Raw genomic sequence first — 57,096 nt, 5'->3', positions numbered from 1 at the left:
TTCCATTCGTCCAGTGCGGCGCGCTTTTTGGAGATCCCCCTTGGCCAGAGGCGATCGACGAGAAACCGGAGGCCGTCAGATGGCTCCGGGTCCTCGTAGATGCGTTTGAGATGAAACTCAGGCATTCACGACAAGCTCTTTCTTGAGGCCGCCGAGTGCCTTGGAGACGGGGCAGTTGTCCTTCGCCCACTCAGCCTTTTCCTTGAATGCGTCAGCATCGAGGCCGGGAACCTTACCGCTGACGGTGAGTTTGGCTCCGGAAATGCCGTCCTTGGGGTTGAAGGAGACCTCAACAGTGGTGTCGAGGAATTCAGGCGTATGGCCGTTTTCGGTCAGCTCGTTGGTCAGTGCCATCGAATAGCAGGTGGCAAAGGCTGCTGCGATGAGTTCTTCGGGGTTCGTGGTGCCCTGGCCTGGATCAGTGCGCTTGCCCCACGCGACGTCCAGTGTGACCACACCGGATGTTTCGAGTGTCGTTTGTCCGGCGCCGTCTGTCAGGCCACCTTCCCAGTGGGTGCTCGCAGTGCTCACAGTTGAATTCGCCATTGTGACTCCTCTCATAGTGGATGTGCACTTCATGTCTACCCTATTTGCCGGCTCGGCGCGCCCTCAATGGAAATATTCAGCGCGCGGCGAGATTATCCGGGGTGAGGCCATGCGCGTGGGAATGCGGTGCTGGCGCCTGGCGGCGCTGTCACATCCAGCCGAATCTGGCCGGGTGCACCTGAACGTGTTGGCTCATCTGTCGCCGCACGACCGAGTGCACCCAGCGCTCGTAGGTCACGCATTGCAAATCGTTGAATTCGTGATAGGTCAGCAATCCAGCGTCACGGGATCCGAGCCGCTCAAACAGTGCCCGCATGGGCGTGTTTTTCGGATCCGTATCCGCGCGCAGATACCCGTTCGGTGACTGCGTCACAGCGAATTCAATCAGCTTGCGAGCCAGTCCCATTCCGCGAGCTTCTTCGGCAACGATCAGTCGGTGCATCACCCATGTTCCCTCGTTCCCTCGCGCGGAGTCTTCCACGTCAGATTGGCCGCATCGTAAAACGGGCCGGGAGTGTCGTCGATACTCAGATAGGCCAGGACGTCTCCTCTGCTGGCAACCCCCCATCCGTAGCCGCTTCGAATATCTGCCTCAATATGCTCGGTCAATGGATAGATGCCAGATTGCCACTGATCAAGTCCATCGCGCTGCATCCGATCAGCTTCGCGGGCAAACAGCGCCATGATCTGCTCGGTGTCGGCACCGATCGCGCGGAATTGGCGCGCGCCTCAATCAAGCGCTCAAGGTAGAAATCAACAGATCAAGGTATAAGACTTTGAACTATCAACGGGCAAAGGTCTTAGTCAACTGGTCAAGGTGCTACGGGAGCGTCGGATCAACTGGTCAAGGTAAGAGCGCCTCCCCGTGCAGTCTCCTCACAGCCAACTGCAAACCGGCGCCGACCCATGAAAGCAAACCGCGCCCGCCCCGTGAAAGCAAACCGGCGTGGACGTCACGCAGACGCACACGCCGGTCAGCAGTTCACAGCCCTGCGGGCGCTCAGAAAGACGACACCTCGTAAAGGGAGCGTCCCTCTTTCACGTGCCCGCGCTGGAGGCCTTACTTGGCAGCTTCTTCAGCTTCCTTGTTGGCCTTCTCATCGGCTTCAAGCTTGGCCTGAGCAGCCTCTTCAGCCGCAGCCTTTTCCTCGTCGGTCGGGGTTTGCGACGCGCCCTGCGCGTCATCAGCGCTTTCCACCTCAACGTCAGGCAGTTCAACATCGGTGTCCAGGTCAGCCCAGTATTCCTCGGCCCACGGATCTTCGATCGGCTGGCTTCGACGCCACAACAGGTATCCCACACCAGCGGCGCTCAGCCCCAGTGCCGTCCAGCCGAGGCACTTGGCAACGCGGTGTGACTTACGCTTTGGGGTCGGCGTGGTCAACGCATATGATCCGGCATCGGCAGCGCGGCGAGCGCGTTCGATCAGGTCACCGTCAGTCTGAGCGGCAGCCGTTGCTTCCGTCCATGCGCGGTTCACGCGAGGCAGGTAGTCATCTTCGGCACGCTTACGTGCTTCTTCAACCACGGGACGAACCTTGTCTGCAGCATCGCGGGCACGGTCAGTCGCTTCGTCAATGTAAGGTTGGGCAGACTTGCGGGCGCTGTCTGCAGTCTTGCGAGCATTATCCAATACCTCCTGAGCGCGCGGGCCGGCCCAGTCCAAGCCCTGTTCCGCCAGGTCAGCGACCTTTTCGGCAGCGGCATGAGCCTGCTCAGCCAGAGTGGACCCCAGCTGAACGGCATCAGATTTAATCTGCTCCGGATCGAGTTGGTGTTTCTTAGCCATTGATGCCTCCGGATCTTGTTTCTTCATTGCGACGAATGACGCAAAGGGTCTTCCCCCCTATTGTGCACCGTCACACGATTCAATGCACTTTAATCACACCATAAAAGGCCGGCAGACAGTGACCATTTACGTAAAATGCGCGCTGGGCGAACGGCTGCCCACACGCGTGCTCACAGGCGGAAAATCTGTCACTATAGATTCATGCAAGCTATTCTTCATACTTCACAAGGCGATATCCGCCTGGACCTGTACCCCGACCACGCACCGTTCACGGTGAAGAACTTCGTGGGACTGGCAACCGGTGAGCGCGTGTGGACGCACCCCGGCACCGGTCAGGAAATGAGCTCACCGCTGTACAACGGCGTGATCTTCCACCGCGTCATCGACGGTTTCATGATCCAGACAGGTGACCCGCTCGGCACCGGCACAGGAGGCCCCGGCTACCAGTTCAACGATGAAATCCATCCGGAACTGAACTTCAATGAGCCGTATGTCCTGGCAATGGCCAACGCCGGAACCCGCATGGGGAAGGGCACCAACGGATCCCAGTTCTTCATCACCGTCGCCCCGACCCAGTGGCTGCAGGGCAAGCACACGATCTTCGGCAAGGTGGCCGACGATGAGTCACGCAGCGTCGTCGACGCGATCGCACAGGTTCCCACCGACGGACGCGACAAGCCGCGCGAAGACGTCGTGATTGAATCCGTGGAGATTCTTGACAAGTAGACGCGGGCTGATGCCTGCATCATCAATGACGAGGGCGACCACCGGTAAGCTGGATACTGCCAGCCCTGACAGTCGGATGGGACGCCCTCGTCCACTGTGGCGGGCGCAGCCCCTCCAACGGTGAGTTCGAACAAAGGATGAGTATGGCCAAGATACCTCAGTACGGTCAGCGTTCAGACCCGAATGCGGCTCCGCCGTGTCCACGCCACCCTGATGTGCAGTCCATCGACTACTGCAAGGTATGTAACCGGCCGATGTGCCCGCAGTGCCGTGTACCGGTGGAAGTGCGCGCCATGTGTGTGGACTGTGCGAAGAAACGAGGCCGACGCGGACGCCGTCAGATGCGCTGGACTCAAAAACCGACCGTGACGATGGTGCTTATTGGCCTGTGCGCAGTGACATTCGTGGCGATGAAGCTCATTCCGCAGGTCTACAGTTCCCTGGCGTTCATGCCGGCGATCGGATGGCTTGAGCCCTGGCGAATTCTGACGACTGCATTCCTGCATGCCAACGTCCTGCACATCCTGTTCAACCTCGTCGCACTGTGGTTCGTCGGCTCGAGCATCGAGCCTGTGCTTGGATGGTGGCGTTTCCTCATCCTGTATATCGCCAGCGCGATCGGTGGCAGTGCCGGTGTCCTGGCCTGGTGCTTCGTCAGCCGACAAACACTGTTGGTGACCACTGTTGGGGCGTCGGGCGCCGTATTCGGCCTGTTCGCCGCGATTTTCGTCCTTCAGAAGATGAGCGGGATCAATACGACATCGATTCTGATCCTGCTGGCAATCAACCTCGGTTACGGCTTCATCGTGCCCAATATTTCCTGGCAGGCGCATGTCGGCGGCATGATCGTGGGCGCGCTGGTGACGTGGGGCTTTGCGCATATCATGAGGCGCCCGCCGCGTCGCAGGAGCGGTGAGGTCGTCGTCAACCGTCAGGCCGAGGCCACGCGCAAGACACGCATCAGCGCACTGGCCGGTGCAGGAATGCTGATCGCCGTGTGCGCCGTGGTGGCTGTGGAATATGCCGCGTTGCTCGCTTTGAACTACTAGTCGGTTTACGGGCGGACGAGGTGAGGTGAGCGCCGCCGCATGGTAAATGATGTCAGCACGCTCGCCGAGCAGCCGAGCTTACCGCCAGCGCAGCGTCATCAGGAAACCGATCAGCATAATGCCGAAACCGATGACCAGGTTCCACCATGAGATACCGGGGATCGGGAAGCGTGCGGACGAGATGTAGTACACCATGACCCACACCAGGCCAACAATGAGCAGTGTAATGAAAGCCGGAGCCCACCACGATGGGCTCATGGGGATGTCTTCAGTCCATGAGTGGACTTCGGTATCCTGCTCAGCTACTTCGCCGCTTTTGCGCTTGCGTTTTTTCGACTCGGCCACAACCTACTCCTGATCGCTCTCCCGGAATGGGGCCGGGACTTGAATAACTGCCGTGGCGCGTTATGCGCCTGGATATCCTCTAGCGTAGTCTCGGAGTGGGGTATCGGCCAAAGCGATCGACACGCGGTAGTCGTTTTCGGTCTATCTCACTGTGGTCTGCCGCCTGCCAACGTGATGCACCCACCGCTCAGATATGGTCCGACCAGTCAGGAGGGATGATGAGCGACAGCGATTCGCCGCAGTCACCTCCGCCGAGCTATGCCCCGCGTGCGCGGATGGATCCACCACGTAAACGTTCAGGGGAGCGTTCGCCCAAGAGACGAACGTGGAAGAAGATGCGCTCAGCACTGGCAATCCTGGTCGTGATGGTGACCTGCGGCGTCGTCTTCGGCGTAGCGGCCTCCAATACGCGGGGCCAGGCATCAAGCAGCGACGTCAACCTGCTGTCCATGGTGCGAGACAGGCAGGAAACCGTTCAGGAGCTGACAGATCAGCGCAACAGCCTGCGCGAATCCATCCATCGCTACGTGGACACCACCTCATCGAGTGACGATCCTGCAACGAATGAGGGAGCTGCCTCGTCAATCCCGATCGGAACGACTACCGCTGTTCAGGGGCCGGGTGTCACCGTCACGCTCACTGACGCGCCTGCAGATCAGATTTTGCCCGAGGGTGCCCAGCCCGACGATCTGGTGATTCACCAGCAGGACATTGAAGATGTGATGAATGCGTTGTGGCGCGGCGGTGCGGAAGCGATGACGGTGCAGGGCAAGCGCGTCACGTCACGCTCGGTCATTCGCTGTATCGGCAACGTCATCTTGGTGGACGGCACCTCGTATTCACCGCCGTATGCGATTTCCGCCATAGGCGATCCTGATCGCCTCAAGCGAGCAATCAATTCAGATGAGAGAATAATCAACTATAAGAGGTATGTCGTGAAGTACGGCCTGGGCTGGCGTCTGGATGAAGAAAAGGACTTGACATTCACCGCACTGCCCGAAGACACTTCACCTCAGTACGCGCGCATTGTGGAGGATCATGGCTAGTTCAGGCACACCGGCTCACGTCCGGAGGATTGAGAGCGCCCCAGCATCATTGCCGACCCGCATCATCGGAGTGATCGGTGAGTTGCTCATCACCGTTGCCATCATCCTGGGCCTCTTCGCGTTCTGGCAGTTGTTCTGGACGAGCTACCAAGTCAGCGGGCCGGCCCAAGAAACGGTTCTGCAATTCGAACAGGAACACCAGGCCCCGCAAAAATCAGGTGAACGGCGCACGGATGAACCACCGGCGATCGATCAGCCTGCTCCTGGTGAGGTGTACGGCGTTGTTCACGTGCCGAAATGGAACTGGGCAAAGATTCCGCTTGCTGAAGGCACCACTCCCGATGTGCTCGCGAAAGCGTATGCCGGGCACTACGTGGAAACGGCTCAGCCGGGCGCCCTCGGCAATTTCTCTGTCGCCGGGCACAGGCGAACCTACGGCAATAACTTCCGTTTCATTGACCGCCTCGAACCTGGTGACCAGGTCGTTGTTGAAACGGCCAACACGTACTACGTGTACACGATGGACAATTTCGAGATCTACTCCGCCGACGATGAAACAAACATCAAGACGATCGCTCCAGTCCCCGGCGACCTCAGTTTTTCTGAAACCCCTACCGAGCGGTGGATGACGATGACGACGTGCCATCCCGAGTGGTCGAACACGGAGCGATACATCGTGCACCTCAAGCTGGATTCGTGGACGCCCAAGGAAACCGGTGTTCCTGCAGCGCTGGCCAGCGAGCCTGCGAAATGACCGCCGTATTTGTCTTGCCCCGCGTGTGAAGAGAGGATTCGACCAACATGTACGCATGGATTTTCCGCCACCTACCTGGCCCGGCCTGGCTCAAGACCATCGAGGCTGTTTTGCTGATCGTTCTTGTCATCGCCGTGCTGTTCCAATGGGTGTTCCCGTGGTTCCAGTCCACTTACATTGACGGGAACGTCACCGTCTGATGACAACACCTGGAAACGATTCGTCAATGGCCCCAACCGAATCTGCTCCGCGCCAGCGTCGAATCCTGTGCGTGGACAACTATGACTCATTCGTCTGGACCATCGTCGGCTACCTGCGTCACCTCGGCGCGCACGTGGACGTCGTGCGTAACGACCAGGTGGATCTTTCCCTCATTGACGAGGGCGCCTACGGGGCCGCTGCCGATGGTGAGCGTACGTATGACGGCGTGCTCGTCTCACCCGGGCCAGGCCGACCCGAGGAGGCAGGAAGCCTGCTTGATGTGATCGATGTGTGTGCCAGATGGCACGTACCGATGCTGGGAGTGTGCCTGGGGCATCAGGGACTGGGTGAGTATTTCGGAGCGGACGTGGTGCGCGCTCCCGAATTGATGCACGGTAAGACCTCACCGATTACGCACGATGGGCGCGGTGTTTTCGCCGGCGCGGAGAATCCTCTCACCGTCACGCGTTATCACTCGCTGGTTGTCGATCCTGCGACGGTGCCGGAGTGCCTGGAGGTCAGTGCGACCACGGACAGTGGCATCATCATGGCGTTGCGCCACAGAGAGCTTCCTCTTGAAGGCATGCAGTTCCATCCTGAATCGGTGATGACGCGCTCGGGCCACCTCATGCTGGCCAACTGGTTGGCAGCCTGCGGTGACGCGGATGCGCCCAAGCGCGCACGTGAGCTGACACCTGTGGTTGCCGAGCGCTCTGAGCTAACCGACTAACGGGCCGACCGCGGGGCCGGGCACCGAGCCGGCGCTTACCGTCGATTACTTAGTTGCCACTTTGAGAGCCTGAGGACGATCCCCTCGAGACGTACACCTTCACCGTGCCACCCTGGGAGACGAGCTGGCCTTCGCCGGGCTCAACGTTGACGACCATTCCCTTGGCGACATCGTTGCTGTCCATCTCGTACACATCCGGAACCAGTTTGAGTTCCTTGAGAGCGTTGACCACAGCTTCCTGGGACTGGCCGGGAAGGCCGGCAGGGATAGCCACATTTCCGGACGCAAGCTGCAGCGTGATTTCTGAATCCTTGGCGACTTTTTCACCGGCAGCGGGTGCGGAGGAGACGACACGATCCTTCGCCTGCTCGGCGGAATCGACGCTCGTGACGGATCCGACCCGCAGTCCGGCTGCTTCGATCGTGGAACGCGCCTGCTCCTGGCTCATTCCGTTGACATCAGGAACGGCAACCTGGTTGCTGCCCGAGGACACGATGAGCGTAACCGTCGATCCCTTCTTGGCCATTTCCTTAGCCTTCGGTGAGGTTTCGACGACGCTGCCTTCAGCAATATCATCGGATGGCTTCTTCTGGTCGGAGACCTTTACTTCGAAACCGGCGTTTTCCAGGATTGTGCGCGCCTGATCCACCGGATTGCCGGTGACATCAGGAACGGGCTGGGAAGCTGGTCCCGAGGAGAGGAACACAGTAACTGACGAGCCTTCTTCGACCTGGGTGGAGGGCGGCGGATCAGACTGAGCGACGCGGCCTTCTTCCACATCTTCCGATTCGACGGGATCACCAATGGCGAAGACCAGCCCCGCACCTTCGACAGCCTGTTTGGCTTCCTCCTGCGTCATGCCGATCAGAGCATCAGGAACGGTGACCTTTTCAGGATCCTTGTTCGACTGCATGAGGGCGACCGCACCGATTCCCAGCGCGCCAATCAGAAGAATCACGAGTGCGACGATCAGACCTGTGCGCTTCTTGCGCGGTTCTGCTTCCTCCTCGGTCGCCACAGACGTGTCAGCGTACTGGGCACGGTTCCTGTTCGTATAGCTCGGCGGTGGCGGGGGAGGCGATGACATCTGCGACAACGGCATCGTGGCGGTCGCACCAGATGAGCTGCCCGCATTGGCCAGTGCGGCCGTCTCCCACACCTGGGTGGCAGGTGCATCCACGTCAGCACCGTGTACGGCCCGGATCAGGTCAGAACGCATCGATGCTGCTGAGGAGTACCGATCCTCACGATCCTTCGCCAGGCACTTCATCACCACTCGGTCAAGCGACTCCGGAATATCCGGTGTAATGGACGAGGGCAGCGGTGGCGTCGAGGAGACATGCTGATAGGCCACGGCAACGGCGGAATCTCCCTTGAACGGCGGCCGGCCTGTGAGCAGTTCAAAGAGGACGATGCCGGTGGAGTACAAGTCGGAACGCGCGTCGACCTGTTCACCGCGGGCCTGCTCAGGGGACAGGTACTGCGCCGTGCCGACTACCGCATTGGTCTGCGTCATGGTCGCCTGAGAATCTGTCAGAGCGCGGGCGATACCAAAATCCATCACCTTGACCTTGCCGTCAGTGGTGAGCATGATGTTGCCCGGCTTGATGTCGCGGTGGACGAGCGACTGCGAGTGGGAATATTCCAGTGCCGACAAGACGCCGGATACGATCTCGACCGCCTCGTCGATCGGAACCGGAGTGCCGTCAGCCAGCAGATCCTTAACGGTGTGTCCTTCGACGTACTCCATCACGATGTAGGGGACGGATACTCCCGAACCATCGGGCGTGGTGACAACCTCTTCGCCAGTGTCATACACGGCGACGATATTGGGGTGGTTCAAAGAGGCTGCCGCCTGCGCTTCACGGCGGAAACGGGTCTGGAAGATCGAATCGCGCGCCAGGTCTGTTCGCAGCATCTTGATCGCGACGATGCGACTCAGGCGCGTGTCGAATCCCAGGCGGACTTCCGCCATGCCGCCTCGCCCGATGAGCGAGCGGATTTCGTAGCGTCCGCCTAGACGGTGGGCCATGGAATCGGCCATGTGTGAGCCTCCTCGATGATGAATTGACTCATCCCTAGGGGTAGAGACAATGATCCAAATCTATTGTAAAGGGTGGCAATGACGATCAGGACGATCGTGACAAAGATCAGTGCGATGATCAACGCCCGTCCCAGGACATCGCGCCGTGTCAGTGGCGGTGACACCTGCGAACGGTTGAAGCGCGTGGGTGTCGGCGAGCTCGCCTCATCGTGCTTGTTGAACCCGTTGCGCGCATTCGCACGGTCCACTGCGTGCCACCGGACGCGTGGGCGACCATCGGTCGACGAGCCAGATGTGTGCGCAGCTGTCGACGCACCGGATGCGCGATTCTTAGTCGAGGCGGCAGGGGAGTGCCCTGTCGACCCGGAGTGACTGCGGGACGCCTCATGCTTGGTGTCGCGTGCCTGCGCAGTGGCACGCGCGCTTTGTCGCCTGAGCGCTTCCTGACGCTCCTGACGTTGCCTACCGGCCTGCAGGCGGCGTTCATGTGCCTCACGTTCGCGCTCCGCTGTCGCCTGAGCTTCCACTTCTTCGCGTTGACGCTGCTCCTGACGCTGGCGTTCCTCGGCGCGCTGTTTGAGGCGAGCCACCAGTTCCCGTCGACGCCGCTCGCGGGGATCCAGTGGTTTGTCGAGGGCATCCTCGTCAATGGTGGTATCGATTGTCAGATCCAGAACGGGAGCGACAGACGTTGTTGCATCAGCGAGAGCAGGGCCACCCCCGGCAGGAGTCGCTGGCATGGCAGGCGTGGCTGGCGTGTCCTGGTGGGACGGCGCGATGACGGGCGGCTGAGCGGTGGTGTCGTCGGTAACCTCAAGGGCAGGAAGCGGGCGGGGAGCTGTCGACAGGTGCAGCGTGTGAGCAGCCTGAACCAGTTCACGAGCCAGAGCCGCACCGGATTGGGGACGAGACTTCGGGTTCTTCTCCAGCAGCTTCATCACGATCCGAGCAAACGGTTCAGGCACGCTGGATGGCAGCGGCGACACAGGATCATTGACGTGCGCAAACGCAATATCGACCTGGGTCTTTCCCGTGAACGGGCGCTTACCCGATGCAGCTTCGTAGGCAATGACACCAAGGGCGTACAGATCCCCAAGGGTTGTCGCCACTTCACCCATTGCCTGCTCGGGAGGCAGGTACTGAGCGGTTCCCATCACCATGCCTGCCGCTGTCAAAGCGGCCTGATCGGCAGTGCGGGAGATCCCAAAGTCGGTGAGTTTGACGACTCCGTCAGGCCTGATCAGGATATTGGCCGGTTTGATATCGCGATGCACCACTCCTGCCGCTGCCGCTGCGTGCAGAGCCATCGCCACCTGAATCATCATCGGAATGATGTCCCGCACCTCCAGGGTGCGCCCGCCGCGCAGGTAGTCCGTCAGGGGGCGGCCCTCGACCAACTCCATCATGATCCAGCCATACCCGCCGGCCTCGCCCGAATCCAGAACAGACGCAATGTTGGGATGCTCGATACGCATCGCGTTACGTGCCTCGATGCGCAGACGGGACAGCGGAAGCTGATGGCCGGACAGTTCCGGCCGCAACACTTTGGCCGCCACGATGTGCCCGGTCTGCTTATCACGTGCCTTCCACACTTCACCCATGCCGCCCTGTGCGATCCGCGTGAGCAGCATGTAGCGCCCGCCCAGCAAGTGTCCGGGCATGTAATGGTTATGCGTTGCTTCACTCATTGCAGGCCAGCCTCCATAACGGCACGTGCGATCGGACCGGCCGTGTCACCACCATGAGGTACAGGCTGTTCATCATCACCTTCCACCAAAACGGCTATCGCGATCTGCGGGTCGTCAGCCGGGGCGAACGCAACGGCCCACGCATTGGCCTTGCCGGACCCGTCACCCGTTTCCGCCGTGCCGGTCTTTGCCGCCACTTGCCAGTTGCTCAGCGCCATCAGGCCGCCCGTGCCGTACGTCTCATTCACCGTTGACACCATCATCGAGGTCAGCTGCGAGGCCACACCAGCGCTGATCGGTTCAGCAAGCCTGGTCGGTGTCATCTGCTGAGTGGACTGCAGATCGGCGTCCACGATCTCACGTATGAGCTGCGGCTTCATCATGACGCCGTGGTTACCCACCGCCGCGGCCACCATCGCCATCTGCATCGGGGTCACCTGGACGTCAAACTGTCCGATCGATGTGAGCGCCCGTTCAGGCGCATTGGCATCTTCCGGGTAACGCGAGGGTGTCACCGTCAGCGGAATGGACAGTTCCGTTCCGAATTGAAAACGCTCGGCCATGTCGGCCAGTGCCGTGTCAGGCAGCTGCTGAGAGGCAATGACAAAGGAGGTGTTGCAGGAGCGGGCAAATGCTTCACGCAAGGCAGGTTTTCCGTTGCCGCAGGTTGTGGATTCGATATTCGACACCGTCGTAGTGGACTCGGGCAGTGGTGTCTCCACCGGCGAATCGACGGGCGTATCGGGTGTCATGCCGTTTTCGAGCAGGGCTGCTGCCGTCAGGATCTTGAACGCTGACCCTGGTGCGTACCGATTTCCCGCGATCGCACGGTTCGTCAGCGGCTGCGCAGGGGCGGCAACCAGGGCGTCATAGGCGTTTTGAACAGTCTGAGCATCGAAAGAGGCCAGTGGATTGGGATCGTAGCTGGGTGATGAATACAAGGCCAGTACCGCTCCAGTTTTTGGGTCGAGGGCGACCACCGCGCCTTTCCTGGAACCGAGTGCTTCAGCTGCCACCTGCTGCATCTGTTCATTCAGTGTCAGAACCACGCCACCGCCCTGACGCTCCGACCCTGTGAACAGGGTGCGGATCCGATGCATCAGGAGGGCGTCCGACCGGCCATCCAGAACGTCTTCGGATGCGCGCTCAATGCCGCTGGCCTGAGAAAACACGGAAGAAAAGTAGCCAGTGACATGTGCGTAGAGCGGGCCTTGCGAGTAGTAGCGTTGGAAGCGTGCAGAGCCCTCCTCCTTTGAGGAAGAAGCAACGGCGTCACCACCGACGATAATGGGGCCACGATCGATTTCTGCGGCGTGCAAGATGGTGCGAGTATTACGCCCATCTGCGTTCAGGGATGGAGCCTGGAAGAACTGGATAGACGTTGCCGCGCATGCCAGGGCGGCAAACATGACAAGCATCAACAGGAACAATCTGCGGATCTGCGTGTTCACTGTGCCTCACCACCCTCAGATGCAGTGGCGGTGGTGCGGTGATCGGCACGTGCGGAGCGTGACTGAGCCAGCGCATTGTCACCGGCGTGGGAAGCGTGTCCACTGATCGCTGAGGAGGGGATCGGGCGGGTGGGGCGCCTCGCAGCATCGGAAATACGCACCAGCAACGCGATCATCACCCACGACGCCACCATCGATGATCCGCCGGCAGCAAGGAAAGGGGCAGTCAGGCCGGTCAACGGAATGACTCGCGTAATACCTCCCAGGACGACGAACACCTGAAGTCCCAGTGAGAAGCTCAAACCAGCAGCCAGTAGCTTGCCGAATCCGTCGCGCACACCGATGGCTGCGCGCAAACCGCGCTCAATCAAAATCAGGTACAGCAGCAAAATGGCCAGCAGCCCGGTCAGTCCGAGCTCTTCAGCCAGTGACGACAAGATGAAGTCGGACTCGGCGTGGACCACGAGGTGCGGGTAGCCACGCCCCCAGCCGGTGCCCATCAGTCCGCCGGAAGCCTGACCGAAGAGGCCCTGGACAACCTGATAGGACCCCACTTGCGCGTTGTACACGTCATTGTCCAGGGCGTTGAGCCATACGTTGAAACGGTTCTGAACGTGTGGGAACGCGCGTACTGCCAAAATAACGGCGGGGGTGAACATGACAACGCCGATCACCAGCCACGAGGGACGGTTGGTCGCCACGTACAGGATCGCCACGAACATGCCGAAGAACATGAGGGATGTGCCCAAGTCACGCTGGAGTACCAGGATCGCGATGCCGATGAGCCACACCACCAGGATCGGACCGAGGTCACGTGCGCGCGGCAGGCGCATTCCCAGGATCTTCGGACCGCCGATGGCCAGTGAGTCCCGCTTGTTGACCAGGTAGCCGGCAAAGAAGATGGCCAGGGTGACTTTGACGAGTTCGCCTGGCTGCAAGCTGAGCGGCCCCATGCGGATCCACACGCGCGCGCCCATTTGTTCACTGCCGATGACAGGGAGCATGGGCAGGAGCAACAAGACCAGGGAGATCACTCCGAACGTGTACGTAAAGCGGCGCAGGAGGCGGTGATTACGCACCACGATCAAGGTGAGTGCTGCGGCAACCAGTGCGACACCCACCATGATGAGCTGCTTCGTGCTGGTCGGCATGAGGTGGCCACCAGATTCAGTGTCGTAACGCCCGAGCATGTCATAGGTCAGATCCAGGCGGTAAATCATCGCCAGTCCCAGCCCGGTCAATGCCACCGAGATCGGCAAGATGACAGGATCGGCGTAGGGTGCCAGCACGTGCATCCCGATTTCAGCGGCTATGGCAACCACCAGCAGGATCACGATATGCATCCCCAGGTTCGGGGGGATAACGCCGGTGCGGTTGATCGTCGTCAGCACGTAGCCGCCGATTCCGATGGCCAGTGCCACCACCATGAGCGCAATTTCCACCAGGCGTCGAGGACGTGTCGGCGCCACCATCACTGTTGCCATTACAGTGCCTCCACGTCGGAGGAATCACTGTGGCGGAGCGACTGTGGCTGCGGCTGGGTGCCCGACTGTGAGGAACGTGATGACTGTGGCCGGTCACCACCCGATTGGGCATCCGTACTGTCTGGTCCCTGGGCACTCACGGGTGCCAGCTGCGCAATATATGCGTCGATTTCCTCGCGTGAGGAACGGGTGACAGGTTCCTGCAGTCGTTCACGATCCACGTTATCGAGGGAAGCCAGCGAAATAGAGGTGACCTCCACGCGGTGCGAAAAGGCCCACGGCCCCAGCGTCTGAGGAATTCCCTGGTAGATGGCGACCGCCCCGTCCTCGCCAATCGCATAGTACTGCTGCTGTGACCAGCGGTATCCCAAAAAGCCTGCCAGGACCACAGCTGCTACGGCCAGCACACCCACGGCAATGGTCCACCACCGCATGCGAGGCCGCTCAGGTTCAGCGGCATCCTCGTCAGGATCTGAAAGTGAATGAGTCGAGGTTGATCGGGCCAGGGCCGCTGCGCGCGCAGCAGCACCGTCACCTCCGCGGGTGGGTGCCTGACGGTCGGTCGCGGCAGCACCCACAATTTCAGGAGCAGTCTGGTTCGTTGTGCCTGCCGGAACAATATCCGCGATCACGCACGTCACATTGTCAGGCCCACCGGCACGCAACGCCAGGTCAATGAGCTTTTCGGCGCACTCGCCCGGATCTTCATACTCGGTCAGCACCGAACCGATCGTGTCTCCCGATACCACTCCGGACAGACCGTCTGAACACAGCAGCCAGCGATCTCCCACAACAGCCTGACGCATGGTTTCGTCAGGAACCACGCTGGCCTGCGAATCCCCTAGAATCTTCAGCACCACGTTGCGCTGAGGATGCTGTTCAGCCTCGTCAGGCGTGATCTGGCCACTGTCAACAAGGTACTGGACAAAAGAATGGTCAATGGTGACCTGCGTGAGGGTCTGGCCACGCATCACGTAGGCACGAGAATCACCAATATGGACCATCGCCAGTTTTGAGCCGGCACGCATGATCGCAATGCAGGTGGTTCCCAGACCCTTCAGCTCCGGGTCAGTTTCCGAGCGTTCACAGAGCTCATCGTGTGCATCCATCAGGCTGTCATGCAGGAGCTTGGCGATCGAATCAGCTGGATATGATTCCGAATCCAGGTGCGCCAGGTGGGCGATCGCGACGGATGAGGCGATATCACCGCCGGCCGGGCCGCCCATACCGTCAGCGAGTACAAGCAAATTGGGGCCCGCGTAGGCAGAGTCCTGATTGTTCTTGCGGACCAGTCCGATATCAGACCGGGCTGCATAGTGAAATTCGATTGCTTCAGGACTCACGACGCTCACCTGACCAATTCAAGCGTGGTTTGTCCGATGCGAATCGTCGTGCCGGGATGGACGACGGTCGGCTGTGTGATGCGCTCGTCGTCCACGAACGTGCCGTTGCGGGAGCCGAGGTCCTCGATGACCCATTCGCCGTCTTGTGGGGAGAGCATGGCGTGCTGCCCCGAGACGTACTCGTCCTCCAGCACCATGATGCAGTTCGGGGAGCGTCCGATGGTGATCTGGGCGGAGCCAAGTGTCAGAGTCATCCCGACCAGCGGGCCGCCTGTAATGAGCAGTGATCTGGGAATCAGTTCATCTGATGCGCGATCCTTGCGAGCTTTCTGCGACTTCTTGCGTCTCTTGTCAGCGGTACGCCGGCCCTTGCCACGAGGGGTGACAACGGTTCCGAAAATGTCTCGACGCAGCGTGGACACTGCGGCGAGCACCATCAGCCACAGCAGAGCCAGGTATCCGACGCGAAAAACAGTAAATGCCAGATCGCTTGTCATCACCGTTCCTCGTCAGCTGGTTCAGGATGGGTCCAAAACAGGATCCGGGTTCTGCCCACCGTCAGTTGGTTGCCATCCACCAGCGTAGCGGCATCGATGCGGTGTCCCTCCACAAAAGTCCCGTTCGTGGAACCCAGGTCTGTTGCGATGACCCCGGTGGGAGTGATGCGCAGTTCGAGGTGATGGCGTGACACGCCTGAATCGGTGATGACAATGTCGCAGTCTGAGCCGCGCCCGATCACGGTGACTGGTTCGGTCAGCAGCCAGCGGTCTCCATCCACATCGATGATCGGATGTTCAGGGGAAGCCTCGAGCACTGTCGCCGGAGCGACTGCGCCGCGCTCATTGGCAGCTTCAACGATGAGTTGCCCGGTCAGTTCAGATTCGTCTTCCTCGAAACTGACTGCGATGGGGCCAAGCAATGCATAGCCGTGCTGAGTGGCGTACTCTGTCGCGTCGCGTTCAAATTCATCGACGAGGACGGGCATGTCGTCACCGATGGATTCCAGATCCGTCACGGAGGTACGCACGACGAACTTATTGGGCGCGATGGTGCGGTCGGAGGAAACTTCCTGGAGGTTATCCTCCATGGCACGCCGGATTGCAGAATTCACGTCAACTGGCTTGAGGCCGGAACGAAAGACACGAGAAAAAACCGAGTTCACACCTTTTTCGACCGCGTTTTCGAAACGATCAAAGATGCTCATGGCGTCCCCTTCCCTTGCGTCACGCGTAACACGCCGATCACGCATGCACTACTGATGCAGTGCAAAGGCCAGTGTAACCGTGTCGGCGGAACACTCCTAAGCGAACATTCCGAAGAGGACAGGACCGACAGGACTTCAGCTGTCTGCGGCACAGAGTCGGTACTCATAGTAACGACAATACCGGCATGGTTGTGTCTAGTGGAACATAAAAGGGTGGATTCTGGCCGATTGGCTCGCTATCATCGGCGCCATGATGGCACTACGTGAATACAACGGCAGTTCCAACCGCCTCGGCCGGCACCGGTGGTGCACCGCCCTGGCGTGCGTCGCTGTGCTCACGGGGCTCACGGCGTGCAATCCTGGTTCTGGGGAAACTGCGCCGTCGGGCACACAGGAATCAGGCCAGTCTGCTGCGTCAAGCGCACCCCAGCCTGGCCCGCCCACCTCACCTGCCGGGATACGGTCCCACGTCGCTGACATGCCTGAGGTGCTTCCCGCTGATGACCCGCAGATCGGTCATGTCATTGACCGTTCGTCCACTGCAGACATCCCTGTGACCTGGCCGGGTATCCAGGGATTCGACGACGTCAACGCGTTCATGGAGCAGCGGGCCCTCGAGATGGCATCCTGGCCGGATTCTCAGGAAGTGCGCTACGACGTGTCCTTCGCTGCGGGGCAGTGGATCGGGTTCGTCCTCGAAGCCATCACCGGCACCGACGACGGCGAGGTCACGCGCTCGTCATCATGGATCGTTGATACCCAGGACCAAACGGTGGCGCCTGCGGCCGCCCTCGTCAATGAGGATGAGCGGGTGCAGCTGTTCCCTGCCGCCAAGCGTGCGTTGCGTGAGGCAGATCGAGACCCGGGAACCTATCAGGACGCGTTGGCCAGGCTCGGCTTGCGTACGAACGAGGCGTGGAATGGGCCAGATGATGTGCGAATCGGCCAGGACGGCTCATTTGCGCTGATCCTGAACGCTGATAGTGGAGTGAACGCTGATCGCGCGGTGCTGGAAGTGTCCCCCGATCAGGCTGCCGAGGTGTCGAGCGACCTGGGTCGCGCTGTAACTGCGGCGGTGACAGGAGGCGCGGAATTTGCTGGGCTTCCCCAGCCCGAACCGCCATTCGTTCCCCTCGAGCCGCTGCCCGCAGATGGATCAGGTGTGATGGGTATGGTTCCGACCGAGAATGTGGATTGCAGTGCGGCGCAGTGTGTGGCGTTGACGTTCGACGATGGTCCCGATGCGAACCTGACGCCAAAACTGCTCGATGTGCTTGCATCGAAAGGCGTGCACGCCACGTTCTTCCAGTTGGGACCCAGTGTGGCGGCGCGCCCGGATATCACCGCTCGCGCTGTGAACGAAGGGCATGTGGTGGGGTCGCATTCCTGGTCGCACCCACAGCTCGACACGTTGCCGGTCGAGGGGATCCGTGATGAGGTAGCGCGCTCGCGGGATGCGATTCAGCAGGCCAGTGGGCTGTTGCCGGCGCTGATGCGTCCTCCGTATGGAGCGACCAATGACAAGGTAACCGGCGTGCTCAGTGAGGCGGGTCAGGCAGCGATCTTCTGGGATGTGGATTCTGAGGACTGGAAGAACCGCGACGTCAAGACCACGACCGATCGGATTATGGCGACTGTGCGCGCCGGGTCGATCGTCCTGATGCACGACGTTCACCCTTCGACCATTGAAGCTGTCCCGGGCATCATTGATCAGTTGCAGCGCCAGGGCTTCACGCTGGTCACAGTGCCAACGCTGCTCGGTGGCGTGCAGGCTGGGCAGTCGTATTATTAGGGGCTGGCGCTGCCGCGGAGGCAGTGTTACTGGCGAGTAGGTGGCCGGCGGTCATGCTTACTCAGCAGGCGGCAATTGGCCAGCCCCGCAGCAACCCGCTGGCGCTGCAGGCATTGCCTAGTGCGTTGAGACGTACGCGATGCTCGTTCCCAGGACATCTGTCACCTGAAGGACACCGCTCGCACCGGCTGGGATCTGGATAGTGACGCTACCAGTGCCTTGCTGTCCCGGTTCAAGGTCCAGAAGGTAGTACGAGTCCTCCAGAGCCACGAGGTTGTCATAGTCGTAGTACGTCTGGCCTGCCTCGTCGATGAAGGCGAATGCCAGGAAGGGCAGGGTCTTTTCAGTGCCCTTGTTGGTGAAAGTGACATTGAGCAGGGAGTAAACCGTGCCGTCATCCGGAGGAGTGTTGAACATATTGCCGTTCACAATTTGTTCGGTGGCGTCGGGATTGAATGAATTGATCGCCACGTCCCACTGGCCAACGGTGAGGGTTTCTCCCAGTGCTGCGGGATTGTCTCTCGAGGTTTGGGGCGAACTGGCCGTTCCGGGGGTGGGCATCTGTCCAGGCTGCTGTCCTGCCTGACCTGGGTCTCCTGATTGCTGGGGCGTGGTCGGAAGAGGCACAGTAGGTGCTGGGGCAATGGGGCTACTTTGCGGATCTTGATCCTGAGTTTCTGTCGCCGAGGATTGTTCCTGTTCGTCGACAGTCTCATCAACGTCAGACAGATTGGCCATGATAAAGGCGACGACCAGAGCAATGAGTGCCGAAAGAACCGTCACTGCCAGCGCGATCAGTGCGCTGACGCGCGGCTGGTTCTTCAAGAAGAGCGCGACGAGGGAGCAAATAAACGCGACGCCGAGGATGACCCACCCTACGATCTGCGTCGCTGGAATGACAGAGAGGATCAGGCCGAGGACTGCAAGGCCAAGCGCAACAAACGCGACGATGTTGATCTTCTTTGTTCCACCGGATTGGTTCGGTAGCTGTGACCATGAGCCACCAGGGCCTTGAGGCCCCTGCGGCCCGTAGGGCCCTTGTGGACTGTTGGGACCCTGCGAGCCATATGGTCCCTGTGGTCCGTACGATCCTTGCGGATTCGTGGGGCCTTGCGAACCGTATGCTCCCTGTGGGGTATAGGGCCCCTGTGGGCCGTTTTGCCATGACGGGGTGGATGACCATTGAGAATTGGACGATGACCACTGCTGATTGTGTGACCACTGGTCGTTGTAGCTTGGCCCGTTTTGCCCCGGTCGCGCCGGCTGTCCCGGTTGGCCCGGCTGCCTTGCCGAGTTGCCTGCCCATTGCTCATGTGCAGGTGGCATCTGCGCTGTCTGCTGGTCGCGGCTCCAACGGCCGTAATCTTCGTTGGAGTTCGAGCCTTGTGACGCGGGACCTTCGGGGCTGAACCGGCCATCGCCGTCCCGGCTCAAGGTATTCGCGCCTTGTCCATTCCACTGTGCCGTCTGATCTGGATTGGACCCGAATTGGCCTGCGTAGTCGAAACCGTAGGGACTACTGCCGTATCGCTGGTGCGAGTTGGCGTCGTTACCTGTCGGTGGGCGTGAATTCGTCATGATTCATCCTTCGTTCTACGACATTCGTGTATGCGCGGTAGATCAGATGCGTGGGTGTGGAACCCAAAGTGGCTCTTTGATTGAGGTCTCAATTCACTTTAAGCGTATCGCCAACAGAGGCATTATGGCGGGCGAAGGTGAAAGTTCCCGATGGGTGCCCGTCGAGTACCTGTCGTTACCGTTCGAACCTGGGGTGGTGGGTGGATTCGTCATGGACTGTCCTCGATCAAGTGGGTGAGACTCTAGGTGCGGATCAACAACGAAACGGGCGCCCATTAAGCTTCGGCACCCTCTTTATGAACCTATCCCTTTTGGTGACATGACGCAGAAAAACGTTGCTCGCATATGCCGACGCATCGGCGTCCAACACGAACGTCCCTCGAACCTCGTCGCACTGTCAACGCTGAACTCTGAATCGATATCTCCCCGCGAGCATGGCTCTGCCGCGGTACGTGAGTATGCGCGGCGTGTCGCGCTTTGCTCTTCTCCCTGCGTCTCCGCGACCCCTTTTCTCGTGCGCTCATGCGACAAATCAGCCGCCGATGCAACACAACACCCTAGATCTTCGTGCCTGCGTTGCACATTCCCCTAAATCTTCACGGTCTTGATGCACATTCCCCTAGATTTAACGCGAAAATTGCACATACCCCTAGCTAAAGTCGGCACCCCAAAAGGACAAAACCTATTTCCGCAGGTCAGCCGTCAGTAGCTTCCGGCGGTCTCGAGCCTCACGCGTTAAATCTAGGGGATTGTGCATTTTTACAAGACTTTTTAGGGGTATGTGCACGTGGAAGGTTTAAATCTAGGGGTATGTGCTCGTGTTGGTGCGCGCGGCAGGACAGCAGTGGCATCCCCGCCCGAAGGATCTGCGGTCATGACACACCCAAAAAGGCTGGGCCGGACACTAAACACCCCGCGACACGCCCACCCCATACACATATTTCGGGCATTAACCCCAAAAAGGCGGTGAGATGCAGAAAGGCCAGCAAGATGTGGAAACGCCGGCAGTGTACTGAAACGCGGCGATATACAGAAAGATCGGGACACCGCCAACAAACTGTCAACGATGTCCCGACACATCACAACGGTGCGCGAGGGGGGAGTTGAACCCCCACTCCATCAACTGGAACACGGACCTGAACCGTGCGCGTCTGCCTATTCCGCCACTCGCGCGTTGCTATAGAAGATTACGAGGCCGAGGGCGTCTTCGTCAAACCGAATCCACTCCAAGAGGTGTTGAGACCAGTCACATTCACTGCCACGGGACACCGGAGCGGAAGATGACGGAGATAACGGTTGCGGCAAGAACCAGGACCAGCCCGATGATGTCTGGCCAGCGAAAACGAACCCGATCGCGCTCAACTGGCGGGATTCCGCCGCGCATTGTCATTGCCCTGCCGGTGTCATCGGCACGTCTCGAGGACGCGGATAACGTTGCGGTTGTCATATCCACGATCAATTTGAGCTGACCGCGAAATGTCATCATTGGCCCATCATCTGTCCAGCGCAGGCGCACAGCGTCGAACACTGCCTGCATCTGGTCGCGCACGGTCGACAGGCCTCGAAGCGCAAAACTTGCCGCCATCACCCATTCGTCGACAGGAGCTCGAAACCACGTGAGGGGGTGGAGCAGTATCCGAAGTGCCGGAGCGATTCGTTCAATGGGTGTGGTCCACACGAGCAGCAGTGATCCGAGGACCACTTCGACCATGACGAGGAAGGCGCGGACGAAAATCAATGCACCGCCGCCGATCGCGGCCCCGATCATGCCGCCAATGAAGCCGGCCCACATCCAAGACGGCAGGCGCGGCCGTGCCGAAATGGGCACGCGTCCGACAACAGCCGCAACCAGGAGACACACGCCGACCGCCGCGACAGTTGGCCACGTGGGAAGCAGGACCAGCAGTGTCGTCAGAATTGCCAGGCAGATGATCTTCGTGCCGACCCACATACGCGTCAGGGGAGATTCCCACGGCAGCGGGCGGGGCAGTGCCAACGTAGGTGATGGGCGAGGGTGCCTGCGCGAAGCGGCAGATCCGTGAACACCTGTGTTGGGTGGTGTATTGCGTGCGAATGTACTCATGACAGTTTCCCTTCGACGAGGGAAAGGTGCCGGGAGCACACCTGATCCAAACCTTCAAAATCGTGCGAAATCACAATAATTCCCATGCCGCGATCCTGCCGGCGTTTCAGCGCGCTGATGACCAGTTCACGCGATGTGGCATCCAGGCCCGCCAGAGGCTCGTCAAGCACAATGAAATTCAGGTCCGCTGCGAATAATCCAGCCAACGCGACGCGCCGCATCTGTCCGCCGGAGAGTTCATCAATACCGCGCCTTTGCAACTCACAGTCCAGTCCCACTTCCGCCATCGCGCGGCTGACCACGTCGTCGACCCGCTCTGTGTCGTCAGGGTCGATGTTGGCGGCCGCGGCAATGTCCAGACGCACGGACGGGCGTTGGAGCTGAAGTCGGGCGAATTGCATCGACATGCCGATGGATCCGATTTGCTGGCTGGCGGGCTTGTCGCCCAGGCGGCAATCTCCCCAGGTGGGAGGCATCAGGCCTGTCATGATGCGTGCCAGTGTCGATTTGCCCGACCCGTTCTCCCCTGCGATCAGGACACTCTCACCTGGCGCAACGTCCAGATTAATGTCAAAGAGGACCTGCTTGTGCCACGGGGTCCTCACGTCGTAGGCGTGCGACACGTCGTGCAGTGTCAGCGCCGGGGCGAAGTGATCCCCCCACCGTTTGAGGTGGGACACGATGTCGTCAGCCTCATCGTCGGTGGAGACCACAGGCATGACTGGTGCGGTGCGAACCGCGGATGGGTCACCCTCGTCAATGGGGGAGTCGTGCACGCTGCTGGCTGGCGGGCGGGTGGGAGAGGCTGTGGAATCAGTAGCATCGCCGGTGGGGACGGCCACGACATCGGCAGCGCCGCTGGTGAGGTGGCAGGTCAGGGAGCCAGGTGCGCCGATGGTCGTGCTGTCGGTGAGCGGACTGGTCGGGTCGGTGGGAGCACCATCGAAAGTGACGTGACCGTTGTCGAGTGTGATCAGCCGGTCGGCCCGTGCCGCTTCAGTGAGGTCGTGGGTGATGTGAACGACGGTCGTGCCGGTGCGGGGCAGGTCAGCGAGGATGGCGATCAGTTCGGTGCGCCCCTGCTGGTCGATCATGGCGGTTGACTCGTCCGAGATCAGCAGGACAGGCTGGCGTGCCAAGGCTCCGGCCAGTGCGAGTCGTTGCAGTTGGCCGCCCGACAGGTGACGTACCGGCATCGCGGACAGGCCAGGCAGACCGACCTGATCCAGAAGAACGTCGAGGGGGAGCGCGGCGCGCTCGTCGGAACTCATACCCCACAGGATGTCTTCTTCGACCGTTTCGCCCAGCAATGACAATTCGGTGCGTTGAGCCAGCAGTGCGACCCCGCTTTGTCGACCCAGTCCAATCCGGCCGGGCCGCTTCACGGATCCGGCGCTGTGGCGCGCACCGGCAAGAATGGATGCCAGGGTCGACTTTCCAGATCCGTTCGGCCCGGCGATGACGACGAACTGGCCGCGGTCGATGGTGAGGCTCACGCCGTCAAGCGCGTCGCGCGTGGCGCCCGGATAGTGCATGTGGACGTCAGTGAGCGTGGTGGGCAACGGCTGGATCGGGGCGGCGGCATCCTCGTCGACGCGCAGTGGATCTAATGCATTGCCCTGCGGAATACGGGCGAGGACGTGACCCATCAGCCAGTGCGCAACGGTCAATGTGAGTGCGAATGCGAAAAGTACGGATACCGGCAGCCACGCCCACCAGTAGGCCACCATCCAGTCGGTGAAGGTCAGGAGCAGGTCGGACATCGGGCGGGTGAGACTCCATCCGGACAGCAGCCGCGCGTAGCCTTTGACTGAGACTCGCACAGATTCAAGCGTGAGTTCCCGCAGGTCAGTGAGCAGCCATAGCGTCAGGTCAGTGAGTGCTCCGAGGATGGCTCCGACAATAATGCCGATCAGGAATGCGAATCGGGTGCGGATGCGCTTGCGGTGGAGTGCTCCGACGATCCACCCTGCCAGTGCCGCCTGGATTGCGGTCAGTGCGGTGTTGACACCGCCGAGGATGGCTCCGATCAGGCAGGTGGTCAGCACGGTGGTCAGTGATGCACGAGGGCGGAGCCTGACCGCAATCATGGCGATCGGGATTGTAGCGATGAGCTGCAGGAAGTTGTTGAAGAACGGCAGGATGGTGGCGCCGACACATGCCACGATTGCCAGTCCGGCAAGCACTCCGCATGAAGCAAGTTCAACTGGTGTGAGCGCGCCGGTCGGGCGTGCGGTGCCTGCCGTGGTTCGCGTGTGAGAACGGTGTGATGACAATTGTGTATCCACTGACAGGAACGGCAGGATGACAGGAGGCAGTCTGAAATCAGAGGGTGACGGCTGTGCCGGTTGCTGTGCAGATCAGAGTGCCTTGCATGCAGGTGTAGTGCATCTCAACACTGATCACGGCGTCAGCTCCGAGGAGTTCGGCACGCTCGCACATTTGGTTGACAGCATTTTCAAAAGCGGTCTGCAGGTTTTCCTCGCCTCTCTTGCGTCCGCCGTTGAGCGCTTTCAGCATTCCGCTCGCGGGGAAAGATGAAACAGTTTCACCTGATACAAGGCCGATGTAACGCGTGATCGGCTGACCTTCGATGGACGGTGTCGTCACTGCGAGCATGTTGTCTCCCATCTATTGACGCAACGATTCGGCAGGCTGGCAATGCGACTGCCATGGGCGCCCGCTGCGCCCGAGCCGACCAGTCGGGCGGCCTGAATCCACTTGTATCATTCCACGTGCGCGCCGCGCGCGCACTTACAGTGCGTGCGCCGTCTTGTTTACCGCCAGGCAGCGTCTGGGTCTGTCAGGGGTTGTCAGAAATCCCAGTCTTCGTCCTCGGTGTCGACGATCTCACCGATGACGTAGGAAGAGCCGGAACCGGAGAAGAAGTCGTGGTTTTCGTCGGCATTCGGTGACAGTGCTGCCAGGATCGCCGGATTCACATCGGTTTCATCATGCGGGAACAGTGCCTCATACCCCAGGTTCATCAGAGCCTTGTTCGCGTTGTAACGCAGGAACTTCTTGACGTCCTCGGTCAACCCTAACGGGTCATACAGCGACTCGGTGTACTGCTCTTCGTTTTCATACAACTCGAACAACAGTGAGAACGTGTAATCCTTCAGTTCCTGACGGCGCTTCTCATCGGCCTCGTTGACAGCCAGCTGATACTTGTAGCCGATGTAGTAGCCGTGCACGGCTTCGTCACGAATGATCAGGCGAATCAGGTCGGCGGTGTTGGTGAGCTTGGCGTGCGCCGACCAGTACATCGGGGCGTAAAAGCCGGAGTAGAACAGGAAGGATTCCAGCATCGTGGACGCCACTTTGCGTTTTTCTGGATCGTCACCGTCGTAGTACGACTTCACGATGTGCGCCTTGCGCTGCAGTGGTTCGTTCTCACGCGACCAGCGGAACGATTCATTGATCTCCTGCGTGGACAGCAGTGTGGAGAAAATCGACGAGTATGACTTGGCGTGAACTGACTCCATGAACGCGATGTTTGTGTAGACCGCTTCTTCGTGAGGGGTGCGCGCATCGGGGATCAGGGAGACGGCACCGACGGTGCCCTGCAGCGTGTCCAGCAGGGTCAGGCCTGTGAACACGCGGTTCGTCATGGTCTGCTCATCCTCGTTGAGCGTCTTCCACGACTGAATGTCGTTGGACAACGGGATTTTCTCAGGCAGCCAGAAGTTACGAGTCAGACGATCCCATACCTCTTCGTCTTTTTCATCGATGATCTTGTTCCAGTTAATGGCTTCGATCGTCTCATTCTCTGATGCATGAATGGGATCCACAGTTGTTCCTCCTCAATCCTGGTGATGTCGCACATGCACGCCACTAGCCCAGCCTACTGGTCTGAGCGTCGAAAAGACACGCCCGCCAGATGTGATGTGGCCGTGTCTAGTGCACCTCGCACCCGCATTCGCATTGCCTGTCACTGTCGTCGTCGTGGTCAGCGCCCGCAATCCTCGCAATCATGTGGGCAGTGGGCGTCCTGTCTTGAGCTCAGCAAACCGGACACGTGCGCCGTTTCCATTCCAGCAACGAGGGCTGCCATCAGCGCGGCCAGATCCGTGTGCGCACATCTCTTGCCCGCAGCTCTGCGATTCTCGCCGCGCCGAAAGATAGTTTTCTCGATCCACACTGTTGCAGCCGTCGTCACAGCAGTAATGCCGACCGCGGCTCCAATAAGTGCAGGATTTTCCTGCAGAGTTTCTTGAAGGGTGTCCAATGCCTGGTGGTGGCCACTGCGGTGATCGCCGTGGCGATGATGTTCTGTGCTGCAGCCGCACTGGTCGTGATCGCAATGCTGTCCGTCGTGGTGTCGATTGCCCGTACAGCCGCACGATCCGTCGCTCTGGCAGTCGCACTCCTTGTGTGGTTCAGGCTCCAACGTCCGATTCGGGTCGAGTGGGCCAGCCTGATCCTTGTCGATCAGCGGAACGGTACGCTCACCAGCGGCTGCGGCACCTTCATCCGATCCGCAGCCACATTTGCCCTTTCTTTTGCCACACGCGCAGCCGTCCTGACCTTTACCGCAGCCACATCCATCGTTTTCACCGCAATTGCAGCTCTTGCCCTCGCATGAAGCATCTTCGTTGCAGCAGGCGCACGCGCCCCCCTCGTCACAATTGCCGACGAACGCGCGGTGATCCTCACAGCTGAACATTGACGCCAATGCGGCTGTAATTCCGCCCAGGAGCCCGGCCTTCAACACGCCGCGAACAGGTCGTGAGCGCACGAAGTCCGGCATGGCATACCACGCGAGCGTGCCACCCGACATCAACGCGACATAACCGAGTTTGCGCGGATCACTCAGCGCCTGCTCAATGCGGTCAAACGCAGAGCTCCCGCCAACATCCGTGCTGGTTGAACAGTTGTGATCGCGGCAATCGCAAGTCATCAGAAGCCTCCCATGTATCCAGTGCTGTCAATCCTACGTGGCGGCATGTGCATTTGCAGCCGAGCCGGACGAACGCTCCCGCCACGCAGTGCTCCAGTCGCTCACCTCAGGAGGCCCCGGTATGAAACAGTAGAAGCAGCAGCGGACAGCGTCGCCCTCGTCGGTGCTGATGACCGGGACGCCCTGCCCCGCGTATCTCTATGACCGGATGAGTCTGCCTGGAGCGTAAGGAGCGCGAGATGACCACTCACACAACCGTTGCCTGGAGCGAGGGCCGCTGGCTACATGACCCTGCCGAACACCATATCGACGACGCGGGAACGCTGGTGGTGACCGCTACCGAGAAATCCGATGCGTGGGAGCGTACCTACTACGGCTTCAGCGTGAACACTGTGAACGCCCTGGTCAGGGAACTTCCCCACGGTGCAGCAATGGAGGTGACGCTCAACGCGGCCTTCTCCGAGCAATTCGACCAGGCTGGCATTTTCGTGCGCGCCGGCGCGAAGAACTGGGTCAAAGCGGGCCTTGAATTTTCCGACGGAGTGCTGCAGCTGGGCGCGGTCGTCACGCGCGGCGTGTCCGACTGGTCAGTGTCGCCGGTCCACGAATGGCTCAACAAAGATGTGGTGATCCGCGTGAGCCGCCACGACGATTCGATCATCCTGCGTGCCGGCGTGGTGGGCGAGGACCTCAGGTTGGTGCGAGTCCTGCCGTGTCTGCCTGATGATGGCTCGGTGGTGGAGGCAGGCCCCTTCGTGTGCTCGCCGTCCAGGGGCGGACTGTCCATCGCCTTCTCGTCATGGACGCTCGGCCCTGCAGACGCCAGTTTGCACTGACGAGGGTGGTGCGGTGGACCAATTGTGCGCATCCTCGAACTGACTCCTATTGTTAAAGAGCACGGGCCGCATGGGTCCGTGAAAATGCCGGCAGCACGCTGGATGTCACGATGAGGAAACGGTGCTAGGGACAGTACTGACAACGATCACACCCATGATCACGGTGGGAGTGCTGGGAACACTTTTCGCACGCAACCGTCACTTTGTCGGTGCCCTGAACCCGATCAACGACTTCGTCTTCTATGTCACCCTGCCGTGCTACATGTTCACCGTCGTGCTCAATGCGCCACTGGACACGTCAGCTACCCCGGTCGTGGAAGCACTCTCAGGCCCCGTCATCGCAGTGCTCCTCTACTTCCTGCTCGGCTTCACTCTCCGAGCAGTCTCTAAGCGGCGTCGGCTATGTCAGGAACGTCGTGAAGGACAGGAAACGGACGCTGATCTCTCCGCCCGTGACCGTGCCCGCACAAGCGGAGCGTTCAACCCGTCCCCCATTGTTTTGGGCGCGACCTTCGGCAACGTCGGATACATGGGTGTGCCTATCGCACTGGCCCTGATCGGACCACAGGCCGGCCTTGCGGGTGGCGTCATTCAGCTGCTCCACAACGTTGTTTTCCTGTCGGGCTATCCCATCATGCGTCAGCTCCTGCTGGGACAGTCCGCGCACGAGGAACACGTCGACCGTGATCACGCCACGCATACTGCCCGCCCCCGCCACTGGCCGCGAGCGCTCCAAGTCCTCATCCAGGCCGTCACCATGCCTCCCACAATTGCCTTTGCCCTGGCACTTGGCGTCAATGCCCTGCATATCCGCCTCCCGGAGGCGATCACGCACACGACGTCACTGATTGCCGGAGCCACGGTGCCCTGTGCCTTGTTCGCGATTGGTCTGGCTGTCCCTGAGGCCCTGCGGGCCCTGCGTCAGCGTTTTGTCCCATTGTCAGTGGTCCTCGCTGCGGCCCTGACGAAGACGGTGGTGCTGCCGCTGCTGGTGGTGGGCGTGATCGCAGCGTGTGGCATTGATATTCATTCGGTGTGGGCGCTGACGGCGATCGTCCTGGCGAGCATTCCCTCGGCGTCAGCGGTGCTCAACCTTGCGCTCGGCCTGGATGGTGACCCTCAGGGAGCAACCTCCACGATCGTTATGACGCTGACCGTCTTTCCCGTGACATTCCCGCTGGTGTTCTTGCTGGTGAGCGCCCTGTAGTAGGCGCTTCCTGCCCTTACCTCGGCACAGTGTCGAGGGCGTCCAGCACAGTCCGCGTCCACACCTTTGCGCCCTCTTCGTCGGGGTGAACGTTGTCGGAGGCCAGGAGGTCGGTGTGCTCTGCGATCGCGGCGGCCCAGTCGGCCACGCGAACCCGGTCCTTATGCGCTGCCGCCCACGAGCGGATCGTGTCAGCGGCAGGGCGAATCCACGTGTCATCGTCCGGGCCAAACCCGGTGACCAGCACGAGGCGACGATCCGGCCCGAGCTGCTTGAGCACCTCATCGAGCTGCTCGGGTGGAACATCACCGTTAGTGGCCAGAGCGACAACGACGTAGCGGCGGGCACCATATTCAGCATCAACCTGCGTGAGGACGGATGAAACCTGATAGATCGAACGCGACACTTCGGCATTGATCGCAACACCCGGACGCTCCTCAGTTAAAGCAGGCGCAGCCGCCAGCGTCACCGAATCCCCGATCACCGTGATCTGATTGCCGGGAATCGGTGTGGCGGGCTGATCTGAATGGTCGCGTCCCGCTCCGGATACGGCACCTGCGGCAGCGGACTGGGCAGCAGACGGGTCACCCTCGGCCTTCTGGCCGGACGCGGGGGTGGTATCGCCGGCAGCGGACTGCGAGCCGGAAATGGCGGCCTGGCCGGAGCGAATGGCCTGCTCGGCGCTGGACATGGCAGGCTGGCGCGCCACTGCAGTCACGAGCACCCCGATGATCAGCATCGAGACTATGAACACGATGATGCGGCCACGCTCCTGCAGGCTCGTGATCCACAAGCGCACTGTGGCAACGATGCCGCCCTTGCGCAGCGGCGTTTCGATCCACCGGTACGAGGCCTCTGCGATCACGACGCTGAGCGCTGCCAGAGCGAGCGCCATCGGGCGCGGCATGTCGCCATCGACGAGGTAGTAGCCCAGAACCCACAGCGGCCAGTGCCACAGGTAGATGCCATAGGAGCGTTCACCAATCCAGCGCATGAAGGGTGCATCAAGGATGCGGCACAGGAAACGTCCCGATACGGAACCGCTCAGCACTGCCGGCATCATCGCCTGGATCACTCCGACCGCGCCGAGCGTTGCAAGGATCAGAACGATTTCCAGGGCGAGCGGACTGTTGTTCATGGGCAACATGATGGCGACCACCACGATAATGACGGCGCCCACGTAGCCCAGCGAGGCACGAGCCGTCGCAGTGCGCGCACTGATCGGGGCGGGTTCATCGATGCTGAGCGGATCGCCGCAGGCCAACGCCAGCGCGCTGCCTGCCATCAGGCCGAAGGCACGCGAATCGGTTCCCATGTAGATGCGCGAGGGGTCAGCACCTCCCGCTGCCAATGCCAGTGCCCACAGAGCTGATGCCGCCATCAGACATGCAGCGACGATCCAGATCCAGCGCTCTGAATGGGTGAAAACGCGGCGCGCCAGCCACAGAAGGGCGATCACGATGAGCGGCCAGATCAGGTAGAACTGCTGCTCGATGGCCAGGGACCACATGTGGGTGAGCAGCAGCGGCTGATTGCGGTCGAAGTAGCTGGATCCGGCAGCAATCTCCACCCAGTTATAGGTATACGTCAACGCGCCGACGAATTGGCGTCGGATAGCGAGCAGCGCATCCCCGCCGACTATGGCGGCTGCAGCGGTGGCCACCACCACCATGACTGCGACGGCAGGAACCAGGCGGCGCACCCGCCGCACCCAAAAGCCCTTGAGATCAATGCGACCGGCCGTGCGGAACTCATGGATCAGCAGGGACGTGATGAGGAATCCCGAAATCACCAGGAACACATCCACGCCTACCATGCCGCCCGGCATCCACGAGCGCATCAGGTGGTAGATCAGCACCACTGCGACTGCCAGCGCGCGCAGCCCGTCAAGGCCGGGAACGCGCCGCCGGGTGGATGTTGTGTGCTGTGAATCTGCCACGTTAGTCGCGCTGTAGGGCAAAGAGATGGTCAAGCACGGCGCCTCCTGAGACACGCAAACCGTCATGCTGGTACTCGTTTGTCACCCACACGCGTGATCCGCGAATGGCGCTCGCAGTTTCCAGTGACAACTCACGCGGCACAAACATGTCATCGAAGTAGACGGCCGACGCGACAGGTACCGAGTTCTCAGCCAGCACCTCCGGGTCGTACACCGCTGGCCAGTCGGTGCGGTTGGCCAGGATGTCGGCAGCCTCGCCCAGTCCGGTCAGCTCCGGATCCTCATCGAAAATCGAGCGCATCATGTGCTCGCCGGTCAGGTAGTACGGCTCGGACGTATCCAACGGGTCAGCATCTGGATCAAACCCCGCGATCTCACGCGAAAGCCGATCCGCTGACCAGCGGGTTGCAGTGCCCGCCAGGGCAGGGGTGGTCGCAGCGTAAATTGTTTCCTGCAGCACCGCATACATGGGAGTGGTCTGAGCGACCTCGTCTGCCACTTGTTGTAGGAAGTGACGCGACAGGCGTGAGACCCCGTTAACCGTGACGAAGGGGGCTTCCAGCATGTAGTGCAGTGTGTCGAAACGCAGTTGCCCACCCAGACATATGCCGATCATGCGGAAACGCTCCGTGGAGAGGCGCTCACCGGTTGGCAGGCATTCCTCGTGGTCACGCACATGCGCGGCGATGCGGCGAATCATCGGCTCATCGTCAGGGTAACGCTCATAGTACGCGCGGTTGCGTGCTGCGGTACGCTCGTAGGTCAGCCGGTAAATCGAATCAATGTCCGTCAGACCGGGCAGACCGCCGGTGTTGAAGACGGCGCGCAGCCCTTCGGGTGCAATCGACAGGTAGCACGTGTTGATGAAGCCGCCAAAACTCTGACCGAGCGTCGTCCACGGCTCATCGCCAGCCAGCTCACGGCGCACAACTTCCGCATCGCGCACAATCTGATCCTGTCGGAACAGCATCAGGTAGTCAGCAATTTCCTGAGCAGTGGGAGCGTGGTCACCCTCGTCAGTGACGGATTGATTGCCGAGGGAACTCAGCGTGAGCTTGTCGAGCCGGTGGGATCTGCCCGTCCCGCGCTGGTCCAGCAGAACGACGCGGTAGTCCTTGAGCATGCGGCCGATGAATCCGTCGCGAAAATCGCCTAGACGGGGGCCTTCGCCTCCGGGACCACCCTGCATGAACACCAGGTATGGCAGGTTGTCTCCACCGGGGGGGATAATCTCGCGAGCATAAATATCCACCGTCCCGTGGTCATGCGCATCGGGCGCATTGTGATCCAGCGGGACGGTGAATGTGTGGTCGTGAACGGTGCATGAATGGTGAATGTAGCTTCCGATGCGCATGCACCACAGTGTAGCCACGGGTGGCGAGCCTCAGTCGTTGGCGCGCCCCAGGGCAGCCAGGACGTGACGCTCCAGCGGTGTGCAGATCAGCAACGCCACCAGACTCATTCCCAGTCCGATGCCGCCAATCATGAGCAGGCGCACCAGCGCGTCGTCCGTGGCGGCGTTGCGTCCTCCGGTTGACGCCAGCGACAGGCCACGACCCAAAGCGGCGAACAGGGTGGATGTCACGATCAGGGGTACGAAACTCTGGAACAGTCGAACAAGGGTGAACAGGTGACGAGGGAATCCCATGCGGTCCAGGGCCTGAGTTTGTGTGAGTCGATCGAAGACCCCTGACGCCTGGTTCATCAGGGTGGACAGGGCTGACACGGCGAAGCCGATTCCCAGCGTGATCGTCACGCCCAGCGGGACGTCGTGCATGAAGACGATTACCGCTGGTGGTATTTCCTGCTTTGTGGTGGACACCGTAGCGAAGTCCATGACGGAGGTGAACCCGCCGATGAAGCACAGAATGGACAGCGCTCCGACTGCGCGCCACACAGCGCGCGGGTCATCCATGATGCGGCGGGCCGCCAGGACCACCGAGGGGAAGTGACTCAGCGTGAATGGTGCCGCCAGCAGCTGAATGATGAACGGAGCTGCGATTGCGATCGCGATGATGATGACAGATAACAGCGCAATAACAACGAGCGCTCCCTTAGTATTGAAGTCGGCGGTCGGGAAGATAGCGAAGGTGCAGAACAGAACGATTGCTCCTGCCAGGACGAACAGGCGCCACATCCGCAGTGCCTTCGGTGTATGCCGCTTGGCGACTCCCAGCGGTGAGATCCGCACTTTCTGCAGGCCGACCAGTGTTGAGATGACTGCGATAGTGAGCAGGACGGCCAGCACAATCGCCAGCATCCATGCAGGCACGAGCATCTCGGCAGGGTCGATGGCGACAGTGAGGAAATGAGCGTGCGACCACAACGGCAGTGTCACCACGTACAGTATGACGCCAATGGCTGCGCCGATTACCCACTGGATAACCGTTTCCACCAGTGCGATCAGGATGACCTGCCCACTTGTTGCTCCAACCAGACGCAGTGAGGCGAGGCGTTCGGATCTGCCCTGTGCTCCCAGGCGTGCCGCTGAGGACCCGAGAGAGAACACGGGGAAGGCAAGTAAGACGACTGCGAACAGGGCGAACACGAGATACGTTTCTGTTGCCGATAGATCCCAGTCGAGGCGTACGAACGCTTCCAGGAGGCGCTCGGAAGGATCATTTGCCCATGTGTTGAACATCCACACGCCGCCTGCCACAGTCAGCGTCATCGCGGTGGACAGTGCAAATGATGCGACGGCCAGGACGTCCAGCCACGCGTCTCCGGCACGGGAGCGCAGCCTGCCGACGGTGAGCATCGGAGCCAAGTGCAGGGTCTTCATCGCAGATCACCACCGGGGGCCTGAGCAGGAACCTCGCGCACACCCGAATCTGCGTGCACAACGCCGTCACGGATTTCAACGAGTCGTTGACACCAGTCGGCAACGTGTGAATCGTGCGTGACGATGATGAGCGTTGCGCCACTCATCTGCGTTGTTGTCGTCAGAATCTGCATCACCTCGTGGCCGGTGGACTGGTCGAGCGCGCCGGTCGGCTCGTCGGCAAAAACCACGCTGGGAGAGCCTGCCAGGGCGCGTGCGATGGCGACGCGCTGCATCTGCCCGCCTGACATTTCACCGGGACGGCGCGACTTCTCGGTACCCAGGCCGAGCCGCTCCAGCCAGATATCGGCCTGAGCGAGGGACGCTTTGCGGCTTTGTCCGGTCAACATGAGCGGCACGGCCACGTTTTCACGTGCGGGAAGTTCGGGGATGAGCTGGCCATCCTGGAACACGAAGCCGAATCGGGCCAGGCGCAGTTTGGAGCGGCGCGCGTCGGACAGTGCTGAAATGTTGTCCTGCCCCAAGAACGCGGCTCCCGATGTGGGTGGCAGAATCCCAGCTAGGCAGTGCAGCAGTGTGGACTTGCCGGACCCTGACGGACCCATGATCGCCACTGACTGCCCGGGCGGGAATTCGATGTCTACGCCTCGTAGAGCCGGTACGGTTCCGAAATTTTTCGTCAACGCGTGGCCGCTGAGCACCTGAGGTGTTGCGGACGCGGAATTCATTCTTTGTGCCATGTCACCAGTACATCCTTTTGCGTGCTGATTCAACAGTGAGCAGGGGCGATATTTCATGGTAGAGCTAGGTCTACTGTCTGAACCGACCAGTACTGGAGCGCGCCGTCACCCTCCGGGCTGCGTGTGGCGCTTATAGGATGATCGTGTGCAGATGCGAGATGAATGGAAAGCGTTCCTATGTGGAGCAGGCGCATGTCTCAGCGCTCTGACTGCATGCCTGTTTGCCATGATATTTCTCAGCAATCCCGGGATTGGTCTGGGTGTGGCGGTCGTGTGCGCACTCGCCGTATTGGCGGCCTGCCTGTTCAACGTGTGGACAATGGTCAGGGACCACGACGGTGGGGCGTGGTGGCGCCGCTCGACTGCTCCTGCAGCGCCCGACGCTTTTGACGAGGTGGTGCACGCGCAGCGAGACATCGCCAATGCCTTCGAAATTGAGCGCCGCCGCATTGAACGCGACCTGCATGACGGAGCGCAGCAGTTCATCGTTGCAGCATCAATGGATATCGGGGAAGCGGCTTTGATGCTCGATGACCTGTCAGCGGGCGACAGCGTGGATCCCGCGAGTATGCGCAGCGTCAGCGAACGCCTCGAATCAGCAGCCCAGCGCACGGAAAAAGCTCTGTCCGCCTTGCGTCGCACAGTTGCCGGCATCCACCCTAAAGTGCTGTCAGATCTGGGGCTTGAGGCAGCGGTGCGAGACCTGACGGACGCCAGTCCGCTGGACGCCGACGTCAAGGTACCCATCCCACTTCCCGACATTCCTCAGGGCGTAATTGCTGCCGGATACTTCATGGTGGCTGAATGCCTGACGAACGCCGCGAAGTATGCGCCTCACGCGCATGTCACCGTGCTGGTCATCGCCGGTGAGAATCTGCAGATCACAGTGACAGATGACGGTCCTGGAGGAGCAAGCGTGCGCGCCGACGGCGGACTGGCTGGCATGCGTGAACGACTGGCCTCCTTCGGCGGTTCCCTGGATGTGTCCAGTCCCGAGGGTGGCCCGACCATTATTTCGGGGCGAATTCCGCTCATGTTGACGCGCGGCGAATTCAGCGTCACATCACAAGCCGGCTCACCCCTCAGCAATAAGGAGGCATGATGAAACTCATCGTGGCAGATGACTCCACGCTTTTCCGTGAAGGCATTATCGGCCTGCTGGAGCGACGCGGCCATGAGGTCATCGCGCACGTCGCCACAGCGCCGGAGCTGATTGACGCAGTTGGACAGGTCGACGCGGACCTGGTGATCACCGATGTGCGCATGCCGCCGGGAATGAGTGATGACGGCCTGCGCGCAGCTGTTGAAATTCGCAGACAGCACCTTGGTTTAGGAATAGTGGTGCTGTCACAGTATGTGGCACCGGCCTACGCGCGCGAACTGTTCAACCCGCAGTCCGCCCACCATCCGGCTTCGGATGTCAGGTTTGCGGGGTCACCTTCGGCCGGCAATGCGGATGAGGACGCCCCCGGAGGGCTTGGCTACCTGCTCAAAGACCGTGTCGCGAGGGTGGCTGACTTCATCCGATCGCTCGACATTGTCGCTGCTGGCGGCGTGGTGATCGACCCGGAGGTGGCGGCGGAGCTGATGCGGCACGAGCCGTCGAAGCTGTCCACGCTGACTGAGCGCGAAATTGAGATTCTCGCGCTCATGGCGCGCGGATTGTCGAATGCGGAACTGGCCGATGAACTGGTCGTATCGGCGGCAACCGTGTCGAAACACGTGGCGAACATCTTCCTCAAACTCGGCATGGAGCCGGGTGAGGAGAACCGTCGGGTGCGCGCGGTGCTGGCCTACCTGACTGAGCAGCACGCGCAGCGCTGATTGCCGGCGCACCGTCGCGCTGATGCCGGCCTGGCTTAGCCGGCGTCGACCACGGGCGTGAACTGCTGCCAGATGACGCGCGCCGTGTCAGCACTGGACCCTGCCCACACGTGAGTGATGCGGATTGTGCCTGGCCACGTCGCATCGCTGCCTGAAATCGTAAAAGTAGCGATCCACATGTTCGCGCCGCCTTCGCAGATCTCGATGCGACTGACCCGGCACGACTCGCCCGGACGGATCGGGACATCACGCAGCTCTAAGCGATCGTGTCCCTCATGGTCAATAATGCGGGCGCCTTCCGCCTCATACGTGTCAAGCTCCTTGACGTTGAGGCTGGCCCACGCGCGGATCAGACTCTTTTGCCGACGCCGTATCGTCGCTGCGGAGTCAACGGCGGGCGGGTCACCCTCGTCAATCGGGGATGCACAACCAGAACCTGGTGAGGACTCAAAACCTGAGCCGGATACGGATGCGAAACCCGGGCCCGGCTCGGGGGCTCGACCATCGCGGTACGCTTCTGCCGCGCCGCGCGCGTGAGTGTCAGCCAGCTCGTTGAGGTCATGTCCGGCGTGACCGCGCACCCACGCGAAGTGTGCATCGCGTGAGGCGATGAGCCGGTCAATCTCCTGAATGACCTCGAGGTTCGCGATCGGCTTCTTGTCGGCTTTCTGCCACCCCTTCTTCTTCCACGACGGTGCCCACTTGGTGATGACGTTAATGGCGTACTGTGAATCAGCCAGGATTTCCAGGCGTCTGCCGCGCAGCTCATCCGTGTCGGTTGCGCGCAGGAGCTCCAACACGGCGGTCAGCTCGCCCAGGTTGTTCGTTCCTGACGGCCAGCCACCGGCATCCCAGTGGTCACGGTCCACGACCCACGCCCATCCGGCAGGTCCTGGATTTCCAAGCGATGAGCCGTCGACGGCAGCGCGGATCGGATCTGACGATTCACTCATCGATTCCCACCTGACTGAGGGCGAAAGCGAACTCTTCGGCGCGGGAGGCCCAATGCCCGTAGCGTCCGGACGGGCCGCGGTGTCCGGCAACCATCTGGGTGCGCATGATGATCGGGCGCTCAGTCGGGTCGCTCTGACCGGCAAATATGGTTGTGACCGCTGCACTGCCCAGCTCAGATGCACGGCCCGCCGCTGTCGGATTGCCCGCAGTGGCCTGGCGTAGGCGCTGCACCCACTTCAGCGGCTCACCGAAGAGCACGCGCGTGTCGTTAATGCTGGTGGAGGCCATAATCGCGGGGTACTCCACGCCGTCGGCAACATTTTCATACGGCGAATACGACTTCATAACGGTGTAGATTTCGCGATCTTCAATCGGATTGCCCCACTCTTCCCATTCACCGACCGTCAGCGGCAACGAGGGATCAAGGATCGAGGTCAGTGCGTCAACGAACGGCACACCGGCCAAGATCACCCGGAACAGGTCAGGTGCCATATTCGTCACCGCACCCATGAGCAGGCCGCCAGCCGAACGTCCCTCCGCGATCAGGCGGTGTGGCGCTACCCACCCGGCGTCGACAAGGAAGCGCCCCACGTCGATGAAATCGGTGAACGTATGGGTTTTCACCTCGCGCCGGCCATCCTCGTACCACCAGCGCCCCATCTCACCGCCGCCACGAATATGAGCGAGGGCGAACACGACGCCTCGCTGAATGGCCGGCAGGCGCAGCACGGAAAACTCCGGGTCGTTGGAAATCTCATACGAGCCGTAGCCGTACAGCCAGCCTGCTGCACGTCCATCGCACGCAGCGTCGCGGCGGTGCACCAGTGTGACCGGGATACGGGTGTGGCCATCACGGGCCGTGACCCACACGCGCTCTTCCACATAGCCGGCGCGCTGCTCGGCATCCCACCCGGGCACTGCTTTTTCACGCAGGACGTGTGCGGATCCGTCACGAGGATCCACGGCGACCGTGCGAGGCGGCTGCGTGATCGACTGGCATTCAACCAGGATCAGCCGGTCATGCCAGTCCAGTTGACCCACAGTGTTCATCGTGAGGACCGCACCGTTATCGTGAGCGCCGGGCAGGACCGCGCGGGGCTCGGACCAGATTTGCGCGTAGTCGGGACGATGCTGACGCGCACTCGCAGCGGCAGCTTCGGGCGCGGTGGGAGCGGTGCGCGTCATGTACTCCAGCCAGGTCTGGCCATCGCGACGCATCGAGATCACGCACATCGACTCATACGCCTCCACATCCAGCAGGCGCGGTCCTTGGCTGTCACCCTCGATCAGCGTGTGCCACGTCGAATAATCCACCGATTCGGCAGCGCCTCCCTCGTCCCTGACCTGCGGAAGCGGTGCGATGGCGAGGCTGCCTTCGCGACTGTCGGCGGTGTGGATCAACAGGAGGTGATCGCCGGCCGGTTCTGCGCTGACCAGGACGCCCGGCCTGCGGCCTGTGACGCTGACCGGCATGTGGTGCGGCTGGAGGGTCGGCCACAGCCATACCTCGCTGGTGGACGTCGAAGCCGACGTAATCACCACCCAGTTCGGGTCACGTGCCTGCTCAAAGTAGACTTCGAAACGCTCATCCGGCTCGTCAAGGAGGCGGCGGTCGTGCGCTGGATCCTCACCTACGACGTGCAGCCACACCTGGCATGCGCGCCAGGCATCGTCGACCCGCGTGTACAGCACCGACGCTGAATCAGCTGACCATGCCACGCCGTACCCAACGTTCGTGACCTGCTCATCGACCGTGCGCCCGGAGGCAATATCCGTGACCACCAGCGTGTAGCGCTCATCTCCGCTTGTGTCTTTGAGCCACGCCACGCGCGTACCGTCCGGGCTGGGCGCCCACTCGCCCACAGAAAAGAACTCTTCGCCCGCAGCCTGTGCGTTCTCATCAATGACGGTTTCCTCACCCGGAGCGGGACGGTCGGCGTGGATCGTGGGCGGAACGAGCGGGGCGGCGTCGACGTGCGCTGGCGATTCGTCATTGACGAGGGTGACCGGCACGCGCTGATGAGACACATACTGTGAGCCTTCTTCGGTGCGATCGAAATACCAGTACTGGCCGATGCGGATCGGTACGGTGACATCGGTTTCAACGGTGTGCGCCTTGAACTCGCTGACCAGCGTGTCGCTCAGCGCGCGCAGCGGAGCCGTGACGTGATCGGCCCACGCGTTTTCCTTTTCCACCAGGTCGATGACTGCAGGGTCGTCCGCGCAACGCAACCACTGGAAGGGATCTGCGAAGGAATCACCGTGGAAGGAACGTGGCGAATCCAATGGCCGGGACTGCGCTCGCGGCGGAACGGGTGGCTGAGCCTGCGCTCGCGGCGGCTGGATGCCTGCGTCGTGGTGCTGTTTGTTGTCAGATGGCGCGGAAGAGTGGTGCATGGCTGTCAGTGTAGACGCTTGACAGCGCGCCGGTTCGATGCGGGCGCCAGGGCTGGAGGTGCTGCCTCAGGCCGAGCCTCGCGTCATCCGCGTGCACGATGCCCAAGATTCAAGCCCCCAAGGTGCACAACCCCCTAGATTTAAGCCCCCAAGGTACACAACCCCCTAAATCTGACCCTTCAGGATGCACAATCCCCTAGATCTAACGCGCCGCATTTCTGCCCCGTTTTCAAAGCTGCAGGTCGCGGGGTGTTCGGATTGTCGAGGGTGGTCCCGTCCGTTGTTTAGCTAGGGGATTGTGCAAAAAACTGCGACTTTTTAGGGGATTGTGCATGCGCGCACTGCCATAAGAACGGCCATGCACGCGCCGAAGATCACCACGCTGATTCGCAGCACTCGCGCCGGAATCCTCACACCGATCCACGCTCCCAGCGGAGAACCAATGAGCGATCCGACCGCCACGCAGGCAGCAGCGATCCACGTGCGAGTATCGAGAGTGCCGGACAGGGGTGAAGTGACCGATAGCGTCGGATCCTGCGCCCCCGCAGCCACTGCGATGGCGACGACAATGAAGAACAACGCTGCGACAACGTTGACGATCGCCTGCAGCAGATTCTTCAGAGCGTTGTGCGTATGGATGCTGCCGGGCAGGAAAACTCCCAGAATCGCCAGGAAAATGATCCCCTGAGCAGCGGAAAAGAACCCGCCATACACTGCGCCGCACACCACCAACAGAGCCAGTACACCCAGTCGCGCAGAGGACACGGGCAGCGCCCCCGAGCCGTCATCATGTGCGCTCACCATCCGGGCAAGGCGCGGCTGGCACGCAACCAGGACAGTCGCCAGGGCAATAAGGAACGGCACGATGAGGGTAAACGTGCTGGCAGATACGCGCAGCAGCAGGCAGGCACCAATGAGCGCCCCGCCAGCGGCGCACAGCGACAGGCCACCGATGCGGCCGCGCGACAGAGTAAATGCTGACGGCGCAGAAACAGCAGCGGCGGAGTCTCCCTCGTGCATGAATGTGCGGTAGGAATAGGCGCCGGCCACTGCGCCGGGTGCCAAACCGACCGTGTTCGCCACATTGGCGCTGATCGGGGGGACGCCGAGCAGCACCATCACCGGGTAGGTGACCAGTGATCCTGACCCGATGATCGTGTTGATCGCACCGGCCACCACTCCGGCGACGGTGATGGCGAGAAGCGCTGCAATACCCACAAGACCTGACCTGCCCTGACTGCTGACCTGACCACCCGCCCAGCTCAGCGCATGGTTAGAGCGCGATACCGGTTGACGGCAGCACCGATGTCAATGGGACGCGGCCGCACCAGGAACGCCGGCCACGGCCTGCCTCGATCCTTCGTCAACACGTCCAGGCTTTGCTCACCGATCATCTCGTCGAGGCGCTCCAGCTCCTGATCGATGGAGTGCTCACCGTCTGCGAGGTCATCCAGCACGGTGCGCAACGCCCACGCGATTGCTTCAGTCTGGCCCGCATCCACAATCTGCTCCACGTCGGACACGTCCACGGTGTGTCGGTCCAGTGTGATCGTATCGAGGCCCGCCGACTTGGTCTTCGGCTTGCCGCGACCCGAATTGCCTCGATCCCGCATGAGCACACGCGGCCTGCCCACCGGAAAGTCCTCCTCATCTGTGCGTTCGCGCGGCATCTCCGCCACCACCGCACGAGCCTGGTCGGTGACATCCCGGCACTGATATGTGTCCATCATCAGCACGCAGTCCGCGATGTCGAGGTAGTCACCTGACCCACCCATGACCATCAGCGTGGAGACGTGGCGCTGATCAAAAAGGGCGCGCACGCGGTCCACCAGCGGCGTGATCGGTTCACGTTCGGCCGCAACAAGGCGACGCATGCGCGCATCACGGATCAGCAGGTTCGTCGCTGACGTGTCCTCATCCAGCATGAGCAGTGGACTGCCCAATTCGACCGCCTCCACGATGGCTGCGGCCTGGGAGGTTGAACCGGAGGCATTCTGCGTGGAAAAGTCACTGGTATCCGCACCGCCCGGCAGATGCGCGATGAAGGCGGAGACATCTACGCCCGTCACCGGGCGCCCATCAGCTGCACGCACTTTCATTGCCGAGGGCGTCGTCGCCACCAATTGCCTGCCATCTGCAGGAACATGGGCGTATACCGAGCGTTGAATCGCGGCGAGCAGGGTGGATTTACCGTGATAGCCACCGCCCACAATGACGGTCACGCCCGGCTCGAGCGCCATGCCGGACACCTCGCCGGCGTGAGGCAAGGTCACTGTGCGGCGCAGTGATTCCGGTGAGCTGAATGGAACGGCGTCCTCCATCGGCAGGTCGGAAACGCCGGACCTGCGCGCCAGAATCGCATCATCAGCCACGAATGTGACCCAGTTGTTGTCGACCAGTGCCTGCTGAAGGGCCTGGTAGTCCTCGTAGGTGTGAACGTGTTGATGCAGTTCGTCGAGGTGTCGGTCGGCCTGGTCAGAGACAAAGTCGAAGGTTTCCACCACGATGTCTGGCACGTCCTGGTCGAAGATCCGGGCGGCTGTCAGCCCCTGAATGGTGCGCCCACGTGCCGGCATGTGGACCTGGAAGCGCAGCTCAACCCGGTCAGGCATCACGGTGCAGGCTGAGCGCTCCAGGATTTCCTGCCCGGTGCGTGCGACCTGAGCAGGGGAACCGTGACCGGCCCCTCCGGATCCTTGGCCGGACATTTTTCGGATCGCGTGGCTAAAAGAGCGCAGCAGGAAGTCGGCGCTGGCGACGCGTTGGGTGTGAGTGGACAGGCAGTCGTCAGGGATCCCCATTGTCTGTGGTGAGGCAATCACGCGCACAGCCGATGGCGGTGCGTACGGGTCGGACTGGACGCGGTCAATGGCGATGGAAAAGTCGCCGTAATCCCAGTCTCCGGTTGCTGACTTGTAGGAGCCGTAGCTTTTTCCGTCCAGGCGGCGCAGCAGTTCAATCAGGTCTCGATCGGTGCCGGAACGACGTCGGATAGGAGTATGGGGTCGAGGAGTCATGATCCCAGCCTACGGCTTCACGCGTCCGGACACGAACGTCAGCTGCGCCGGGTTTGTCACCATCGGCTGCTTTGGCGGCAGTCTCAGGCCAGCCGCGCATGGGTGCCACCACCGGCCGATCTGGCGGCAATATCAGGCCAGCCGCGCATGGGACCCCTCGTCGATGCCTAAACCTGTGGATCCGTCATCGCGACGACTATGGCCAGCACCACGCAGACGATACCGAGCAGGATGTAGATGACGGTGACCGCAATTGAGATACCGCGCGCAATGCGGGCACGTGACATCGCCTGAAACGGCAGACCTGCCCTGCGTCCCTTGTTGATCATCGACTGGCTCCAGATCCACATCGGCACCGACAGCAGTATTCCCAGCGTGAAGAACGAGACGATGGAAAGGATCAGCGCCACCAGCCCGTTCGACTCAATTTCCGTGTAGACCTGCTGGGAGGAATGCTCATTCCAGTAAGGTCCCTGCGGGCCGTCAGTTTGCTGCTGAGGCGTCCACGGTGAGTACTGGCCCTGGGGCGTGCCTCCCGATCGCGGATGCGTGTCCGGTGCGCCGTAGCGGGGAGCCGAACTTTGCCACGATGACGGTGAAGCCGTTGCGGATCCTGCTGAGTCTCCGGACCCGGAACTGCCGGCTGACTCGTATGGGCCGGCGTTGGTCTGACGGGTAGTTGATGTATCGGAGGCGTGGGACTGTGAAGCGGATGAGGCCTCATCGGTCTCAGCATCAGGTGCGAAACGTTTCGAGTCATTGTCATCGGTGGCGTATTGATACATCGGCACGGCAAACCTCCTTAGGCTCACGATCATTGTAAAACATGGGTCGCCCTCGTCGAAGGTGAAAAATCGACGAGGGCGACCGCAGATGCCTCAAAGAGCCGAGGAACTGAAAGCCTGGCGCATGCCTACAACATGCAGGAAACGCAGCCTTCGACTTCGGTGCCTTCCAGAGCCTGTTGACGGATCCGCATGTAGTACATGGTCTTGATGCCCTTGCGCCACGCACGAATGTAGGACTTGTTGACGTCACGTGAGGTCACGGTGTTCGGGTAGAACAGTGTCAGCGACAGTCCCTGGTCAACGTGCTGCGTGGCAACCGCGTAGGTGTCAATGATCTTTTCAGGGCCGATTTCGTAGGCATCCTCGTAGTACTCAACGTTGTCGTTGGTCATGTAGGGCGCCGGGTAGTACACGCGGCCGATCTTGCCTTCCTTGCGGATCTCGATCTTGGAGACGATCGGGTGGATCGACGAGGTCGCGTTGTTGATGTAGCTGATCGACCCGGTGGGAGGAACGGCCTGCAGGTTCTGGTTGTACATGCCGTACTTCGCCACGTCCGCTGCCAGTGCCTTCCAGTCTTCCTGGGTCGGAATGTGGATCGAGGATTTGGCGAGCAGTTCACGGCACTTATCTGTTGTCGGCTCCCACGTGCCGTTGATGTACTTGTCGAAGTACGTGCCACTGGCGTAGTCGGAATCTTCAAAGCCGACGAACTTTTCACCGCGTTCGCGCGCAATCATGCACGACGCCTTGATCGCCTCAAACGCCACGGCCAGAAAGTACATGTTCGTGAAGTCGAGTGCTTCTTCGGAGCCGTAGTGCACGCGTTCGCGCGCAAGGTATCCGTGCAGGTTCATCTGTCCCAGACCGATCGCGTGGCTCATGGCGTTGCCGCGCGCAATGGAGGGCACGGACTGGATATTGGACAGGTCGGACACTGCTGTCAGGCCACGAACCGCCGTCTCGATGGTTTGCGAGAAGTTGGGCGAATCCATTGTCTTGGCAATGTTCAGGGATCCGAGGTTACACGAAATATCCTTGCCCACGTGCGAATACGTCAGATCTTCGTTGAACTCGGAGGCTTCGGAGACCTGCAGGATTTCCGAGCACAGGTTCGACATCGTGATGCGGCCCTTGATCGGGTTGGCGCGGTTGACGGTGTCTTCGAAGACGATGTACGGGTAGCCGGATTCGAACTGGATTTCAGCCAGTGTCTGGAAGAAGCGGCGGGCGTTGATCTTCTTCTTGTGGATACGCCCGTCATCGACCATTTCGCGGTACTTCTCGGTCACGGAAATTTCGCTGAACGGCTTGCCGTAGACGCGTTCGACGTCGTAGGGGCTGAACAGGTACATATCCTCGTTGGCGCGCGCGAGTTCGAACGTAATATCCGGGATGACGACACCCAGGGAGAGCGTCTTGATACGGATCTTCTCGTCCGCGTTCTCACGCTTCGTGTCCAGGAAGGACATGATGTCCGGGTGATGGGCGTGCAGGTAGACGGCTCCCGCGCCCTGGCGCGCACCCAGCTGGTTCGCATAGGAGAACGAATCTTCCAGCAGTTTCATCACGGGAACAACACCGCTGGACTGATGCTCGATGCGTTTGATCGGTGCGCCCGCTTCGCGCAGGTTCGTCAGTGACAGTGCCACGCCGCCACCACGCTTGGACAGCTGCAAAGCGGAGTTCACGCCTCGGGCGATGGACTCCATGTTGTCTTCGACGCGGATCAGGAAGCAGGAGACCAGTTCGCCGCGCGCACGCTTACCCGCGTTGAGGAAGGTGGGTGTGGCCGGCTGGAAACGTCCTGACATGATCTCGTCGATGAGCTTGCGTGCCAGTTCGATGTCGCCGCGCGCCAGGTACATTGCCACGATGACAACGCGATCCTCGAAGCGTTCCAGGTACCGTTTGCCGTCGAATGTTTTCAGCGTGTACGACGTGTAGTACTTGAATGCGCCCAGGAACGTTTGAAAGCGGAACTTGTAGGCGTAGGCCTGCTTGTACAGGTCCTTGATGTCCTGAGGCTCGTACTGCTCGAGCACGTCGCCCTCGTAGTAGCCTTCGCGCACCAGGTACTCGAGTTTTTCTTCGAGGTCGTGGAAGAACACGGTGTTCTTGTTGACGTGCTGGAGAAAGTACTGGCGAGCCGCCTGACGGTCCGCTTCGAACTGAATCTTGCCGTTCTCGTCATACAGGTTGAGCTGGGCATTCAGCGCATGGTAGTCGAGGTCAGTGCTCAACTCTTCTGGGCCGGTGTCGGTGAGATTTTCGACCAAAATTCCTTCAATCCTTCGCGGACTCGGGAGACATCCTCGGACGTGCCGAGAAGCTCGAACTTATACATATGGGGAACGTGTAGCTTTGCAGAGATGATATCGCCCGCCAAGCAGTACGCCGGTCCGAAATTGGTGTTGCCTGAAGAGATCACTCCCCGGCAATATGAGCGATTGGTGGCATCGTTGAGGAACTTGATGACCTGTTTGGGCACAGCTCCTTTGATATTTCCCCCGCCGTAGGTAGGGGTGATCAGAATGAAGTCGGTGTGAACGTGCAGGAATTCATCATGCGGGTGAAGAGGGATGCGGTGCGCCGGATAGCCCAGTTTTTCGACGAAACGGCGCGTGTTCCCCGTCGCCGACGAAAAGTAGACGATCTCCACCATGACTGAGGAATCTCCTTATATGGACGTGAGAGCCGGTTAAGTGTGTGAGCCTGCGGGCCGAGGGAGGCATGCGCCGTGGATGGTGTGAACCGTCGGTCGTGCCTTCCGCGTCTGACCTGTGCATGGGAAAAGCCCGACACCTGCGAGGTGGCCGGGCTTCACGCATTGATCAGGCTTGGGCGACCCGCAGCGGTGCAGCCTCGGCAGCCATTGCCGCAGCAGCTTTGATGCGGTCGGGGCGGTAGCCGCTCCAGTGGTCCTCGCCGGCGATCACAACGGGTGCCTGCTGGTAGCCCAGTCCCTTAATGTATTCGAGTGCTTCGGGATCCTGCGTCACGTCGATCGAGGTGTATTCCAGGCCCTGCTTGCCGAGCGCACGGTAGGTCGCATCACACTGCACGCACATCGGCTTCGAGTACACGGTGATGGTCATGGGATGCTCCTTTTTCTTCTATGCGCTCTGTGAGGTGGTGGGGATCGTCAGGTTCGGTGCGCGTCCTGCGCGCCTTCTTGATACCCCGAGCCGTAGTGGCTCCGTTGATGTATTAACACTACACCTTGTGGCGCCAAGTGCAAGTGACCACTACATGTTGTGTCTGAGTGATGGTGTGCATCGCGCTGTGGACAGGCTGTGGACAGCGAACGGCGGGCCTGTATCTGACAGCTTAAACTCCGGGCGGGCCTGTGGATAGATGGAATCCCAGCGTGGTGCGCAATCCATATATCTAGTGGGCGTGTTGCGATTCTTCGGCGTGTCGCCCCTATATCTAGGGTGGCGGACTGGTTGTCGTACCTCTATATAGGCGCATTCGGGCGCTGCAGCGGTGTCCCAGGCCATCGTTCAAACGCCATCGGGCCCTACTGTCAGACCCCTCATTGCGGGACAGTCCCTTTCGCTCAGCCTTGGAGCCGGTAGACTTCATGATCTCCCGCCTCCCCGGCACCGGGGACCAGGCGCAGTCCGAGCTTTTCAGCAAGTCGAGCCGAGGCTGTGTTCGCGGGGTCGATAATCGCCACGATCGGGAGCTGTGGGTGGCGGTCGCGTGCCCATTCGAGTGCGGCACTGGCAGCTTCGGTCGCGTACCCCTTGCCCTGCGCCTGTGACGCGAAGCGGTAGTAGAGATTCAGGACCGTCTCGTCACCCTCGACCGCATGCCGCACGCCAGTGAAACCGATAGTTTCACCTCCGTAAGTCAACACGACAAAGTAACCGATGCCGTGCTGGCGCCAATCCTGTTGCCACGCGGACGTCAGTTCCACGGCCTCGTCACGGTCTTTCATCGTGAGCTCCGGTCGGTGTCTGTAGGTCAGCGGGTCCGAGTGAATCTTAAAGACAGCGTCAACGTCTGCGTCCTGTGGTGGCCGCAGGCTGAGGCGTTCGGTCATCAGGGGAGTCGAATCTGCCGTCATGTCAGTCATAGTTCTCCTTTGATTGAGGGCGGGCTTCATTGGGGGCGGACTCACCTCGACTACACACTCGGGGCACGAGCCGAATCCACAGCATCGCGCGCGAGGCGACCCGAGCCTGACGCATCAGGCTCCGTTACTGGTTCGTCAACTGCCCGGCGATCTGACTGACAAGCGCTTTCGCCTCATCGAGACGATCCGCCGGCTGCGGACCTACCGAAATGAGCACGTTGGCAACGCGTGCCCCGACGGTCACCTCACGCTCCGTCGCCTCAGCCTGCGTACTGGTTTCCAGCACCCATCCCTGTGAGATCGCCGCATCATCCCAGTTGGACAACGCCAGCGTCGTAGGCGCCCCGCCACCAATCATGACCGTGTACTGCGAGCACTGCGCCGCCAGATCCTCAACGGCAGTCGCTGCTTCTGCTGCCTCGTCACCCGACGGTGCGACAGCAACGAAAACCCCCTTCATATCGGCTGCCTGCTCGTCGCCTTCCTGCGGAAGATACAGACTGCGGTGGGGCCATTGGGCGCTCAGAGCTCCGAAAGTATGAGGCCGCCACAGGATCGACGCGCACGCAGTCGGCTCTATCGCCTCGGGTGGCAGATCACTTTCAGCCGCGCCGGTCGGGTCCGCCTTGGTGTCAGCGCCGTCACCGCCCTCACCCTCGGGAACGTTCTTGAGGGTGCGACCGTCAGACAATGGTGCGGCAACTGCAGCGTCCACCTGCTCTTCCGTTAATTCAGTCTCATTGGCGAGGGAGTCCCCATCTGTCTCATCAGATTGCGCACCGGATTGCGCGCCGTCTGATCGTTCGGCGGCAGGGGCGGATGACTGGCTGGAGGCTCCAGAGTCTTCGCCGCTGCCGCCCGTGTCCGGTGAGCAGGCCACAAGCGTGAATGCCAGTGCTCCTGATGCGGCCTCTACGAACCAGATGCGAACCTGGCGTCTGGAAAAAACGCGTGTCATGGTTGGCTTCCTTACCTCGGTTACTTCACCCTACCGCGCCGGCATGATGGCACGCGTGGCGTTAGGCTGACCGTGTGGAATTTGCGCACACCGACTCTGATGATCAGTCCCATTCGCGGCGCACGCCTGCACTTTCGCGCGCACGCCTGGCTGACATTGCGTGCGTGTTCCTCGGTGGCATGATCGGTACCCTCGTCCGCGCAAGTCTTGACCATATTGCGGCGGCACATCCCGCCTCATCGGCGCTGGTGCTGGCGTGGTCGACCATTGCGTGCAATCTTGCGGGCGCGCTTATCCTCGGTTTTTGCGCAGGCTCGGGCCGGTGGCTGAGCGCTCGCGTCAACCTTCTGATCGGCACCGGTATGTGCGGGGCGCTGACTACATATTCGACCATGATGCTTGGCGCAGTCACATTCGTCCACAGCCCTCCGCTCGACACCACGACGGGCGCGATGGGCAGAATCCTTGCTGGCAGTGCCATTACCCTCGGCCTGCTTGTCCTGGGGGTAGGTGTCGCCGCTGCCGGCTGGTGGCTCGGAAAAAAGGCGCGGCCATGAGCGCGCTGATGTGGATACTCACCGCCCTTGCCGGCGGGTGTGGGGCCACCTGTCGGTGGTTGCTGTCGGGAGCAATCACGCGGCGACTGAACGCGCCGACGTCTGCCTCGTCAATAAGTCGACATGTGCCCGGCTCGCGCGCCCAGCTCCTGCGTCCACTATGTGGAATCGCGGCGGTCAACGTGATCGGATGCCTGCTGGCCGGCGCATTCACGTTTCTGACGACATGGCCGCACTGGTGGACGGTGATCGGCGTGGGGTTCCTCGGTGCGTTCACGACGTTTTCCACCGCCGTCGTTGACGTGTGTGAAGTGCTGCGAAGCCACCGCACGGCCCTTGGTGCGAGCCTGCTGGTCGGTGTGTGGGCGCTATGCGTGGTGGCTGTCATTGTGGGGGCGGCTGCGGCTTCGATCGCGATGTTTGCTCTGGCCACGGTGAGTGCAGGCGGGTGAATATGGTCACGACTGGGCCGCGACGTTTGCTCTAAACGCGCCGACACTTTAAAGTAGTGATCGACCATCCAGAGCAGCTAAGAGACCTGGCTCGATGACGCTGCAGCAACCCCCGGTCACGGAGAGGGTGCTTCCGCCAGGACCGATGGAGGAACCATGATTGACCTTCACGACGTACGCAAGGTGTATCACTTGCGCGGCGGGAATGACGTTGTCGCACTTGATGACGTGACGCTGCACGTCGATGCGGGCTCGATTCACGGAATCGTGGGTCAGTCGGGGGCCGGAAAATCCACACTGATCCGCTGTCTGACCGCCCTCGAACGCCCAACCAGTGGTGAAATCGTGGTCAACGACGTTGACATGACTCAGCTGCGCGGAGCGAAACTGCGTCAGGCTCGCCGGAACTTCGGCATGGTGTTTCAGGCAGCCAACCTGCTCGATGCGCGCACGGCGGCAGAAAACATTGCATACCCGCTGCAGATTGCGCGTCGCCCGAAGAAAGAAATCGACGAGCGCGTTGAAGAACTCCTGACCATGGTGGGGCTGCAGGGACGCGGCGGCTCCTATCCGTCGCAACTGTCAGGGGGCCAGCGCCAACGCGTCGGCATTGCGCGCGGCCTGGCTGGAACTCCGGCAGTGCTGCTTTGTGATGAGCCGACCTCGGCGCTCGATCAGGACTCAACCGGCCAGATCCTCGATCTGCTGCGCGACCTGCGCGACTCACTGGGTGTGACGATTGTGATCATCACGCATGAGATGGCGGTTGTACGCGAAATCTGTGACTCGGTGACACTGCTCAACCACGGCGGCGTCCTCCAGAGTGGAACGATCGAAGAGATCATGAAGGATCCGTCCTCGCCGTTGGCTCAGGAACTGGTCCCCTTGCCGAACGTGGACGATGCCGTGATCCCGGAAGACCGCGCGCTGCTGGACCTGATTTTCACTTCAAGCCCCGGTGTGCCCACCGGTGCCAGTGTGCTCAACATGAGCGCGTCGATGGGTGCCGACGTGACCGCAGGGGTTTTCGAGTCCATCGGATCAACACAGGTGGGACGCCTGGCGCTGTCAGTGCCGCGCTACCACACTCAGCAGATCCTTCAACAGCTTCATGACCAAGGTATCTACGCGACTGAAAGGCTGGCATGATCATGAATCATGTACTGCTTGCTGCCCACATCGGTGTTGCACAATTTCAGTCCGCCATGATGTCGATTGCAGCAGACAAACCCACCTGGGGTGACAACCCGGCACTGACCAAGCAGTTCCTGCCGGCAGTGTGGGAAACTCTTGTGATGACCGGCGTCGCCACACTGGTGACCGTGATCTTCGGCTTGCCGCTTGGACTGCTGGTCGTCAACACGTCGCGCCACGGGCTCACGCCCAACCGCATCGTGCACCAGGTTCTCGGCGTGATCGTCAACGTCGGCCGCTCATTCCCATTCATCATCCTGCTGATCGCGATTGTGCCGCTGACCAGGTTCCTGGTGGGAACCACGCTCGGCTGGAAAGCCGCGATGCCGTCCCTGATTATTGGTGCCATCCCGTTCTTTGCACGACTGGTGGAAACAAACGTGCTGGCTGTTTCGCGCGGCAAGATTGAAGCAGCCCAAATGATGGGCGCATCCAACCAGCGTATCTACTGGGGTGTCCAGGTTCGCGAAGCTCTGCCTGCCCTGATCCAGTCGGTGACTGTCCTGGCGATCACGTTGATCGGCTACTCGGCAATGGCTGGCGCGGTCGGTGCCGGTGGTCTTGGAAAGCTGGCCATCAACTACGGCTACAACCAATTCATGCCCGACGTCATGCTGTGCGCAGTCGTTGCGATCATCATCATCGTCCAGGTGATCCAGATGATGGGTGACATGATCAGCCGGCTGGTGGACCACCGCTGAGGCACTACCAGCCGGCACACTTCACGGGCACATGCCCGTACCAGATCTGCGCGGCACCCCCGTCGCATCTGACCTGCAATACGCCTGCAACATGAGCGGAGTGCATTGCATCAACGGGAACGTCACCCTCGTTCATCTCTCATGCTTCAGCGCAATTGAAAAAACCTGAAAACTTGACCATTCTGAATTTAGAAACGGTCTGCATTGGCAGACCGGCAACATGATTGGAGAAACTCTCATGCGTCTATCTCATCTGAACACACGCTCTTTCAAGGCCCTCGCAGTGTGTGGCCTGGCAGCATCCTTCGCTCTGGCAGGCTGCGGCGGCGGCTCGAATGAGACCGCCACGAGCGGCTCAACCGACACGGCAGCTTCAGGCACAGCAGGCGGCGCAGCAACCGGCGGCGTTATTGACCTGACCGTTGGTGCCAGCCCTTCACCGCATGCCAAAGTCCTGCACTTTATTCAGGACAACCTGGCTGCTGAAGCTGGCATTAACCTGGAGATCGTCGAGTACACCGACTACCATCAGCCGAACGTTGCGCTGAACAGCGGTGACCTGGATGCGAACTTCTACCAGACCCCGAACTTCCTGGATGACCAGGTCAAGGAATTCGGCTATGAGTTCGACCAGGGCGAGGGCGTCCACATCGAGCCGCTCGGTATCTTCTCCGAGAAGATCAAGGACCTGAAGGATTTCCCCGATGGCGGCAAGATCGGCATCATCTCTGATGTGACCAACCAGCGTCGTGCACTCGAACTGCTTGAAGCCAACGGATTCGTCAAGATTGCCGAGGGTGACGAGGCAGCCAACATCAACTCTGTTGAAAAGCTCAAGAACTTCGAGTTCTTTGAAGCCGAAGGCGCACAGCTGGTACGTTCACTGTCTGACGTTGACATCGCCGTGATCAACGGTAACTTCGCGCAGGAAGGTGGCCTGACCATCAATGGTGACGCACTGGTTGCCGAGCAGGGTAAGGGAAGCCCGTACACCAACTTGCTCGTGTGGAAGAAGGATCTGTCTGGTGACAAGCTCGAAGGTGTGAAGAAGCTTGACGAGCTGCTGCACTCCGACGAGGTCCGCACCTTCTTCGAAGAGAACTGGTCAGACGGCACCGTCCTTCCCGCGTTCTAAGCAGCTTGCTGGCACTGCTCCAGACAGTGTGCTGAGCAGTGCCAGATAGGGCTGTCCTCCTGATAGCAACGGCAGCCACTGCTTTACGCGGTCGCTGCCATTCAAGGGAGAAACTTCATAACAGATGGGGGCGGCGCACTTCGCGAACGGAAGTGTGCCGCCCCCATCAGTACATTTTCCTTAGTCGATGATGCCGTACAGGCGGTCGCCGGCATCGCCCAGGCCGGGTACGATGTAGGACTTCTCGTTCAAGCCCTCATCAACGGCGGCGAGTACAACGGTGACATTAGCGCGATCACCCACGGCTTTTTCCACCTCATGAATGCCTTCTGGCGCCCCCAGAATGCATACGCACGTCACATCACGGGCGCCGCGTTCCAGCAGGTAGTTCGTCGCGGCTACCATCGTGTGGCCGGTGGCGAGCATGGGATCCAGAATAAAGCACTGACGGCCCGACAGGTCGTCCGGCAGCCGATTCGCATAGGTTTCAACCTGAAGCGTATCCTCGTCACGCTTCATACCCAGGAACCCAACCTCGGCGGTGGGCAGCAGGCGAGTCATCCCGTCGAGCATTCCGAGGCCTGCACGTAGGACGGGAACGACAATCGGACGTGGATCGGACAGTCGTGTCCCAATGGTGGGGCACACGGGAGTCTCAATTTCGATATCTTTCACGGCAACGTGACGTGTTGCCTCGTAGGCTAGCAGGGTGACGAGTTCGTCAACGAGCTGGCGGAATGTTGCCGACGGAGTGCGGCTGTCTCGAAGAACAGTGAGCTTGTGGTCAATCAGCGGATGATCAGCGACATGTAGGTGCATGGTTCAAGCGTACCGCGCCGGACATGCCTGAGGCGATTGCGCGCCGAACAGATGCTCTTATGCTGAGTGGATGACGCGGTAGGCTTACCTCGTGACGGTCGACGAATCATGGTCCCAGGCGATGGGACGCGCACTGTTTCTGGCGAACCGTGCCCGCGAAGCGGGCGATGTCCCTGTCGGAGCGGTGGTCCTGGACCCGCACGGCACGGTCATAGGGTCAGGCTGGAACCAGCGGGAAACGACCCACGATCCCAGTGCTCACGCTGAAATTGTGGCGCTGCGTCAGGCCGGCCTCGCGATGGGCACATGGAACCTTGCGGGATGCACCCTGGTTGTGACCCTCGAGCCTTGCACGATGTGCGCCGGAGCGGTGGTCAACTCGCGCGTCGACCGCCTGGTATTCGGCGCGTGGGACGAGAAGGCCGGAGCTGCCGGTTCGCTCCGCGACGTCGTGCGTGACGCTCGTCTGAACCACACAGTGGAAGTGATCGGCGGAGTCTTGCGCCAGGAAGTGGAAGTCCAGCTCAAAGGTTTCTTTCTGGGGAAGAGGGTGCAGCATCAGACGAGCGTTTCTCCTTCCGGCGGCGTTCTTCCTGTTTCCACCCGCCTTGCGGCGACACGTTCTGCCTCTTCATCGACGAGGGCGACGCCGAGCGGCCTTTCTCAACCTGCCCCGCAGGAGTCTCGTGGTGAGGATCTTCTGCCCAGGGGGGTTCGCCTGCGTGGTCGTGGGTGTTCCTGATGACGAGCGCCTTGCAACGTGTTTTTGGCCACGGTTAGCCGCCAGATCGCTGCTGAAGTGGCGTTGGGCGACGGATTTCGTGTAATCTGACTGGCCGAGGTAGCGTGTCCGAGCGGCCGAAGGTGCAGCACTCGAAATGCTGTGTGGTGATAAGCCACCCTGGGTTCGAATCCCAGCGCTACCGCCATTAAGAACCGCAAGATACCAACGAAAAGTCAGGGTCGGCGATTCAGAAAATCGCCCGCGTGGTACCTACGTGGTACTTCCAAAATAAAATCGCCCGATAGATTGCCGCTGTCGTGACTTCGATAGAATCCCCTGACACCCCCTACTGGTAGGCATGTGAGTGAAGCGGCAAACTCAAGGCAAGACAACGGCCACGACAAGACGAACAACGCCACGCCGCCAGCAGCGGGCTAACCCCCACACAACGCGTTCACAACCTCCCAGGGAAGTACAGGTAGTGGAGCGTTCTTCACGTTCCTGGATCCGGCGTGGGAGCGGGTGATGCCGGCGATGAGCAAGCGGATCGAGGGGGCCGTGAAAGCGCTTTTGTGTCAGATACTGCGCGATCATCGGGGTATGCGGTTGAGCTGGCGGATCAAGGCGGTTTTCTGGTGGTGCTACATGCACGCCGAGAAGCCCGTGCCTGCAGCGGTCTTACGGTTCTTCTTTATCGGCTGACTGCACACCGGGCAAAGCCGAGTCTGACGGGATTTCCTCACCAATCATAATCAACACAAGAAATCAAGAATCATCACGACTTAACCCCGAAAAACATAAGTTCACCAGGAAACGCCGACCTGACAAGCCAAAACACTCAACCGGAGCACCACGTTTTGGCAATTAACCCTTCTTTGGCTCCTGCCCTCTCCTGCGAGTCGGCAGGGGCCAGGTCTGTCAGTACACGCCCGCACCCCGCATGGCAATTGACGAGGGCGCCCCATCCGCTGTTGATCAGGGGGTTCGTGCACACGCCGCCCTTAGATTGAGGGGATTGTGCACCACAGAGCCTGAGAATGAGGGCAACGTGCACATATCACCCGAAGAACCAGGCCGTGGCGCATCCCTTCCAGTACGATCTACGCAACGATGCCGCCACAATCATTAGTCGAACACGGCCATTCAAGCGGTACTCGGTGCTCTGGCGAGAGGGCCATTTCTACCAAAGTGTTGGGTTTTGTGGACTGGGAATGTAGAATGTTCCAACCATCAATCTTGTTTGAGAAAGGACTCGCTACTGTGAGAATGAAAACGAGGGCGTCACTGAGCGCTCTTGCAGCCTTCGCGCTGGTCGCAGGTGTGCAGGGCATGACAAGTGTGGCGCAGGCAGCTGAAGAACCGCCTGAGAGCAGTTACACGCTGAACTTCAAGTGGAAGGCGTATGACAGCAATCCGGGGTGGACGTACGACCAATCGCGTACGGGTACTTCCAAAAAGATGAAGATGTACTGCACTCTCTACGGCAAGACGAGTCCGGATGCGGCTGAGAAGCAAATTCCTGCTTATGAGTGGGCAGATGTTCAAGTGACGTATGGCGAGAAGTCGTCGTATGTCGTGAAGACGCCGTCAACTCGCACCGTTGACGGTACGGATTATGTAGATGTGCATATCAATGCGTGTTATCACGTCATGAATGACGAAGAAGGATTTGCGCGTGATCTTGCCACGTCCCACTCGACCGTGGCTGGCACCAACGTCGACGATATTTCGATCTTTCAGCAGGCGAACACCGACTTTGAATTCGTTCTGACTGAAGGCGTCATTCACCCCGAAGATGCGGATGGTGTATCGGTCAAGATCGGACTGAATCGTACCTATAAAGGTACGACTGAAGAAAACTTCAAAGGAAAAAGCCGCCAGAAAACTGTCAATACCTACAACTTCAAGGGCAACGCAGTTCACCATCCGAGCGCGGAATACAATGCTGATCGTACTCAGACGCCCATTACCAGAGCAGCTTCCGGGAATGATCTCGACATCTTCAGCCCTTATACGGGTCGCATCAAGACCTACGCGTTGAATGCGAAGTTTGCTGACACGGGCGGCGTTGTGAACGCAAATGGTCGCTACGAGATTGAAAAGGTCGAAGGCGACGATCTGACTGGGTGGACTGTATACGTCAAGTCCAATGTGAAGGAAGTTGCGCCTGAGAAACCGACCACCACCCAACCGGACAAGTGCGGTGAAGAAGCGACCGTTAACCTGCCAAAGGCGGAGGATCCTGACAATCCGGTGTGGATTTACGAGGAGACCCGCGTTAATGCGAAGGGTGAGCCGGACGAAAAAGGCCAGTTTATGAAGGTGACGGCTAAATTGGCTGACCCTGTTCTCTACATCGTGAAGAAGGATGAAACCACGGGCGAACCGGTCCAGACCGAATGGACATTCGACATCGCCGCTGCCGCATGCCCGGCAGCACCAAACTGGGATGATGTGACAACTCCTGCTGACAAGCCTGTCGTTGTTCCCAACCACGGTGGCCCGGTCGCCGACGGTGCCACTGTCCAGGTCAAAGGACCGGGAACGGCTGTTATCAACGACAATGGCAACATCACCGTAACCCCGAATTCCGGTGCGCGCGTCGGTGATGTCATTACCGTGACTGTGCTGGACAGGGACGGCAAGGTGCTTGATAGCTTCCAGGTCACGTTGACGAAGGTTGACCAGGTCATCACGGTCAAGCCCGCTGCCGACAGGAAGGGACTGGCACGTACCGGTGCTGATCTTGGGATGAGCGGTGCTGCAGCGGCTCTCGCGCTGCTTGCAGGCGCGTCGACCATGATCTTGGCGCGTCGTCGACGTTAGTAAACGATTCGGTTCACCGCCACAGGTGATCTGCAGAGTGTGGCTCCTCGTCTTTCAGGCGAGGAGCCACACTGCCTGTGAACCGCAAAAAGAAGGTGCTCCGAAGCATGAAACTTCGGAGCACCTTTGGTCAGTGGTGCGCCGCGCTGTCGCGGAGCATTCAGTTAGTGGAAAGTCAGGCTACAACCAGACCCTTGAAACCGCGAGCGCGCTCCAGACGCTCGCTGACATCCTGCCAGTTCACCAGATTCCACCACGCCTTGACGTAGTCAGCCTTGACGTTCAGGTAATCCAGGTAGAAGGCATGTTCCCACATGTCCAGCATGAGCAACGGGACCGTCGCAACGGGCACATTCTGATGCTGATCAAACAGCTGGAACGTCACCAGGCGCTCTGCAATTGTGTCCCA

55 protein-coding genes, 2 tRNA genes and 1 riboswitch (2 of these 58 only partly in view) are annotated in these 57,096 nt (G+C 60.5%); of the genes, 21 read left to right on the top strand and 36 right to left on the bottom strand.

Features of this window, described 5'->3' with window-relative positions; all coding sequences use genetic code 11:
- From QP093_RS05275 to QP093_RS05255, 5 genes are all read right to left on the bottom strand, one after another.
- Positions 1-125: the beginning of a DUF488 domain-containing protein gene (locus tag QP093_RS05275; protein WP_285015308.1), read on the bottom strand. 265 nt of this gene lie to the left of the window's left edge; 125 of the gene's 390 nt are visible here — the first part of the coding sequence; the start codon lies at positions 123-125; the stop codon falls past the left edge of the window.
- A complete protein-coding gene (locus QP093_RS05270; RefSeq protein ID WP_058237643.1) occupies positions 118-546 on the bottom strand; it encodes an OsmC family peroxiredoxin in 429 nt (142 codons plus the stop codon). Before QP093_RS05270 ends, QP093_RS05275 begins: the two co-directional genes overlap by 8 nt.
- Before the next feature lie 148 nt (positions 547-694).
- Entirely contained in the window at positions 695-988 is a 294-nt protein-coding gene (locus QP093_RS05265; RefSeq protein WP_058237644.1) for a GNAT family N-acetyltransferase, read from the bottom strand.
- Entirely contained in the window at positions 988-1,230 is a 243-nt protein-coding gene (locus tag QP093_RS05260) for a hypothetical protein (RefSeq protein WP_058237645.1), read from the bottom strand. The genes QP093_RS05265 and QP093_RS05260 overlap by 1 nt, the downstream gene beginning before the upstream one ends.
- 376 nt (positions 1,231-1,606) lie before the next feature.
- A complete protein-coding gene (locus tag QP093_RS05255) occupies positions 1,607-2,335 on the bottom strand; it encodes a hypothetical protein (RefSeq protein WP_058237646.1) in 729 nt (242 codons plus the stop codon).
- 201 nt (positions 2,336-2,536) lie between these two features.
- On the opposite strand from QP093_RS05255, the gene QP093_RS05250 reads away from it, so the two are divergent.
- Both QP093_RS05250 and QP093_RS05245 read left to right on the top strand, forming a co-directional pair.
- A complete protein-coding gene (locus QP093_RS05250) occupies positions 2,537-3,061 on the top strand; it encodes a peptidylprolyl isomerase (RefSeq protein WP_058237647.1) in 525 nt (174 codons plus the stop codon).
- Between the two features lie 143 nt (positions 3,062-3,204).
- The gene (locus QP093_RS05245; RefSeq protein WP_257525608.1) at positions 3,205-4,110 is read left to right on the top strand and encodes a rhomboid family intramembrane serine protease; all 906 of its coding nucleotides are present in this window, start codon (positions 3,205-3,207) and stop codon (positions 4,108-4,110) included.
- Between the two features lie 78 nt (positions 4,111-4,188).
- On the opposite strand, the gene QP093_RS05240 is transcribed toward QP093_RS05245, so the two are convergent.
- A complete protein-coding gene (locus QP093_RS05240; RefSeq protein ID WP_058237648.1) occupies positions 4,189-4,455 on the bottom strand; it encodes a cell division protein CrgA in 267 nt (88 codons plus the stop codon).
- A 218-nt stretch (positions 4,456-4,673) separates the two neighbouring features.
- Between QP093_RS05240 and QP093_RS05235 the strand changes: the two genes are divergently transcribed.
- Genes QP093_RS05235 through QP093_RS05220 form a run of 4 tightly spaced genes read left to right on the top strand, consistent with a single transcriptional unit; the run spans position 4,674 to position 7,186 of the window.
- Entirely contained in the window at positions 4,674-5,501 is an 828-nt protein-coding gene (locus QP093_RS05235; protein ID WP_285015301.1) for a DUF881 domain-containing protein, read from the top strand.
- The gene (locus QP093_RS05230; protein WP_082628640.1) at positions 5,494-6,255 is read left to right on the top strand and encodes a class E sortase; all 762 of its coding nucleotides are present in this window, start codon (positions 5,494-5,496) and stop codon (positions 6,253-6,255) included. The genes QP093_RS05235 and QP093_RS05230 overlap by 8 nt, the downstream gene beginning before the upstream one ends.
- 47 nt (positions 6,256-6,302) lie before the next feature.
- Positions 6,303-6,455: a hypothetical protein gene (locus QP093_RS05225; RefSeq protein WP_257525610.1), complete on the top strand. Its 153-nt coding sequence runs from the start codon at positions 6,303-6,305 to the stop codon at positions 6,453-6,455.
- Positions 6,456-6,481: 26 nt separating this feature from the next.
- Positions 6,482-7,186, top strand: a complete 705-nt coding sequence (locus QP093_RS05220) for an anthranilate synthase component II (protein ID WP_285015297.1) — start codon at positions 6,482-6,484, stop codon at positions 7,184-7,186.
- A 49-nt stretch (positions 7,187-7,235) separates the two neighbouring features.
- Here the strand turns inward: QP093_RS05220 and pknB are convergent, their stop codons facing one another.
- Genes pknB through QP093_RS05185 form a run of 7 tightly spaced genes read right to left on the bottom strand, consistent with a single transcriptional unit; the run spans position 7,236 to position 16,400 of the window.
- Positions 7,236-9,230 carry a Stk1 family PASTA domain-containing Ser/Thr kinase gene (pknB, locus tag QP093_RS05215; RefSeq protein WP_070725997.1) on the bottom strand — a complete coding sequence of 665 codons (1,995 nt, stop codon included), beginning with the start codon at positions 9,228-9,230 and terminating at the stop codon, positions 7,236-7,238.
- A complete protein-coding gene (locus tag QP093_RS05210; RefSeq protein WP_058237652.1) occupies positions 9,203-10,918 on the bottom strand; it encodes a serine/threonine-protein kinase in 1,716 nt (571 codons plus the stop codon). The genes pknB and QP093_RS05210 overlap by 28 nt, the downstream gene beginning before the upstream one ends.
- On the bottom strand, positions 10,915-12,369 hold the full coding sequence (locus tag QP093_RS05205; RefSeq protein WP_285015292.1) for a peptidoglycan D,D-transpeptidase FtsI family protein: 1,455 nt from the start codon (positions 12,367-12,369) through the stop codon (positions 10,915-10,917). The genes QP093_RS05210 and QP093_RS05205 overlap by 4 nt, the downstream gene beginning before the upstream one ends.
- Positions 12,366-13,853, bottom strand: a complete 1,488-nt coding sequence (locus QP093_RS05200) for an FtsW/RodA/SpoVE family cell cycle protein (RefSeq protein ID WP_285015290.1) — start codon at positions 13,851-13,853, stop codon at positions 12,366-12,368. Before QP093_RS05200 ends, QP093_RS05205 begins: the two co-directional genes overlap by 4 nt.
- Entirely contained in the window at positions 13,853-15,196 is a 1,344-nt protein-coding gene (locus QP093_RS05195) for a PP2C family protein-serine/threonine phosphatase (protein WP_285015287.1), read from the bottom strand. The genes QP093_RS05200 and QP093_RS05195 overlap by 1 nt, the downstream gene beginning before the upstream one ends.
- 5 nt (positions 15,197-15,201) lie before the next feature.
- The gene (locus QP093_RS05190) at positions 15,202-15,693 is read right to left on the bottom strand and encodes an FHA domain-containing protein FhaB/FipA (RefSeq protein WP_058237654.1); all 492 of its coding nucleotides are present in this window, start codon (positions 15,691-15,693) and stop codon (positions 15,202-15,204) included.
- Entirely contained in the window at positions 15,693-16,400 is a 708-nt protein-coding gene (locus tag QP093_RS05185; RefSeq protein WP_058237655.1) for an FHA domain-containing protein, read from the bottom strand. The genes QP093_RS05190 and QP093_RS05185 overlap by 1 nt, the downstream gene beginning before the upstream one ends.
- Before the next feature lie 250 nt (positions 16,401-16,650).
- On the opposite strand from QP093_RS05185, the gene QP093_RS05180 reads away from it, so the two are divergent.
- The gene (locus QP093_RS05180) at positions 16,651-18,192 is read left to right on the top strand and encodes a polysaccharide deacetylase family protein (protein WP_285015283.1); all 1,542 of its coding nucleotides are present in this window, start codon (positions 16,651-16,653) and stop codon (positions 18,190-18,192) included.
- A gap of 117 nt (positions 18,193-18,309) precedes the next feature.
- On the opposite strand, the gene QP093_RS05175 is transcribed toward QP093_RS05180, so the two are convergent.
- The 7 genes from QP093_RS05175 to QP093_RS05145 all read right to left on the bottom strand — a co-directional run bounded on the left by QP093_RS05175 (position 18,310) and on the right by QP093_RS05145 (position 26,081).
- Positions 18,310-19,770 (bottom strand): DUF4352 domain-containing protein, encoded by a 1,461-nt coding sequence (locus QP093_RS05175; protein ID WP_285015281.1) that lies wholly within the window; start codon positions 19,768-19,770, stop codon positions 18,310-18,312.
- A gap of 1,088 nt (positions 19,771-20,858) precedes the next feature.
- Positions 20,859-20,943 (bottom strand) — tRNA-Leu (locus QP093_RS05170).
- Positions 20,944-21,022: 79 nt separating this feature from the next.
- Positions 21,023-21,853, bottom strand: coding sequence for an energy-coupling factor transporter transmembrane component T family protein (locus QP093_RS05165; protein ID WP_285015279.1), 831 nt, complete (start codon positions 21,851-21,853; stop codon positions 21,023-21,025).
- Entirely contained in the window at positions 21,850-24,129 is a 2,280-nt protein-coding gene (locus QP093_RS05160) for an ABC transporter ATP-binding protein (protein ID WP_285015277.1), read from the bottom strand. The genes QP093_RS05165 and QP093_RS05160 overlap by 4 nt, the downstream gene beginning before the upstream one ends.
- A 49-nt stretch (positions 24,130-24,178) precedes the next feature.
- Positions 24,179-24,472, bottom strand: coding sequence for a heavy metal-binding domain-containing protein (locus QP093_RS05155; protein ID WP_070728262.1), 294 nt, complete (start codon positions 24,470-24,472; stop codon positions 24,179-24,181).
- 194 nt (positions 24,473-24,666) lie between these two features.
- Positions 24,667-25,635: a class 1b ribonucleoside-diphosphate reductase subunit beta gene (nrdF, locus tag QP093_RS05150; RefSeq protein ID WP_092649035.1), complete on the bottom strand. Its 969-nt coding sequence runs from the start codon at positions 25,633-25,635 to the stop codon at positions 24,667-24,669.
- 167 nt (positions 25,636-25,802) lie between these two features.
- A complete protein-coding gene (locus QP093_RS05145) occupies positions 25,803-26,081 on the bottom strand; it encodes a hypothetical protein (protein WP_157843528.1) in 279 nt (92 codons plus the stop codon).
- Positions 26,082-26,087: 6 nt separating this feature from the next.
- Here QP093_RS05145 and QP093_RS05140 point away from each other — a divergent pair, with 6 nt between their 5' ends.
- From QP093_RS05140 to QP093_RS05130, 3 genes are all read left to right on the top strand, one after another.
- Positions 26,088-26,438 carry a hypothetical protein gene (locus QP093_RS05140; protein ID WP_058237661.1) on the top strand — a complete coding sequence of 117 codons (351 nt, stop codon included), beginning with the start codon at positions 26,088-26,090 and terminating at the stop codon, positions 26,436-26,438.
- A gap of 554 nt (positions 26,439-26,992) precedes the next feature.
- Positions 26,993-27,589, top strand: a complete 597-nt coding sequence (locus QP093_RS05135) for a DUF1349 domain-containing protein (RefSeq protein ID WP_058237662.1) — start codon at positions 26,993-26,995, stop codon at positions 27,587-27,589.
- A 121-nt stretch (positions 27,590-27,710) separates the two neighbouring features.
- Positions 27,711-28,796 carry an AEC family transporter gene (locus QP093_RS05130; RefSeq protein WP_285015272.1) on the top strand — a complete coding sequence of 362 codons (1,086 nt, stop codon included), beginning with the start codon at positions 27,711-27,713 and terminating at the stop codon, positions 28,794-28,796.
- Between the two features lie 16 nt (positions 28,797-28,812).
- Here QP093_RS05130 and QP093_RS05125 read toward each other — a convergent pair whose 3' ends face one another.
- Genes QP093_RS05125 through QP093_RS05110 form a run of 4 tightly spaced genes read right to left on the bottom strand, consistent with a single transcriptional unit; the run spans position 28,813 to position 34,257 of the window.
- Complete coding sequence (locus tag QP093_RS05125; RefSeq protein ID WP_285015269.1) at positions 28,813-30,768, bottom strand: acyltransferase family protein; 1,956 nt, start codon at positions 30,766-30,768, stop codon at positions 28,813-28,815.
- Entirely contained in the window at positions 30,737-32,089 is a 1,353-nt protein-coding gene (locus QP093_RS05120) for an alpha/beta fold hydrolase (RefSeq protein WP_285015267.1), read from the bottom strand. Before QP093_RS05120 ends, QP093_RS05125 begins: the two co-directional genes overlap by 32 nt.
- 30 nt (positions 32,090-32,119) lie before the next feature.
- On the bottom strand, positions 32,120-33,517 hold the full coding sequence (locus QP093_RS05115; protein ID WP_285015265.1) for an FtsX-like permease family protein: 1,398 nt from the start codon (positions 33,515-33,517) through the stop codon (positions 32,120-32,122).
- The gene (locus QP093_RS05110; protein ID WP_285015263.1) at positions 33,514-34,257 is read right to left on the bottom strand and encodes an ABC transporter ATP-binding protein; all 744 of its coding nucleotides are present in this window, start codon (positions 34,255-34,257) and stop codon (positions 33,514-33,516) included. Before QP093_RS05110 ends, QP093_RS05115 begins: the two co-directional genes overlap by 4 nt.
- Positions 34,258-34,408: 151 nt before the next feature.
- Here QP093_RS05110 and QP093_RS05105 point away from each other — a divergent pair, with 151 nt between their 5' ends.
- Together QP093_RS05105 and QP093_RS05100 are read left to right on the top strand one after the other, a co-directional pair.
- Positions 34,409-35,359: a sensor histidine kinase gene (locus QP093_RS05105; RefSeq protein ID WP_285015499.1), complete on the top strand. Its 951-nt coding sequence runs from the start codon at positions 34,409-34,411 to the stop codon at positions 35,357-35,359.
- Positions 35,359-36,081: a response regulator transcription factor gene (locus tag QP093_RS05100; protein ID WP_285015497.1), complete on the top strand. Its 723-nt coding sequence runs from the start codon at positions 35,359-35,361 to the stop codon at positions 36,079-36,081. Before QP093_RS05105 ends, QP093_RS05100 begins: the two co-directional genes overlap by 1 nt.
- 35 nt (positions 36,082-36,116) lie before the next feature.
- Here the strand turns inward: QP093_RS05100 and QP093_RS05095 are convergent, their stop codons facing one another.
- From QP093_RS05095 to QP093_RS05050, 10 genes are all read right to left on the bottom strand, one after another.
- Positions 36,117-37,034: a ribonuclease H family protein gene (locus tag QP093_RS05095; RefSeq protein ID WP_285015260.1), complete on the bottom strand. Its 918-nt coding sequence runs from the start codon at positions 37,032-37,034 to the stop codon at positions 36,117-36,119.
- Positions 37,027-39,432 carry a S9 family peptidase gene (locus tag QP093_RS05090; protein ID WP_285015257.1) on the bottom strand — a complete coding sequence of 802 codons (2,406 nt, stop codon included), beginning with the start codon at positions 39,430-39,432 and terminating at the stop codon, positions 37,027-37,029. Before QP093_RS05090 ends, QP093_RS05095 begins: the two co-directional genes overlap by 8 nt.
- Positions 39,433-39,750: 318 nt before the next feature.
- Positions 39,751-40,650 (bottom strand): sulfite exporter TauE/SafE family protein, encoded by a 900-nt coding sequence (locus QP093_RS05085; RefSeq protein ID WP_285015255.1) that lies wholly within the window; start codon positions 40,648-40,650, stop codon positions 39,751-39,753.
- 44 nt (positions 40,651-40,694) lie between these two features.
- Positions 40,695-42,449 (bottom strand): ABC-ATPase domain-containing protein, encoded by a 1,755-nt coding sequence (locus tag QP093_RS05080; protein WP_285015252.1) that lies wholly within the window; start codon positions 42,447-42,449, stop codon positions 40,695-40,697.
- A gap of 167 nt (positions 42,450-42,616) precedes the next feature.
- Positions 42,617-43,240: a hypothetical protein gene (locus tag QP093_RS05075; protein WP_285015250.1), complete on the bottom strand. Its 624-nt coding sequence runs from the start codon at positions 43,238-43,240 to the stop codon at positions 42,617-42,619.
- 122 nt (positions 43,241-43,362) lie between these two features.
- A complete protein-coding gene (gene nrdE / locus QP093_RS05070) occupies positions 43,363-45,516 on the bottom strand; it encodes a class 1b ribonucleoside-diphosphate reductase subunit alpha (RefSeq protein ID WP_058237672.1) in 2,154 nt (717 codons plus the stop codon).
- Positions 45,477-45,902 (bottom strand): class Ib ribonucleoside-diphosphate reductase assembly flavoprotein NrdI, encoded by a 426-nt coding sequence (nrdI, locus tag QP093_RS05065; RefSeq protein WP_058237673.1) that lies wholly within the window; start codon positions 45,900-45,902, stop codon positions 45,477-45,479. Before nrdI ends, nrdE begins: the two co-directional genes overlap by 40 nt.
- 169 nt (positions 45,903-46,071) lie before the next feature.
- Positions 46,072-46,335, bottom strand: a complete 264-nt coding sequence (nrdH, locus tag QP093_RS05060) for a glutaredoxin-like protein NrdH (RefSeq protein WP_058237674.1) — start codon at positions 46,333-46,335, stop codon at positions 46,072-46,074.
- 464 nt (positions 46,336-46,799) lie between these two features.
- Positions 46,800-47,321, bottom strand: a complete 522-nt coding sequence (locus QP093_RS05055; RefSeq protein WP_285015245.1) for a GNAT family N-acetyltransferase — start codon at positions 47,319-47,321, stop codon at positions 46,800-46,802.
- Positions 47,322-47,445: 124 nt separating this feature from the next.
- The gene (locus QP093_RS05050) at positions 47,446-48,279 is read right to left on the bottom strand and encodes a hypothetical protein (RefSeq protein WP_285015241.1); all 834 of its coding nucleotides are present in this window, start codon (positions 48,277-48,279) and stop codon (positions 47,446-47,448) included.
- 74 nt (positions 48,280-48,353) lie between these two features.
- On the opposite strand from QP093_RS05050, the gene QP093_RS05045 reads away from it, so the two are divergent.
- From QP093_RS05045 to QP093_RS05025, 5 genes are all read left to right on the top strand, one after another.
- Positions 48,354-48,836 carry a fluoride efflux transporter FluC gene (locus tag QP093_RS05045; protein ID WP_285015239.1) on the top strand — a complete coding sequence of 161 codons (483 nt, stop codon included), beginning with the start codon at positions 48,354-48,356 and terminating at the stop codon, positions 48,834-48,836.
- Complete coding sequence (locus tag QP093_RS05040; protein ID WP_092648082.1) at positions 48,833-49,288, top strand: fluoride efflux transporter FluC; 456 nt, start codon at positions 48,833-48,835, stop codon at positions 49,286-49,288. Before QP093_RS05045 ends, QP093_RS05040 begins: the two co-directional genes overlap by 4 nt.
- Before the next feature lie 61 nt (positions 49,289-49,349).
- Positions 49,350-49,440, top strand: a riboswitch (SAM riboswitch).
- A 4-nt stretch (positions 49,441-49,444) separates the two neighbouring features.
- Entirely contained in the window at positions 49,445-50,437 is a 993-nt protein-coding gene (locus tag QP093_RS05035; protein WP_070728038.1) for a methionine ABC transporter ATP-binding protein, read from the top strand.
- 2 nt (positions 50,438-50,439) lie between these two features.
- Positions 50,440-51,183, top strand: coding sequence for a methionine ABC transporter permease (locus QP093_RS05030; protein WP_371935795.1), 744 nt, complete (start codon positions 50,440-50,442; stop codon positions 51,181-51,183).
- Between the two features lie 238 nt (positions 51,184-51,421).
- A complete protein-coding gene (locus QP093_RS05025; RefSeq protein ID WP_285015237.1) occupies positions 51,422-52,318 on the top strand; it encodes a MetQ/NlpA family ABC transporter substrate-binding protein in 897 nt (298 codons plus the stop codon).
- Between the two features lie 180 nt (positions 52,319-52,498).
- On the opposite strand, the gene upp is transcribed toward QP093_RS05025, so the two are convergent.
- Positions 52,499-53,137 carry a uracil phosphoribosyltransferase gene (gene upp, locus QP093_RS05020; RefSeq protein ID WP_285015235.1) on the bottom strand — a complete coding sequence of 213 codons (639 nt, stop codon included), beginning with the start codon at positions 53,135-53,137 and terminating at the stop codon, positions 52,499-52,501.
- Positions 53,138-53,228: 91 nt separating this feature from the next.
- Between upp and tadA the strand changes: the two genes are divergently transcribed.
- From tadA to QP093_RS05000, 4 genes are all read left to right on the top strand, one after another.
- Positions 53,229-53,879, top strand: a complete 651-nt coding sequence (gene tadA / locus QP093_RS05015) for a tRNA adenosine(34) deaminase TadA (protein WP_285015233.1) — start codon at positions 53,229-53,231, stop codon at positions 53,877-53,879.
- A 98-nt stretch (positions 53,880-53,977) separates the two neighbouring features.
- A tRNA-Ser gene (locus QP093_RS05010) sits at positions 53,978-54,066 on the top strand.
- A 320-nt stretch (positions 54,067-54,386) separates the two neighbouring features.
- The gene (locus tag QP093_RS05005; protein ID WP_285015231.1) at positions 54,387-54,563 is read left to right on the top strand and encodes a hypothetical protein; all 177 of its coding nucleotides are present in this window, start codon (positions 54,387-54,389) and stop codon (positions 54,561-54,563) included.
- 564 nt (positions 54,564-55,127) lie between these two features.
- Positions 55,128-56,687, top strand: a complete 1,560-nt coding sequence (locus tag QP093_RS05000; RefSeq protein ID WP_502929389.1) for an Ig-like domain-containing protein — start codon at positions 55,128-55,130, stop codon at positions 56,685-56,687.
- Between the two features lie 175 nt (positions 56,688-56,862).
- Here the strand turns inward: QP093_RS05000 and QP093_RS04995 are convergent, their stop codons facing one another.
- Positions 56,863-57,096, bottom strand: the final stretch of a protein-coding gene (locus QP093_RS04995; RefSeq protein WP_285015228.1) for a superoxide dismutase. The gene runs 387 nt beyond the window's last position; 234 of the gene's 621 nt are visible here — the last part of the coding sequence; the start codon falls outside the window, past its right edge; the stop codon is at positions 56,863-56,865.

The organism is Pauljensenia sp. UMB10120, from assembly GCF_030212035.1.
Classification (GTDB): Bacteria; Actinomycetota; Actinomycetes; order Actinomycetales; family Actinomycetaceae; genus Pauljensenia; species Pauljensenia radingae_A.
This window is presented reverse-complemented; position numbering and strand designations above follow the sequence as displayed.

What these genes read in the sequence shown, in the direction of transcription:
- QP093_RS05270 (WP_058237643.1), bottom strand. Translation starts at nt 546, where the DNA reads ATGGCGAATTCAACTGTGAGCACTGCGAGCACCCACTGGGAAGGTGGC.
- QP093_RS05265 (WP_058237644.1), bottom strand. Translation starts at nt 988, where the DNA reads ATGCACCGACTGATCGTTGCCGAAGAAGCTCGCGGAATGGGACTGGCT.
- QP093_RS05260 (WP_058237645.1), bottom strand. Translation starts at nt 1,230, where the DNA reads ATGGCGCTGTTTGCCCGCGAAGCTGATCGGATGCAGCGCGATGGACTT.
- QP093_RS05255 (WP_058237646.1), bottom strand. Translation starts at nt 2,335, where the DNA reads ATGGCTAAGAAACACCAACTCGATCCGGAGCAGATTAAATCTGATGCC.
- QP093_RS05250 (WP_058237647.1), top strand. Translation starts at nt 2,537, where the DNA reads ATGCAAGCTATTCTTCATACTTCACAAGGCGATATCCGCCTGGACCTG.
- QP093_RS05245 (WP_257525608.1), top strand. Translation starts at nt 3,205, where the DNA reads ATGGCCAAGATACCTCAGTACGGTCAGCGTTCAGACCCGAATGCGGCT.
- QP093_RS05235 (WP_285015301.1), top strand. Translation starts at nt 4,674, where the DNA reads ATGAGCGACAGCGATTCGCCGCAGTCACCTCCGCCGAGCTATGCCCCG.
- QP093_RS05230 (WP_082628640.1), top strand. Translation starts at nt 5,494, where the DNA reads ATGGCTAGTTCAGGCACACCGGCTCACGTCCGGAGGATTGAGAGCGCC.
- QP093_RS05225 (WP_257525610.1), top strand. Translation starts at nt 6,303, where the DNA reads ATGTACGCATGGATTTTCCGCCACCTACCTGGCCCGGCCTGGCTCAAG.
- QP093_RS05220 (WP_285015297.1), top strand. Translation starts at nt 6,482, where the DNA reads ATGGCCCCAACCGAATCTGCTCCGCGCCAGCGTCGAATCCTGTGCGTG.
- pknB (WP_070725997.1), bottom strand. Translation starts at nt 9,230, where the DNA reads ATGGCCGATTCCATGGCCCACCGTCTAGGCGGACGCTACGAAATCCGC.
- QP093_RS05210 (WP_058237652.1), bottom strand. Translation starts at nt 10,918, where the DNA reads ATGAGTGAAGCAACGCATAACCATTACATGCCCGGACACTTGCTGGGC.
- QP093_RS05200 (WP_285015290.1), bottom strand. Translation starts at nt 13,853, where the DNA reads ATGGCAACAGTGATGGTGGCGCCGACACGTCCTCGACGCCTGGTGGAA.
- QP093_RS05190 (WP_058237654.1), bottom strand. Translation starts at nt 15,693, where the DNA reads ATGACAAGCGATCTGGCATTTACTGTTTTTCGCGTCGGATACCTGGCT.
- QP093_RS05185 (WP_058237655.1), bottom strand. Translation starts at nt 16,400, where the DNA reads ATGAGCATCTTTGATCGTTTCGAAAACGCGGTCGAAAAAGGTGTGAAC.
- QP093_RS05180 (WP_285015283.1), top strand. Translation starts at nt 16,651, where the DNA reads ATGATGGCACTACGTGAATACAACGGCAGTTCCAACCGCCTCGGCCGG.
- QP093_RS05175 (WP_285015281.1), bottom strand. Translation starts at nt 19,770, where the DNA reads ATGACGAATTCACGCCCACCGACAGGTAACGACGCCAACTCGCACCAG.
- QP093_RS05165 (WP_285015279.1), bottom strand. Translation starts at nt 21,853, where the DNA reads ATGAGTACATTCGCACGCAATACACCACCCAACACAGGTGTTCACGGA.
- QP093_RS05155 (WP_070728262.1), bottom strand. Translation starts at nt 24,472, where the DNA reads ATGCTCGCAGTGACGACACCGTCCATCGAAGGTCAGCCGATCACGCGT.
- QP093_RS05135 (WP_058237662.1), top strand. Translation starts at nt 26,993, where the DNA reads ATGACCACTCACACAACCGTTGCCTGGAGCGAGGGCCGCTGGCTACAT.
- QP093_RS05120 (WP_285015267.1), bottom strand. Translation starts at nt 32,089, where the DNA reads ATGCGCATCGGAAGCTACATTCACCATTCATGCACCGTTCACGACCAC.
- QP093_RS05115 (WP_285015265.1), bottom strand. Translation starts at nt 33,517, where the DNA reads ATGAAGACCCTGCACTTGGCTCCGATGCTCACCGTCGGCAGGCTGCGC.
- QP093_RS05110 (WP_285015263.1), bottom strand. Translation starts at nt 34,257, where the DNA reads ATGGCACAAAGAATGAATTCCGCGTCCGCAACACCTCAGGTGCTCAGC.
- QP093_RS05105 (WP_285015499.1), top strand. Translation starts at nt 34,409, where the DNA reads ATGCGAGATGAATGGAAAGCGTTCCTATGTGGAGCAGGCGCATGTCTC.
- QP093_RS05100 (WP_285015497.1), top strand. Translation starts at nt 35,359, where the DNA reads ATGAAACTCATCGTGGCAGATGACTCCACGCTTTTCCGTGAAGGCATT.
- QP093_RS05095 (WP_285015260.1), bottom strand. Translation starts at nt 37,034, where the DNA reads ATGAGTGAATCGTCAGATCCGATCCGCGCTGCCGTCGACGGCTCATCG.
- QP093_RS05090 (WP_285015257.1), bottom strand. Translation starts at nt 39,432, where the DNA reads ATGCACCACTCTTCCGCGCCATCTGACAACAAACAGCACCACGACGCA.
- QP093_RS05080 (WP_285015252.1), bottom strand. Translation starts at nt 42,449, where the DNA reads ATGACTCCTCGACCCCATACTCCTATCCGACGTCGTTCCGGCACCGAT.
- nrdI (WP_058237673.1), bottom strand. Translation starts at nt 45,902, where the DNA reads ATGGTGGAGATCGTCTACTTTTCGTCGGCGACGGGGAACACGCGCCGT.
- nrdH (WP_058237674.1), bottom strand. Translation starts at nt 46,335, where the DNA reads ATGACCATCACCGTGTACTCGAAGCCGATGTGCGTGCAGTGTGATGCG.
- QP093_RS05055 (WP_285015245.1), bottom strand. Translation starts at nt 47,321, where the DNA reads ATGACTGACATGACGGCAGATTCGACTCCCCTGATGACCGAACGCCTC.
- QP093_RS05050 (WP_285015241.1), bottom strand. Translation starts at nt 48,279, where the DNA reads ATGACACGCGTTTTTTCCAGACGCCAGGTTCGCATCTGGTTCGTAGAG.
- QP093_RS05040 (WP_092648082.1), top strand. Translation starts at nt 48,833, where the DNA reads ATGAGCGCGCTGATGTGGATACTCACCGCCCTTGCCGGCGGGTGTGGG.
- QP093_RS05035 (WP_070728038.1), top strand. Translation starts at nt 49,445, where the DNA reads ATGATTGACCTTCACGACGTACGCAAGGTGTATCACTTGCGCGGCGGG.
- QP093_RS05030 (WP_371935795.1), top strand. Translation starts at nt 50,440, where the DNA reads ATGAATCATGTACTGCTTGCTGCCCACATCGGTGTTGCACAATTTCAG.
- QP093_RS05025 (WP_285015237.1), top strand. Translation starts at nt 51,422, where the DNA reads ATGCGTCTATCTCATCTGAACACACGCTCTTTCAAGGCCCTCGCAGTG.
- upp (WP_285015235.1), bottom strand. Translation starts at nt 53,137, where the DNA reads ATGCACCTACATGTCGCTGATCATCCGCTGATTGACCACAAGCTCACT.
- QP093_RS05005 (WP_285015231.1), top strand. Translation starts at nt 54,387, where the DNA reads ATGCCGGCGATGAGCAAGCGGATCGAGGGGGCCGTGAAAGCGCTTTTG.
- QP093_RS05000 (WP_502929389.1), top strand. Translation starts at nt 55,128, where the DNA reads ATGAAAACGAGGGCGTCACTGAGCGCTCTTGCAGCCTTCGCGCTGGTC.